Raw genomic sequence first — 55,680 nt, forward strand, 5'->3', positions numbered from 1 at the left:
ACATCAGGGCGGGCACGAGCGTCATGCGGATGAGGAACGCGTCGAACAGCACTCCGGCGCCCAGGGCGAAGCCGAAGACCTTGATGAACGGCAGCGGCTGGGCGATGAACGAGACGAACACGGCGATCATGATGATCGCGGCGGCGGTCACGACCCGGGCACCCAGGCCGAAACCCTGGATGACCGAATCCTCGACGGCGTTGTAGCGGCCCGTCTCGCCGGCGGCCACCGCCGTGTGCGAGTGCTTCGTCCACCGCTCCCGCATCCGCGACAGGATGAACACCTCGTAGTCCATCGCCAGCCCGAAGGTCACGCCGATGAGGAAGATCGGCATGAAGCTGATCAGCGGACCGGGCGAGTCGATGAGCCCCCACAGTCCCTCCTGCCAGAACAGGACGGTCACCCCGAAGGCGGCGCCGATGGACAGCAGGAATCCGGACGCCGCCACCAGCGGCACCAGCAACGACCGGAACACCATGAGCAGCAGGACCAGTGCCAGGCCGACGACGAGGGCGAGGTACACCGGCATCGCCCCCTCCAGCCGGTCGGTGACGTCCTGCTGGATCGGGGTGAACCCGGTGATTCCCATGTCCACCCCGATTTCGTTCTCGAGGGACTCCTGCTCGTGGCGCAGCTGCTGGATGAGCTGGACGGTCTGTTCGTCGATCGGGCCGGTGGTCGGGGTGATCGCGATCTGCGCGGTCTGCCCGTCCTGCGAGGCGCCGACGAGCTGGGCGCGCTGCACGCCGACGGTGTTGGCCAGCCGGTCCTTGACGGTGACGAACGCGGCCTGGGCCGGCGCCACCCCGCCGTCGGTCAGCGGCTTGAGGGAGGTCGCGGTGCCGTGGACGTGGTGGGCGTCGACGATGGCGAGGAAGGGGGCGTTGCGGCCCGGTCCGAAGCCCTCCTCGACGAGTTCGGCGGACTTGCGCTGGGTGGTCGATTCCGGCGAGGTCATGTCGGACGGCAGGGACAGCTGCAGGCGTGTGGCGGGCAGGGTGAGCAGGACGAGCACGGCGACGACGACGAGGACGAACAGGCCGGGGGCGCGGTGGATGAGCTGCACCCAGCGGGTGCCGAGCGTCGGGCGGTCGGGGTCGCGGTAGCGGCGGGTGCGGCGCAGCCGCCTCACCCGGAACCTGCCCGTGGCGGCCTCGACCTCCTCGGGGTCGTTGCCGTCGAGCACGGCACGGCCGGCCGCGGCGTCCTTCCGGAAGACCCGCGTGCCGCCGAGGCCGAGCAGGGCGGGCAGCAGGGTGAGGGCGACGAGGACGGCGATGAGGACGATGGCGGCGGCGGCCAGGCCCATGTAGGTGAGGAACTCGATGTTGGCCAGTGCCAGGCCGACGAGCGCGACGATGACGGTCACACCGGCGAAGACCACGGCGGAGCCGGCGGTGCCGACGGCGAGCCCGACGGCGTCCGGCCGGGATCTGCCGTGGCGGAGTTCGTCGCGGAACCGGCTCATGATGAACAGGGCGTAGTCGATGCCGACGGCCAGCCCGATCATGATGCCGAGGACCGGGGTGATGTTGTTGAGCGGGACGAAGGCGGTCGCCCCGGTGATGCCGAGGGCGCCGATGCCGATGCCGATGACGGCGGTGATCAGCGGCAGTCCGGCGGCGAGCAGGGAGCCGAAGGTGAAGGCGAGGACGATGAAGGCGACGACCACGCCGATGACCTCACTGATCGGCTCGATCTCGATGGGGTCGCCGAAGCCGGCGCCACCGGCCTCGGCCTGCAGTCCGGCGTCCCGCGAGGTCTGCAGCGCGTCGTTGACGGCGGCCTTGTCCGCGTCGGTGACGTCGGCGGGCAGGTCGACGTCGAAGGAGAAACTGGTGGTGCCGATCGTGCGGTCCGGGTTGACGAGGGCGACGTTGGCGGCGTCGGCCTGTGCCACGTCCTCGGGCATGCCCATCTGCGTCTCGGTGCCGACGAGCATGTCGGTCTGCGCGTGGTCGGCGGTGACCGGGTCGGCGAGATTCTGCCGGGCTTCGTCGGACAGGTCGGAGACGTTGTCGCGGATGCCCTGCAGGGCGCCGTCGACCGCGGCCGTCACGTCCGGGTCGTCGAGGGTCTTGCCCTCGGGGCCTTGAACACGAGGGTCACCCCGGCGTCCTCCATCGGGTTCTTCGTCCCGGGGAAGGCGTCCAGGAGCATCTCGGTGGCGTGCTGCGAGGGCACGCCGGAGATGGCGAAGAGGTCGTTGTACCCCTTCTGGATGGCCGTGGAGCCGACCCCCACCACCAGCAGGACGCCGACCCACACCGCCAGCACGAACTTGCGGTGCAGGTAGGACCAGCGGCCGAGATGGAAGAGGAAAGTCGCCATGGGCGACCATCCTAGGGGACGGACCTGAGGGGGCTCACACAACCACTCACAGACCGCTGTGCACGATGCGGCCGCCCGGCTGGCCGGTGTCACCGTCGGCCCCGTCCGCCCCGTCGGCCCCGTCGGCCCCGTCGGCAGGGAAGGCGTTGGCCAGCGCGGCGGCGAACAGGCGTCCGCGGGCGGCGTTGCCCTCGGCGTTGTAGTGGACGTCGTCGCCGTCGAGGAACCAGTCCATGTGCTCACTGACCTCGGAGGCCCAGTCCCACACGACGACATCCGGGTAGTCCTTCGTCGCCCGGGCGAGGACCTCGTTGAACTTCACCATGTTGGCGTTGTCCCAGTGGCCGGTGTCCAGCCGGGTCTTCGTGTTCGACCACATGACCCGCTGGCCCCTGAGCTGGTCGAGCATCATGCGGATGCGCTGTTCCTCGTCGTAGTTCGCCCCGGCGGAGATGTTGGCGGCGTCATTCACACCGGTCGCGATGACCCAGCAGGTGCCGTCGGGCTGGCCCTGGCCGAGCAGTTCGGCGACCGAGTCGACGGCCGAGGGGTAGTCCTCGAAGCCTTCGGTGGTGTTGCGGCCGCCGAAGACGCTGGTGACGACCTCGCCGGCGCCGTGCTCGAGGTACCGGTTCTCCCCGACGTCGGCGGGGTCCGGCAGCATGTCGGGGTTGAAGATGCCGAGCGAGGTCGAGTCACCGACGTGGATGACGCGGGTACAGGACATCAGTGCGGTCCCGTCCGCCGGGGTCACGGCCGGGTCGGCGACGGCCGGCCCGTTGTCCTCGAGCTCCATCCCCTGTCCGGCGGCGCCACCACCTTTTCCGGACGCCGTGGCGGTCGCGCCGTCCGGGTCGGCGAGCACGGCGGGGGCGCCGATGGCCAGGACGGCGGTCATGACCACGCCCGCCCCGGCACCGGCGTACCGGCGGAGCCGGCCCTGGGCGGCCACCGGCACGGCCCGGTCGTGCCGCCACTGTGCGAGCCAGTTCTTCACGGGGGCGACCACGCCGTGGCGGCGGATCGGGTCCTCGAAGAGGGTCCAGCTCAGGGCGGCGAGGATGACGGAGATGCCGACGGTGATCACGGCGGAGGCGATGAGGTGGTCGGTCAGCCAGCCGGCGGGGAGGAAGGCGATCACCGGCATGTGCCACAGGTAGATGCCGTAGGAGCGCTCCCCGAGCCAGCGCATCGGCAGGCACCCGAAGAGCCGGGACCACACGCCGTCGACGCGCAGCACGGCGAGGATGGCGCAGCCGGCGGCGACGGTCAGCAGGGCGATGCCGCCGTGGTAGAGGAACATCGAGTCCCGGTCGACGAGGATGACGAGGGCGAGGATCCCCGCGACGCCCACCAGGCCGAGGACCGCGGCGGCGGGACGGCTGACCTCGGTGGAGCGGCCGGCGGACCGGCGGGCGGAGAGCCACACCGCCAGGGCGGCGCCGAGCAGCAGTCCGCCGGCCCGGGTGTCCGTCCCCTCGTAGACGCGGGTCGTGTCGGACGCCGGGTCGGCCAGCACCCACATCAGGGCGAAGGACGCCGCGGCGAGGGCGACGGTGACCAGGGCGACGAGGCCCCGGCGGTTGCGCAGCAGGACCGTCAGGGCGAGCAGGACGAGCGGCCAGACGAGGTAGAACTGCTCCTCGACCGACAGGGACCACATGTGGTCGAGCGGGCCGGGGCCGGCGAAGTTGTCGAAGTAGGAGGCCTCGCTGACGATGGTGTGCCAGTTGTTGACGTAGAAGAACGTCGACAGTGCTTCCCCGACCCGGTCGGTGAAGGCACCGCGGTCGAGGGTGGTGGTGAGGATGAGGACGGCGATGACGGTGACGATCATGGCCGGGGCGAGTCGGCGGAACCGGCGCAGCCAGAAGGTCTTCAGGCCGAAGTTGCCGCGGCGGTCCCGGGACCGCATGAGGTTGGCGGTGATGAGGTAGCCGGAGAGGGTGAAGAACACCCCCACCCCCAGCAGTCCGCCGGGGACGCCGCCGACGTTCAGATGGTAGAGGATGACCACCGCCACGGCGAGGGTCCTGAGTCCGTCCAGTCCGGGGACGTACGTCGTCCCCTTGTCCACCGGTCTAGGCACGCTGCCCGACCTACCTTCCTTTGACAGGTATCATCACCAACTGAGTTATCCTAGCAATTCAGTCGGATTCAGCCCCAATGACGTGGGGAAGTTTCCCCGCCCCCTCCCAGACAATTCTTCGCCGTGCTGCCCTGTCCCGCCCGTCCCCGCCCCGTCCCCGCCGCCCCGGCAGACGGTGAACGGCGGATACTGCTCCCCCTGTCACCGTTTCCACCCGACACGCGGTGACAGCGGGTGCAGTATCTGCCGGGCCGTGGCGCGATGCCCCCAGTTGACCCGGCCGCGGCGTCCGGCCCGGCAGGCCACCTGTTCGGCCGGCAGGCCAAAACTACGCCGAAGACGGTGGTGAACGGCGTTTTAGCCTGCCACGCCGACGGTTGAGCTGCCACCGGTCGGCCGGTCATCGCGAGGAAGTCATGTTGACCCGAGTTGACCCGGATCGGGCAGTTCCGTCGGACCAGAAACGCAGAATCGGGTCAGGTCGGGACAACTCCGGCCGGGTCAACCTGTGACACGCCCGTACCTGTCCGGGACCCCGCTCCCCCGACCCGCACACGACGAGACCCCCGGTGCAGGGCACCGGGGGTCTGACGTTACTGGCGGTGGCGGAGGGATTTGAACCCCCGGTGGTTTTACCCACACTCGCTTTCGAGGCGAGTACCTTCGGCCGCTCGGACACGCCACCGCGGAAAAGGGTACAACACCCGACGGAGTGCGGCCAAACCGGCAGCAGTCACCGCAGCAGCCACAGTGGTAGTCACCGCTGCAGTGGCACAGCGCCGCAGCGGGTTGGGCTACTTGCCCTCGAGCTTGTCGAGGCCGGAACGCAGCGCGTCCTTGGCCTTGTCACCCTTGTCGCCTTTGGCAACCTTGTCGATGGCCTGGTCGGCGGCACCCTCGATCTTGTCGCGGTTGTCGCCCACGGCACCCTTCGCCTTGTCGGCGACGCCCTTCAGTGCGTCCTTGTCGAAACCTGCCATGGTGGCCTCCTGGAGAAATAGTGACGGAATATGACGGACGGTGACCGGTGAGGCCGGCCAGGTCCGTCAGGTCGGTAGGGTCCTTACGTCGCCCAACGGTAGAGGACGGGGCGCGGTCCCGCTACCGTTCCCCGTATGACGGGTCGGCCCGCCGACCACGGAAGAAGTCGCCCAGCAGCGCCGCACACTCCTGCGCCAGGACGCCCGACCGCACCTCACAGCCGTGCAGCGGCGACTCCCGGGGGACGTCGAACACCGACCCGCAGGCCCCGGTGCGCGGCTCCGGGGCACCGTAGACGATCCGGCCGATCCGCGCCCCGACCGCCGCACCCGCACACATGGCACAGGGTTCCAGGGTGACCACGAGGGTGCAGTCGCCGAGCCGCCAGGCGTCCCCGTGGCGTCCTGCCGCCGCGCGCAGCGCCAGCACCTCGGCATGGGCGGTGGGGTCCGCATCGGTCTCCCGCCGGTTCGTCGCGGTGGCGAGCTCGGGGTACCCCGCGGCCGCCGGACCGTAGACGACGGCACCGACCGGCACATCCGCCGCCGGGGTGTCGGCCGCGACCGCCAGCGCACGGCGCATCCAGGCCTCGTCGCGCAGGTCGGCGGCCGGGCGCGGCAGACCCGACCCGATGAGCCGGGGGTCCGCCACCGGGCTCACCCCCAGTCGCCGAGCAGCTCGTCGAACTCCTCGGCCAGTTCACTGTCGAAGCCGAGTTCCTCGGCGACGCGCAGCAGCTGTTCGGAGGCGTACATGTCGGGGTCGTCGAAGACGACGGCCAGCAGCTGGCTGCCCACCCCGATGTCCTCGAGCAGGTCGAAGTCGCCTTCGGGCCAGGGGGCGTCCGGGTCGTCGGCGCCGTCGACCTCCTCGTCGGTCGGTGGTTCCACCCCGAGGTCGTCGAGGACGTCCCGGGCGAAGAGCACCCCGTCGACCTCCGGGTCGTCGGGGTCCTCGGAGGCGACGGTGGCGTCCCCGATCAGCAGCCGGGCGCCGCCGGGCACGGGGCGGACGAGGGCGCCCCAGTCATCGTCGACGCACACCAGGCCCAGCAGGACGCCTTCGGCCCGCAGCCCCCGCAACTCCCGCAGCAGGGGTGCCAGTCCGGTGGGCGCGGTACGCTGCAGGACACGCAGTCGCCACGCCCCGTCGGCGAGTTCTGCCGCCAGAACAAAACCACTCATGGCCGCCAACGCTAGTCGGCCCCGGCCCCACGTGAAAGGTGAACACCGTGAATCCGCAGACCACCCCCGCCGCAACCCCCGTGACCCGACCGGGTCCGGTCTGCGTGCTCGGTCTCGGGCTCATCGGCGGCTGCCTGCTCCGCGACCTCGTCGCCGCCGGTGTCGAGGCCTTCGGCTGGAACCGCTCCACCCCCACGGTGGAGGCGGCGGCGGCCGACGGTTTCGACGTCTCCGCCGACCTCCCGGCCGTGCTCACCCGGGCGGCCCGGCAGGACGCCCTGGTCGTCCTCGGTGTCCCGTTCCCCGCGCTGCCGGCGATGCTCGATGCACTGGAGCGCTACGCCCCGCAGGTCGGCTTCACCGATGTGACCAGTGTGAAGGGTTCGGTGCTGACCCTGGTGACCGACCGCGGTATGGCGGACCGGTTCATCGGCGGCCACCCGATGGCCGGCACCGCGGACTCCGGGTGGGAGGCCACCGCCGAAGGCCTGTTCCGCGGCGCGGTGTGGGTGGTCACCACCGACAACGCCCCCGCCGCGGTCGAGTCCCCGCGGGACGCCGCCTGGCTGCGCAACTGGCGCCGGGTCGTGGAGACCGCGACCCTGGTCGGCGCCGCCCCCGTCCCGGCCCGCGCCCGCAAGCACGACAAGGCGGTGGCCCGCATCTCCCACCTGCCGCACGTCATGGCCGAGACGATGGCGATCACCGCCGACAACGGCGGCGCCCTGTCACTGTCGCTGGCGGCCTCCAGCTTCCGGGACGCCACCCGCGTCGCCGGCACCGAGCCGGACCTGGTGCGCGCGATGTGCGAGAACAACCGGGAGGCGCTGGTCACCGCCCTCGACGAGGCGCTGGCTCTCATGACCGGCGCGCGGGACGCCCTGGCCGCCGGCGGTGACCTCACCGACTTCACCGAGGCCGGCCATGATGCGCGGCTGCGGTTCGAGGCCCGCGCCGGCCGGGTGAAGGGCGGACCGACGACCCGGTCACTGATCCGGGTGCTCCCCGGCTCCGACGGGTGGCTGGACCAGCTGCACTACGCGGAGAGCATCGGCGCGCAGATCGGCGTCATCTGACGGCCGTCATCTGACCCGTCGTCACCGGGGCTGGCAGTGCGCGGCATCAGCGGTCCCCGCCGCGCCTGCCGGGTCTGCGGCGCCGGTGAGCACCGGTGCGATCCGCTGTGCGAGCTCGGCCATGGCGTCCCGCGCGGTCGCCTCGGAGCCGTCGGCGGTGGTGACGGCGGCAGCGAACGGGACGCGCGCGCCCTCGTCGCCGGCGAGCCCGAACTCACGCAGCAGGTAGGTCCCGTCCGCGTCGGCACCCCAGCCGCCCGTGAACAGTGCACCGGGAAGTTCGCCGGCGCCGTGGCGGTGGTCGTCGATGACCCGCCCCATCGCGTCGAGCACCGGTCCCGCACCGGTGAGGCACGCCAGCCGGTCGGCGAAGATGACCTGGTTGTCGAGAGTCCACCGGTCGTCGCCGAAGCCTCCGTGGTCCGACCGGCCCCGGTCGGCGACGGTCTTCGTCGGGTCACCGGCCTGGCGCAGGACAACGTCGACGTAGCGGGCCGCGTCCTCGTCGGTGTCCCCGAGGCTGTCCCGGAGGCGCAGCGCGGCATCGTTGTCGGAGGCGGAGACCGCCGCACCGACGTCGCCGGCGATGTCGGCTCCCCCACCGGTCTGCAGCGCCTTCTGCTCGGCGGCGACGGCGACCGGCACCGTCATGCTGGACCAGGCCGGGAGATCCTGGAGCTCACCGGCGTGGACCACCCCACCGGCCGCGCGCACACTGACGCCGACCTGCACGTCGTATTTCCCGGCGATGTCGGTCACCGCGGCGGTGAGGTCGGCCCGCACGGTGGCGGCGGCGGCCTCGTCGGTCGGCCGGGACTGTTCGGAGACCTCGTGTTCGAGCGCCTGCTGCTGCTCGCGTTCCTCCCGGGACAGCCCGGTGCCGTCGGAGCCGTCGGTGCCGCTGCCGTCACCACTGGTGACCGCGGAGACCACGACACCGACGCTGAGCAGGGCGAGAACCACGGCGACGGCGGCGGGGGCCGTCCCCGGCCGGGGGTCGGCCCCGGGGCGCGGCTCCGCCGGGGTCCGGTGCCGGGCGGTCTCGTTACGGTGCCTCACCTTTCGGGACCCTACACACCGGGAACGGTCAGCAGCTACCCGGTGCCACTCCGGTCACTCCGGCGAGACGGTCCGGCAGCTGACCGACGATCTCGTCGAGGACCCGCTGGCCGCCCTCGTAGCTGCCGTCCGGGGATGTCGCGGCGATGGACACCGGGACCTGCGTCCCGTCGCGTCCGGGGACGAGACCGAACTGGCGTACCTGGTAGGCGCCGGATTCGTCGGGACCCCAGCCGCCCTTGAACCGGGCCCCCGGGATGAGCCCGAGACCGTAGCCGCCACCGTTGCTGATCCGGCCCATCGCGTCGAGCACCGGTCCGGCCCCGGGCAGGCAGGACAGTTTCCCGGCGAAGGTCGCCTGGTCCGCGGTGGTCCACATCGTCTGGCCGAAGGCGCTGAAGCCCGGCCGCACGACCTGGTTCTGGACCGTCGTGGTGGCGTCCCCGCCCTCCCGGAGCACCGCCTGCACCGCCGCACCCGCGGCGGTCGGGTCACCGAGCGAGGCCCACAACTGCTCCGCCGCGGCATTGTCGGACTCGGTCAGCGCGGACTCGACCGTCGGTCCGGTCGCGGGATCATGGCGCAGCGCGGCGATCGCCAGCGGCACCTTGCTGGTCGACCACGCCGCCCGGGCGGACGCCGCCCCGGTCTCACCACCGGTCACGGGGCGGCCGCCGTCGAGCCACGCCACCGAGTAGGACGCCGCGATGTCCAGGCCGGCATCGCCCGGCGCGGCGGGTGACCGGTCGGAGCCGGGTGCCGGTGCGCCGGGGGTCGGCGACGGTGCACCGGCGGTGCCGGCTGTACCTGCACCGTCCTGTCCGGCCTGCACGGTGACGGTCTCCCGGTTCCCGGTGGCGTCCCCGATGACGCACCCGGACAGGGCCCCCACGGTGACGGTGGCCGCCAGGGCTGAGCAGGTGACTCTGCCGGTGACCGTCCCGGCGACGCTGCCGGACGACCTATGCGATGTAGACATTGGCACTGTTCCCGCCGGTGCAGTGGACGTAGCTGCCCTGGTCCCGGCAGTCCATCGTGTAGCTCTGGCCGTTCGTCGGGCTCGTGGCGCTCACGGTCCGGTCGACCCGCCGCGACGGGTCGGCGAGGTAGTCGTTGACGAAGGCGTCCCGGACGGCCACCCCGAACTCCTCTGAGGTGTAGGTCGTGCCGTTGGGCGGGGAGACCCAGACCGCGTTGAACTGGCCGGTCGGCTCGCCGTTGCGGGCGGCGGCGTTCGCCGGGACCGACCCGCCCGGCAGATTCGCCGTGGTCGGACGCGCCTGGCCCTGGGGCTGGTCACCGCCCTGACCGTTGCCCTGGTCACCGCCCTGACCGTTGCCCGGCGCGGGCTGGGCCGTGGACGCCCCGGAGCCGCCGGGCGCGTTGTCGTCATCGCTGCCGAAGAGGTTGTCCCACTGCCACACCAGGGCGAGGATCAGTGCGATGACGACGAGGACCGGGATGACGATCGCGAGGACCCTGCCGACGCCACCGGACTTCTGCGGTTGCTGCTGCGGCGGGTACGGGGCCTGGTAGCCCTGGTAGCCCTGGTAGTTCTGCTGGTACTGCGGCGGCTCCTGCTGCCCGTACCCGTCCGCCTGGTGCCGGTACTGCGGCGGCGTGGCCCACGGGTTCTGGGCCGGAGCCTGGCCGGCGTCCTGTGCCCCGCCCTGTGCCCCGCTCTGTGCAGGGGCGTCCGCCTGCCAGGGCGACGACGTCCCCGGCGCGGCGGGATCCTGTCCGGACCCGGCGTCCACCGGTGGGAACATCGTCGTCTCGTCGTTGCTGGGCGAACCCGGGTCAGGCTGTCCCCAGCCGCTGGTGTTGCCGCTCATTCCGTGTACTCCTCGACTGTCTCCTGGACCGGCCCGGCACCGACCCGGTACCCGCGGTGGCGGTGGTGCCGGACGGATCCGCGGTGCCGGTCGGTTCTCGTAGCCCACAGTGTAGAGCAGGGTATGGACAACCTGAGTAACTGTGGGCCCCGAGTGCGGCGTCCCGGCACGGCGGACCGGGGACAGGGCGTCCCCTCCACAGCAGCAGAAGTATTACCGGGTTCCACCGGTAGAACTTTTCGCGACCTGGGGTTTTCCGGATTTCCAGGTGCCGCAGGTGGTAACACTTTCCCCGGGCCGGGCACCGGGCCCCGGCAATGGTCCGGGTACCGCACACCGTCTCAGAACGACCAGGGGAAATGCTCCGCGACCGGCGCCCCCTCCCCCTGCCGCTGCGTATTGAGCCACAACGCCGCAGCCACACCCCGTGCGACCAGCCGGCATCCCGACCCGCCCATCCCCGCACCACAGGTGCCGGACGCCCGGTCGACCAACCGGTCATCCAGGTCACGGCGCAGCCCGGCCGGCACCGCGCGCCCGTCCCGGTCGATGACACGCAGCAGGTCATAGCCCAGATCGTGGGCACGGCAGGCGGGTGTGAACGATGTCGGCAACGCCACCGGCGAGGAGCAGGCCCCGTCCGGATTGACCAGGTACCCGTCCTCCACGACCGGCCGGTACCCCAGGTCGGCGACCAGAACGTCAGGCACCGTGACCTGCTCAGCCGTCGCACCGTCAGCCACCTGCCCGGCCACCTGCTCCGCCGCCGTCGCAGCCGCGGTTGCCGGAGTACCGGACGCCGCCCCCGGGGCATCGGACACAACCGACCCTGCGGCGACCGGCGCCGCCGACCCGGAGACCGCCAGCACCGCGGTGAGACCCACCCGGGCTGCAGCCAGCCGGGTCATCCGGGTCATCCTGCCCGGCTTGCCCGGCCTGCCCTGTCGTGTCGTCATGGTCCCGACCTTCCCGGCCGTCCGGTTCGTGGTTCGACTTCTCATGACCGGGGACGCTATGACCGCCGCCGTACCCGACGGATCCCCCGCGACAGTGAACCGGATCTCCCTCCCCAGGGGGATCCCACCACCCCGCCGGTCCTCTACCGTCGGTGGACATGCCCCGTCTGCCCCGTCTGCGCCGTCTGCCGAGCCCCGCCACCGTCCGCCGGCACCACCCGGGCCGCCGCGCCGCCGGCGCCCTCCGGCAGGTGCCGGTGGACGTCTGGCCCGTGGTCCTCGCCCTCATCCTCTACGCCGTCGCCTGGCCGGTCTTCCACCTCACCCACTCCGTGCATGCGGCGATCGTCCCGCTCCTCGCCGCCACCGGCACCTGGCCGGTCGGGGCGGTCCGCCGGTACCCGTTCCCCGCCTGGGTGACCGTCGCCGCCACCTGCCTGATCAGCGTGCCGTTCCACGACAACCCCGGCTACGCCCTCGGCTGGCCGGTCCCCCTCCACCTCGCCCTGGCCGTCACCCTCGCCGCCGTCGTCCTGCGCGGCACCGCCAGGCAGGTCGCCCTCGCCGTCGCCGGCACCGTCCTGCTCATGCTCGCCAACCCGTCGGAGGTCATCCTCGGCTGGATCGTCGGGGCGGGGGTGTGGTCCGCGTTCTTCCTGCTGCTGCGCTGGCTGCTGGCGTCCCGCCGTCAGGCACGGACCGAAGCGGGCCGGGCGACGGAGCAGTCGGCCCTGCGGGTGATGGCCGAGGAACGCAACGGGCTCGCCCGGGACCTCCATGACGTCGTCGCCCACGAGATGTCGATGATCGTCGTCCAGGCCCAGTCCGCCCCCTACCGGCTGACCGGGGTGACCCCCGCGGTCCACGCCGAGTTCGACTCCATCGCCGACACCGCCCGCGAGGCGCTCAACCAGGTCCGGGAACTGCTGGGGGTGCTGCGTACCGACGCGGAGCAGGGCACCACCACCCCGGTCGGCATCTCGCAGATCGAGCCGACACTCACCGCCGCCCGCCGCGCCGGGGTGGATGTCACCTGGACCGTCGACGGGGATCCCGGCACCGTCAGCCAGACCTCGGGGGTGGTTCTCCAGCGGGTCCTGCAGGAATGCCTGTCGAACGCCGGCCGGCACGCCCCCGGTGGCACGGTCGTCGTCGGGCTGGAGATCAGCCCGACGTGGGCGTCCCTGACCGTGGACAACGGCCCGGCCGCCCCCGGTGCGCTGGTCCCCCCGGAGCACAGCGGCGGGTCCGGTATCCCCGGGATGGCGGCCCGGGTGCAGGCGGTCGGCGGGACGTTCAGCGCCCTGCCCGCCGCGGACGGCGGCTTCAGTGTCGCCGCCGGCGTCCCGGTCCGTGCGAGCTGAGGGAACTGTGCGAACTGTACGGACTGCAGGAACTGACAGCCGGGTAGATTCAGTGGTCATGGAGCAGTCCGGGAACATCACCGCCGTCGTCGTCGACGACCAGGCCATGGTCCGGCAGGGGTTCGCCGCCCTGCTCGGCGCCCAACCGGACATCACCGTCGTCGCGGACGCCGCCGACGGCGCCGAGGCCGTCGACCGGGTCACCCGGCTGCACCCCGATGTCGTGTTCATGGACGTCCGGATGCCGGTGATGGACGGCCTGGAGGCCGCCCGCCGCATCCTCGCCGCCGGCCTCGACCCGGCACCCCGGATCATCATGCTCACCACCTTCGACCTCGACGACTATGTCTTCGAGGCACTGCGGCTCGGCTGCTCGGGATTCCTGCTCAAGGACGCCCCCGCCGACGAACTCGCCCGCGCCGCCCGCCTCGCGGTCTCCGGGGAGGCGCTGCTCGCCCCCACCGTCACCAAACGGCTCATCGCGGACGCCGTCGCCCGCCATCCCGGCCCCACCGCACGTCGCGCCGCCGGCTCACCGGCCTCCCGTCGGCTGGCGGAACTCACTCCCCGGGAGCGCGAGGTCCTGGAACAGATCGCCACCGGCCGGTCCAACCAGGAGATCGCGGAGACCCTGTTCATCTCGGAGGAGACGGTGAAGACCCACGTCCGCCGGGTCCTGCAGAAGCTGCAGCTGCGCGACCGCGTCCAGGCCGTCGTCTTCGCCTACGAGAACGGCGTGGTGTAACTCCCCGTACCTCACTCCACAGGATTCACTCTTCAGGGCTCACTCCTCAGGGTGACCCGGAGATCACCCGCCACGGGGATCCGCCCGGCACATCCCGCTCCATAGCGTGCGGAGCATGGCCACACCGACAGTCCCCGCCCCCACCTCCGGCCCCGCCACGCAGCAGCCGCCACGGCAGCCACGGCAGCCGGCTGTGCCCGGCCGAACGCCCGCCCGCACCCGCCGGCACCGCATGACCGCCCTGCTCCTCCTCGTCGTCACCCTCCTCGCCGGCGCCCCGCCCGGCACCGCCGGCCCGGCCGCAGCCGCCGTCTGGTGGGCCGTCGACTCGGGCCCCTTCGCCCGCTCGCCACGCGACATCCTCACCGAGACCTCCCCGGCCGGCGCCGTCCGCGTCTTCGGCGACCACGCCGGACAGGACGCCGCCACCGCCGCCCGCGACACCGTCGACGCCCTGGAACAGGCCGGCGGCCTCGACCGCCGGATCCTCAGCGTCGACCTGCCCACCGGCTCCGGCTGGGTGGACCCCGACGAGGTCACCGCCCTGGAACGGTGGGCCGGCGGGGACATCGCCTCGGTGTCCGTCCGGTACTCCGCCGCCCCCTCGGCCGCGGTCCTCCTGCTCCACCGGGATCTGGCGGTCGACTCGGCCCGGGCACTGCTCCACGAAGTGGTCGACCGGGTCGACCGGCGGGATCCGGCGCGGCGTCCGGCGATCGTCGTCCACGGCGAAAGCCTCGGCGCCCTCGTCGGCACCGAAGTGCTCACCGACCCGCGGCTGGACGCCGCCGTGGCGTCCCGGCTGTGGCAGGGCACCCCCGGCGGCGCGCACGCCCCGGCGCCCACCGGCCCCGGCGCCCGGTGCACCGTCACCGACCTCAACGACGACGACCCGGTCGGACAACTGTCGACCCGGCTGCTCGCCCACCCGGTGCAGGCCGCCACCGTCCTCGCCGACCTGCCCGGATCGGAGAACCGGCCGGCCGGCTCAGGCCACAGTTACCGTCCCGTGCTCCCGCCGGCCGGCTGTGTCCGGTGAGCCGGCGGCCGCGGCACGCAGCCCGTCGGTGACCCGCCGGGCCCACTGCCCCACCGCCGCGCGGGCCTGCGGGGTCGAGGGGTACCGGACCCGCAGCTGCAGACCGTCGTCGTCGACCACGAACCACGCCATCACCCCGTCGGTCATGATGCGGGCGGAGACATGCTGGGGACGCGCCGCCGCCGGGACCTGCACCGGCAGCCGCCGGTTGTCGAGCCAGGAGACGGCGAACATGCCCGGGGACTGCGGCATCCCGCCCCACGGCCGCAGGAGCGGCTCGAGCGGGTGGGAGCCCAGGGCGATCGCGTCCCCCACCGCTCCACTGCACACCACCGGATCGGTGGAGTCCGCCTCCAGCACCGCGTTGGTGATGAACCAGCCGACCGAGTCCGCCCACCGCCGCCGGTCACCGTCCGGCCCGCGCCGGGAGTGCACCGGGAACACCGCACGCAGTACCCCCGCCCCCATGTCCCGGTTGACCTGCACCATCACGCTCACCGCCATCGGCAGCAGCCGGACGCCGCTGTGCGCGGCCACCGCCTCGAGCCGGGCGACACCGGCGGGGTCCAGGACGTCGACGACCTCCACCACCTCGTCACGGGGGACCGAGACATCCCCGAGGTCCAGCGGGAACACCGGCATCCGGCCACCACCGGCCGCCATGATCTCCGCCCAGCGGTTGCGGACCTCGACGGGGGCCGGCGGCCGGACCTCCAGACCGCGGGTGTGCTCGGCGAAGGAGGGCACCGTCGCCCGCAGTCCGGGCGGGGTGCCGGCGACGGCCCGGACCGATGTTCCGTCGGATGCGCTGCCGGAGGCGCCGTCCTCACCGGCGCCGAGGAAGGCGAGCATGTCCCGCACCAGGACGAGCAGCGACCAGGCGTCGCCGTGGCAGTGGTCCAGGCCGATGACCGCGGTGCGGCGTCCGCCCCCGTGGTCGACGACGGCGAGCCGGTACGAGGGCAGCCCGAACGGCTCACAGACCTCGTCGAAGTAGTCGCGCAGCAGGGTCCGGGGGTCGGTCTCTGGGTCGGTCTCTGGGCCACCGAGGGGCCGCCACACGCCCCCGGTGACGACGATGTCGTGCGTCCGGATCAGCGGCAGCCCGGTGACCGGGTCCGGCCCGTCGTCACGCAGCACCGTGCGCAGCGTCCCGTGCCGGTCGATGACCCGCCGCCAGGCCTGGCCGACCCGCCCCAGTCCGACCGGTGGCAGCCGGAAAGCCACCGCCAGCCACGACCCCGGCCGGGTACCCGCGGCGGCGTGCCGGGACTGGTCGAAGGAGGCGACGTGGCCGTCAGGCAGGGCGTCGGGGGCGGGTGCGACCGTCGGCTCGAACACGGTCACCCGCCCTGCGGAAAGTTCCATACGGGCTACAGTTGTGAGTCTCATGTCCCTGGAAGATAGGGGCGCCGGATTTCCGGGGTATTTCTCCCCGGGAACAGGACGAGTCCGGAAAGGCAGCCATGAACGGGTCGCTCGACACACTGGCCTACGACACCTGGGGGCCGGCTGACGGCATCCCCACCATCCAGCTGCACGGTCTGACCTCCAGCCGCGCCCGCGATGTCGCCCTCGGACTCGACCTCACCGCCGGGCAGGAGGACCTGCATGTCCTGCGGTACGACGCCCCGGGGCACGGCCAGTCACCGGGACCCCGCATCCCCGCCGCCTACCGGTGGACCTCCCTGGCGAAGAACCTCGAGGAGATGACCGCCTATTTCGGCGGGGTGCCGGTGCACGCCGTCGGCCAGTCGATGGGTTCCGCGACGATCCTCACCTCCGCCGCCTCGGATCCGGCGGCCGCCGTATCGCGCTACGGGTCCTTCGTCCTGGCCCTGCCGCCGACCGCGTGGGAACTGCGCGGCGACCGGGCCGGCACCTACGAGAACTCCGCCCGGTTCGTCGAGGAGCACGGCAGGGCCGCCTTCGCCGAGACGACCCGCTACGAGCCGACTCCACCGGCGCGCCGCAACGACGTCCCCTTCACCTGGCCGGACGTCGCCGAGGACCTGCTCCCCACCGTCTTCCGCGGCGCGGCGGGCAATGACCTGCCGCCGCGCGAGAAGATCGCGGCGCTGGGCGACAAGCGGATCCCCACGCTGATTCTCAGCTGGTCCGGCGACCCCGCACATCCGGTGGCCGTAGCCGAGGAACTCCACCGGCTGCTGCCGAACTCGCAGCTGGTGACCGCGGACACGCCGGCGGACACCGCGACCTGGCCGGATCTCATCGGTTCATTCATCCGGACACAGTCCCGGTACTACCTCGGGCAGCACCGGCGGCGGTAACCCGGATGCGGGGCGCCGGGCGCGGGGCCGGCAGAAGGTGAACGGCAGATACTGCCCTCCCCGTCACCGTTTCCACCCCGTAGGCGGTGACAGCGGGTGCAGTATCTGCCGTATCTGCGAGCGCAGCGGTCCGGACACGGAAAAACCCGGTCCGCACCGTGGTGCGGACCGGGTCCCTGCTGTGCGCCCGGAGGGATTCGAACCCCCAACCTTCTGATCCGTAGTCAGATGCTCTATCCGTTGAGCTACGGGCGCAGCCGCTGCATCTCTGCAACGAGGACAAAGCGTACACGCGCCCCGGTACGCTGGCAAATGCGCAGGTCACACCAGCTTCGACAGGAAGCGCAGCGGCACCACCTTCAGCAGCCACGAGATCGGACGCCACGGCCACTCCGGCGCATAGGCCTTCCGCCGCCGCGCCTCGACAGCCGCCAGGATCGACCGCACCCCGCGCTGCGTGGACACCATGAACGGCGTGTTCTGCTCCACCTTCTCGTTCATCTCCGAGCGGATGTAGCCCGGCAGGATGACCGTCACATCGATCGGCGATCCGGCGGTGACCAGCTCGGACTGCAGCGCCTCCCCCAGGTTCGCCACGAACGCCTTCGTCGCCCCGTAGGTCGCCATGGACCGCCGGTTCCCGCGCAGTGCGGTCACCGAGGAGATCAGCACGAGGTGGCCGGCACCCCGGCCACCGTCGGCGGCGCGGAACAGCTCCATCGCCGCCTCCGCCTGGGCGAGGACGCCGAGGACGTTCGTCGTGGCGGTCCGCTGGTTCGCCGACGGCCGCCCCGACCCGACCGGACGCCCCTGCCCCAGGCCGGCATTGGCGACGACCCGGTCCAGACCACCGGCACCGGCGGCCCGGGCATCGGCGTCCGCGGTCCGGAAGACCTCCCGCACGGCGTCCGCGTCGGTGACGTCGAGGGCGTAGGTGCGCACCGTCACCGCGGGGTGCGCCGCCGTGATCTCGGCGGCGAGGGCGTCCAGCCGGTCGGTGCGGCGGGCGCAGAGTGCGAGGTGGTGACCGAGGGCGGCGGACTGGCGGGCGAGTTCGGCGCCGATGCCGGAACTCGCACCGGTGATGAGGACCGTGAAGGGCGCAGACGGGGACACTGCAGAGGAGGACGCGGAAGAGGGCATGGCCCTGAAGATAACAGGAAACCCCGCACCCTCGGGCCGGTTTCCACCGGTCCACGGTGCGGGGTTCTCCCAGAGAAAAGCGTGCGCCCGGAGGGATTCGAACCCCCAACCTTCTGATCCGTAGTCAGATGCTCTATCCGTTGAGCTACGGGCGCCCGCTGTTTCCAGCGACTCCAGTCTCCTGCGGCACACCACCAGACGGGAGTGTCACGCGATCCCGGGGTACACCACACACCCCTTGTAACGGGACCGCGCCCTGAATGCCCACCGACCTCACCACAAGGCGGGTGGACGGCTGACGACACAACCCTCACGAAAGCTGCAGGAACTGAAGTGGCGGAGACGAGAGGATTTGAACCTCCGGTCCTCTGTTAGGAAGACAACTCATTAGCAGTGAGTCCCATTCGGCCGCTCTGGCACGTCTCCACGCCGTCACTCGCGCAACGGCTCCTGACACACTACAACAGGCCCCGGCTGCGTCACAAAACACCGGGGAGCACTACTGTTGACCTCATGATCCGCCGCGCTCTCGAGTCCATTCCCACCTACGTCCCCGGGTCCGCCGGGGACGGTTCCCGCCCCACGCTCAAGCTCTCGAGCAACGAGAGTGTGCGCGGCCCGCTGCCCTCGGTCGCCGCCGCGGCAGCCCACGCCGTCGCCGCCGCGAACCGCTACCCGGACATGGCCGCGACCGGTGTGCGCACCGCTCTCGCACAGTGGCTCAGCGAAACGTCCTCACTCCCGCTCAGCGTCGGGAACATCGCCGTGGGTGCCGGGTCGTCGGCGCTGATCCAGCAGGCGATCCAGGCGACCTGTGATGACGGGGACGAGGTCATCTACGCGTGGCGCAGCTTCGAGGCCTACCCGATCCTCACCCGGGTCGCCGGCGCGACGCCGGTGGAGATCCCCCTCGACCGCAACTACCGGCACGATCTGCGCGCCATGGCCGCGGCGGTGACCGACCGCACCCGGCTCATCATCGTCTGCAACCCGAACAACCCGACGGGCACCACGGTCACCCGCACCGAGCTCGCCGACTTCCTCGACATGGTGCCCGACGATGTCCAGGTGCTCCTCGACGAGGCGTACTTCGAGTACGTCCGGAACTCCTCGAGCCCCGACGGCCTGTCGCTGCTGGCGATGCACCCGAACCTGGCGGTGGCCCGCACCTTCTCGAAGGCCTACGGGCTGGCCGGGGTCCGGCTGGGATACCTGGTGGGGCGTCCGGAGTTCATCGAGGCGGTCAACAAGGTGTGCATCCCGTTCAGTGTCAACGCCGTCGCGGAGGCCATGGGCGAGGCGTGCATCGCCGCCGGCGCGGAGCTGCGGGCCCGGACCGACGAGACGGTGGACCAGCGCGGTCGGCTGCTGGACGCCCTGCCCGAGGATCTGCAGGTCCCCTCGCAGGCCAATTTCGTGTGGCTGCCGCTCGGCGCACGCGCCAGTGAGTTCGCCGACCGGCTCGCGGAGGCGGGCGTGGTGACCAGGTGTTTCGCCGGCGACGGCGTCCGCATCACCGTCACGGACGCTGCAGAGACCGAGGCCCTGCTCACCGCCCTCGAGCGGGCCCGCGTCGCCGATTTCGCCCAGGTGTAACAGGCCCGAAACCTGCGGGACGGACCATGCGGGCATGAACACCACGGACACGACCTCATTCTCCCCGCTGTTCGCCACCCGTCCCGCCGCCACCCCGGCGGTCCACGACCTGGCGGACTTCAACTCCGCCCCGGCCGAGCAGCTGACGACACTGCTGACGTTCATGACCACCTGCCGGGAGCTCGCCCGGACCGTCATCGTCGGTCGGCCGTACCGGTCGGCCGCGGACGTGTACGCCGCCGCCTCGCGCGCCCTGCACACGCTGCCGACGCCACTGGTCACGGACATCGTCAACGTCCACCGGCCGATCGACCGGGTACCGCTGATCGAGGACGCCGCCCGCCGCGGGCTCCTCAGCGAGGACCGGCTCGCCGAGCTCCGGGAGGACGCCCTGGGTTACGCCGCCGTCCAGGGGCATCTCTTCATCGCCGATCCGGTGGTGTGGGGGTCGCCGCAGGCGGTGGCGATGATCCCGCTGCCCGACGGAGCGACCGTCCCGCCGGTCGACGACATCGTCACCGGGCTGCTCGCCGACCTCGACCGCCGGACGCTGCTGCCGCCGGCCGACGCGTGGCGGCTCACCGTCTCCCACCTGGAGGAATCCAACCGGCAGAAGCTCGTCACACTGCTGGAACCGACAGACTGACAGGTGCCGGGCCACCGGGGGGCCGCAAGTCAGCGGTATGCGTGGGCGAGACTGCCGGTGGTCGGCCCGGCCGGGTCGGTGACCACGCAGCTGACGGTGCGGTCCTTCGCCGCCCAGCTCTCCTTCGAGGGGACGTAGGTGACCACGTCGAGGGACGACCCCCCGAAGCCGGTGCCGACGAAGTCGGTGAATTCATCGCCGGTGCACCAGTCGGCGGCGCGGTCCTTCGTCTGGGACCGGCCGGGGAACAGCACGTCGTCGAGGGTCTGCTGTGCGTACACCTCGCCGACGTGCTGCCCGGCACAGTCGACGGTGCTGATCTCGCTCGCCTTCGTCGGCACGGTGGCCGACGTGGCTGTGCCGGACGCCGTGCCGGACGCCGAACCGGACGCTGAGTCGGTGGCGGACGGCTCCGCCGACGTGGAGGCCGCAGCCGATGCACTGGCCGACGCGCTGGCCGACGACGAGGCCGGGGCCGACGTCGAGGTCGCCCCGGAGGTCGCTGCCGTGCTCACGGTCCCCCGGTCGTCGGTCGGCTCTGCCGCACCGTGCGCACCGTGCGCCGCCCCGTCCTCCGACCCGAGGTCGGCCAGGCAGTCACCGACCGACAGGTCGAGACCGACCTGCTGCGTCCGGGCGGAGGTGGAACCGCCGGACGAGGAGGTGGCGTCCTGCGCCTCTCCGTCACCGGAACTGCACGCGGCGAGGGCGGGGACGAGCACCGCGGCGGCCACCGCCGCGGCCCACAACCGGTGTGTCACGGACGCCACCACTGCCGGGTGGGGACGTGGCCGTACCCCTCGTCGTCGAGCTTCACGGCGAGGACCTGGTGCAGCTGGATGATGTTGTGCTCGAAGCCCCACTCGGAGCCTGCCATGTAGAGGCCGAACAGCCGGGCGGTGCCCTCGTCGACGACGGTGAGCGCCTCGTCCCAGTTCGCGGCGAGCAGCTCGCACCAGTCGTGCAGGGTGCGCTGGTAGTGCGGCCGCAGGTTCTCCTCGTGGAGGACGTCGAAGCCGGTGTCCTGCATGATCTGGATGATCCGGCCGGAGCCGGTGAGCTCACCGTCGGGGAAGATGTAGCGGTCGATGAACTGGCCGGTCTTGGTCTTCCGGTTGTGGGGGCGGGTGATGCAGTGGTTGAGCATCCGGCCGCCCGGGCGCAGCTTGCCGTAGAGGAAGCTGAAGTAGTCCTCGTAGTTCGGCACACCGATGTGCTCGAGGATGCCGATGGCGCTCACCGCGTCGAAGTCACCCTCGGTGACGTCTCGGTAGTCCATGCAGCGGACCTCGGCGAGGTCCTGGAGTCCCTCTTCCTCGATCTTCGCCTTACCCCACTCGTACTGCTCGCGGGACAGGGTCACACCGAGCGCCTTCACACCGTGGCGGGCGGCCTCGCGGACCATGCCGCCCCAGCCGCAGCCGACGTCGAGCAGCCGGTCACCGGGGTTCAGGTGCAGCTTGTCGAAGACCAGCCGGTGCTTGTTGTCCTGGGCGGCGGTCAGCGGGCCGTTGGCCTCGAGCTGCTTCTCCCAGTGCGCCGGGGTCCAGTCGCCGTCGGGGCCGGTGACGTTGTCCAGTCCCTCGTCCTCGGGGTAGTAGGCGCAGGTGTAGGCCATCGAATCGCCGAGGAAGAGCTCGTAGAAGTCGTTGCCGACGTCGTAGTGGCGGCTGACGACCTCCTTGTCGCGCTCCTTGGAGTGCCTGGACAGGCCCTCGAGCATCGCGCGCTTCCAACCGGGCAGCGTCTCCTGCTGCGGGGCCGGCTGCAGGCGGAACGCGCCGAGTGCCTTCAGGGACCGCGCGATGGTCACCAGGTCGGACGCCGAGGGCTTGCGGAACTGCCCGTAGAGCTTCTGCAGGTGGTCGAAGACGTGGTACGGGTGGCCCGGGTTCTCCCCGGAGACAATGAGCTTGCCGGTGATGTAGGCGCGGGCCAGGCCGAGGTCGCCGGGGGCGGTGACGATGTAGGCGAGGGCGTCCGGGGAGGTGACCTCCAGGCGCAGGGGGGCGTCCTCGGGTCCGGCGGTCGACCCGTCGAAGGCGGCGACGTGGAACGGCATCGGGGGTGCGATGACCTTCTCGACGATCTGTCCCACGGTGAGGGGTTCGAAACCACGGGCACTGCTGCGGCTCATCTGATCTCCTTGCTGTTCATGCTGTCCGGTTCCCCGGGCGGTGATGATGTGTTGCTAGATGCTGGTGACGGTCTTCTCGTACAGGCCGGGGAAGCGGCCGTCCGGGTCGTACACGGCCTTCAGTTTCTCAGGCAGGTCGCCGCCGTACAGGGCGGCGAAATCCTCCCGGGTGTAGAAGGCCTCCGAGTACAGCGACTTGTGGCCGCCGAGGCCGGCGACGACGCGCTCGATCTCCCGGTTGAAGGCGCCGGGGGCGGCGTCCGGCCCCATGAGGTCGGCGGGGACCGAGGACCAGAAACCGACGTTGACCCACGTTTCACCGGGGGTGAGCGGGTACAGCGGCCAGGGGCTGGACGCCGCGACGTCGGTGTCGAGGACCTCGGTGCGGCCCGCCAGCTCCGCGGCGCCGTCGGCCAGCCGGATGGGGCACAGCCACACCGGCTCGATCTCGCAGTGGGTGAAGAACCAGGTCAGGTACTCCGGCAGGTTGGCCGGGGTGACCTCGATGTCCTGGACGACACGCTCGCGCGGCGGGCGTCCGTTGTGGGCCTCGATGCGGTCGGCGAGATCGTACTTCCGGTCCCAGCCGATGATCTTCCAGTAGAAACTGGAGCGCATGAGGTCGCGGGGCCACATGGTGCGGATCGTGGGGTTCTGGGCACCGAAGGCGCGGTTGCACCAGAACCAGTCGATGTCCCAACGCCAGATGTAGTCACGGACCGTGAGCCGGTCGTGGCTGATGCCCGACGGGTGCTGGAGGGAGCGGTAGTAGATCCGACCGTGGGTGTAGTCGCTGACGGGGCCGGGCTCGTCGGTCTGCCGACCGAGGGTGAGGTAGCCCTCGTCGAGGCTGAAGACCACGCCGTCGAGGTAGTCGACCTGTTCGCCGTCGTACTCCTTCGACTCGCTGATCTGCGCGAGGGCGTCCGTCAGCGACTGCACGTCATTGAAACGCACGTGCCGCAGCGCGACATAGGGCGGGACCTTCTCGCAGGTGATCTTCAGTCGGACGGTGTAACCCAGCGACCCGTAGGAGTTGGGGAAGCCGCGGAACAGGTCGGCGTTCTGCGTCGGCGAGCAGGTGAGGATCTCACCGGTGCCGGTGAGCACGTCCATCTCCAGGACGGCCTCGTGCGGCAGCCCGTTGCGGAAACTGGTGGATTCCACGCCCATGCCGGTGACGGCGCCGCCGAGGGTGATGGTCTTCAGCTGGGGGACGACGGTGGGGACCAGGCCGAAGGGCAGGAGCGTGTCCACGAGGTCCTCGTAGGTGCACATGCCCTGCACGTCGGCGGTCTGCTCGACCGGGTCGACCTCGATGACCCCGGCGAGGCCGGAGACGTCCAGGCCGACCATGTCGCCGGAGCGGCCGCGGAAGAGGTTGGAGGTCTTCTTCGCCAGCCGGACGCGCTGTCCGGCGGGGACCGCCGCGAAACTGTCGAGCAGCCGCTGGACCGCCTGACCGTGTTCGTACCAGCCGACCGGGGGAAGATCCCGCTGGTCCAGGCCGTTGCCGATGCGGATACGGTCAGTGATCGCGCCGATGACGCCGGCCGCCTTCTGTCCCAGACTCATGGAAGGCCAGTCTAATACCTGCGCACATGCAGTGTCGGCGACCGGGGCGGTGTTCCGGGCCGGGCCGGGATCTACCCTGGTGGCCATGGTTGACCTCCCTTTCGCCGCCGGTCGTGGCGACCTGCTGGCCGCGCTGCGTTCCCGGGGTGCGGCGGTGGTCCAGGCCCCGCCCGGCACCGGTAAGACCACCCTGGCCCCGCAGTACGTCCTGGAGTTCCTGCGGGACGCCGCCCCGGGTGCCGGTGCACCCGGCCGCGTCGTGGTGACGCAGCCCCGGCGGGTCGCGGCCCGCTCGGCCGCCGCCCGGATCGCCGACCTGCGGGGGACCCGGCTGGGTGACGAGGTCGGGTACACGGTCCGCGGCGACCGGAAGGCCGGCCCGGACACGGTGATCGAGATGGTGACCCCGGGTGTGCTGCTGCGTCGGCTGCTCGCCGACCCGGACCTGCCCGGCGTCGGCGCGGTGGTCATCGACGAGGTCCACGAACGCCACCTCGAGTCCGACCTGGTCTTCGGCATGCTCACCCAGCTCCGGGAGCTGCGCGACGACCTGGTGCTCGTCGCCATGTCCGCCACCCTGGACGCCGCCCGCTTCGCCGACCTGCTCGGCGGTGACGGTACCGGCGGCGGCGACCCGGTGCCGCTGGTGGACGTCCCCTCCCCCATCCACCCGCTCGACATCCGGTGGGCCACCGCCGCGGAATCCATGGTCAACCGGGACCGGCGCCACCGCAGCGCGGTCGAGGACCTGGTCACCGCCACGGTCCGCCGCGCGCTACGGGAGACGGCGTCCGGCGACATCCTCGCGTTCGTGCCCACCATCCGCGGCACCGAGACCGTCGCCGCCGCCCTCGGCCGCGACGGTGTGACGGCCCACGCCCTCCACGGCCGGCTCAGTCCTGCGGACCAGTCCCGCATCGTCGCCGGTCACGGTGAGGACAGCCCAGGTGCCCGGCGCGTCATCGTCGCCACCGACGTCGCCGAATCCTCCCTGACGGTGCCCGGGGTGCGGGTCGTCGTCGATTCCTGCCTGGCCCGCATCTCCCGGCGCGACACCTCCCGCGGCATGTCGGTGCTGGTCACCGAGACCGCGTCCCAGGCGTCCATGACCCAGCGGGCGGGGCGTGCGGGCCGCGAGGGGCCGGGCACCGTGTACCGCTGCCTCACCGCCGAGCAGTACGCCAAGGCCCCGGCAGCCGCCCCGCCGGCGGTGCTGACCAGCGATCTCACCGGCGCCATGCTGGACGCCGCCTGCTGGGGCTCGCCCCGGGCGGCCGACCTGCCGTTGCCCGACCCGTTCCCCGTCGCCGCCGCCGACGACGCGGAGGCCACCCTGCGGGCCCTCGGGGCGGTGGACGCCGACGGTCACGCCACCGACCACGGCCGGCGGCTCGCCCGCATCCCCGCCGATCCGCGGCTCGCCCACGGCGGGCTCGTCGCCTCACAGCGGGTGGACGCCACCACCGTCGCCGCGGTCCTGGCGGTCCTCGACGGCGGGGTGGGCCGCGCGGAGGACCTGCCCCGCAATCTGCCCTCGGCGAAGGATCCGGTGGTGCGGCGGTTCCGCCGGCTGCTCGACGGCACCCGGCGGCCCGACCTCACCGGTGCGGACGCGGTGGCCTACACCGTGGCCTGTTCCTTCCCCGGCCTCGTCGCCCACCGGGTCGGGTCCGGCGACCGCTGGCTCACGGCGTCCGGTACCGGGGCGGTGTGGCGCGGTGGCGCCGGCAGTACCGACTGGATCGCCGTCGCGGACATCGCGGGGGCGGGCACCCGCTCGACCGACGGCACCGGGGCGGTCATCCGCGCGGCGGTGCCGGTTCCGGAGGATCTCGCGTTCGAGGCGGCGTCCGGACTGCGGCGCGACGGGGTGACCTGCACCTGGACCCCCGGTGGACCGGTCGGGAAGCTCCGGGCCCGGCACATCCGCGGGCTCGGCGCGATTGAGCTGTCAACCACCCCGGTCGCGGTGAAGGACCTGCCGGCCGCGGCCCGGGAACAGGCGGTGCGGACCGGGCTGGCGGAGCACGGGCTGGGCGCCCTGGACTGGTCGAGGAACGCCACCGACCTGCGGCGGCGGATCCAGTACCTGCATGACCAGGGGGTGTCGGGCTACCCCGATGTCGCGGACGCCTCCCACGCCGGCCGACTGCTGGAGTTCGTGGTGCCTGAGCTGGCCGCGGGGCGGCGTCCCGATCTGGCGGGACTGCTGCGCGGCCTCATCCCGTGGGACCGGCACCTGGATGCGGACGCTCCGACGTCGCTGGATCTGCCGGCCGGCCGCACGGTGCGGCTGCGGTATCCGGAGGTGGACACCCACGGTCCGGTGGTCGTGGCGACGAAGCTGCAGGACTGTTTCGGGCTGGCGGCCTCCCCGGAGGTCGCGGGGCGGCGGATCCAGTTCCAGCTGCTCTCCCCGGCGCAGCGTCCGCTGGCGGTCACCGACGACCTGGCGAGTTTCTGGGCCGGGCCGTACCGGCAGGTGCGTTCGGAGATGCGGGGGCGGTACCCGAAGCACCCGTGGCCGGAGAATCCGTAGGCTGCCCCTCTCCGTCCACAGCCCCCGGGTTGTCCACAGGCTCCTGCGCTTTCGCAGAGACACCGACGAAAACTCTGCACAGGACCGGCTACGATCGTGGCCACTCCACCGCGCCCGGCGGAGATGATGACGGGGGAAGCCATGTTCTCGGAATACGCCTTTACCTGCCCTTTGAAACAAGGTAGCTTGTGATGCTGTGGGAACACATCAGAATTGCAGATCCCGCACACCGGCATGGAATCCGCGACGAAGACATCCTGCACGCTGTACGGAATGCCTGGTCGTACACCATCGGAACACACGACATGCGAATCGCCGTCGGCCCCGGAGCAGACGGAACGCCTCTCGAAATAGGTTTCGTACGGGCCGAGGGCGAATCGGTTATCCTGCACGCGATGCAGGCACGGAAAAAGTTCCTGTGAAGGAAGGCACACTCATGCCACGCACCATCGGCGAAATCCTCGCCCATGCCGAAGCGCTCGCGGACCGGTTCGAGTCCGGTGACACCGGAGGCCCCCGCCTGTCCCCTGCCGAGTACGCCCTGTACGAAGCTGCCCGGGACCGCGCCGAGGCAGAGTCCCGCCTCGCAGAGGCTGTCGCATCAGCCCGGGATCAGGGACTGTCCTGGGAAAAGGTCGGCGCACTCGTCGGAACCAGTGGCGAAGCCGCCCGCCAGCGGTACAGTGCCTGACCGGTTCCCCGGAAGGCGAGCCGCCGGTCAGCGTTTCGGCGTGACGACCCGGACGATCCCCAGCAGGATGATCGCGCCCAGCAGGCAGGTGAGGAAGCTGAACCACCAGCCGTGGCCGACCGTGTCCACCCCGAACAGGGCGAGAATCCACCCGCCGATCAGCCCGCCGATCACGCCGACCACGACGTTGAGCACGATCCCCGTCCGGTCATTCGTCTTCATGATGACCGAGGCGAGCCAGCCGGCGAGTCCGCCGAAGATGATCCAGCCGAGGAAGCTGAGCGGCGGGGCGGAGCCGAGGGCCATGAGTGTTGTGTCCATGAACCATTCATATCCCAAACCGGGCCGGTCGCGGGCGAACTCCGGTCAGAGCGCGGCAGCGGATCAGGAGCGGATCAGAGGTCGAGCTGCTCTGTCAGCCACCCCTGCAGCACTTTCGCGTGCGTGTGGTCGGTGTCCTTGCCCGCGAACAGGAGCACGGCGTCCCGGTCGGCGAGGGTGCTGCGCAATGTCGCGAGGATCCCGTCGAGTTCCCCGGCGGTGTGCCGCTCGTCGAGTTCGGCCCGGTAGGCGTCCCCGAACTGCTCCCAGTTCAGCGCGCCGGAGTGGAACTCCTTGCGCAGGTCGGCCGAGGGGGTGAGTTCCTTCGGCCAGCCGGTGAGCGGCAGGCTCTCCTTCTTCACCCCGCGCGGCCACAGTCGGTCGACGAGGAAGGTTGCGGCGCCGTCGGGGACGCCCGTGGCGTCCTCCCCCTTGCGCGCGTCGTAGGCACGGTCGATGAGAAGCTGTCCCATGCCACGAGGCTACGCCGGGCGCGCCGACGGCAACAGGACGCCGCTCAGTAGCCGTCGGTGACGGCCAGGCCGTGCAGTTCGGCGGAGACCTGTTCCGCCAGTACGCGGTCGTCCCACAGTGCCCGTACCACCGCCTCGGCGTTCCCGGCGGGCAGCGACGGTACGTCGAAGAAGGACCGCAGGTGGGTGAGGACGGCCCGCTGGTTGCGGGCGAACGGCAGTTCCGGGATGAGTCCCCAGGCACTGCGGTAGATGTCGTACCCCTCGAGGACCTCACCGGTGGACAGGGTGACCGGGTCGGCGACATGTTCCCGGACGTAGTTCGGTTCCTCGGTGTCGTCGACGACGGCGAGCTGGTCGGCGTCGAGGAAGCTGACCCACATCGAGTTCTCCTCGCCGACCCGGCGGACCGGGGCGGCGGCGATGTAGCCGCGCGGGCTGATGTGGGCGGTGAAGGCGGTGGCGGTGTCCGGGACCGAGGCCCGGAGGAACGGCACCGTCTGGGAGACCCCGTGGTCGCGCAGCTTGACCTGCATCACCCCCGGGGAGGCGTTGGATCCGACGGCGACGACGGGAACCCGGTCACCGTCCAGCCCGACCTGGGCGAGTCCCACGTCGCCGGGGAACCACCCCTCGGCGGTGAGGGTCCCCGGCCGGGCGGGCCAGCGTCCCGGGTAGAGCCACGGGGTGACCGTGAGGTCGACCCCCATGCACCGGGGTTGGGGAGGGTCAGCGGGATCCGCGCCCGCTGTCTTCTCTGTCTGCTCTGTCTTCTCTGTGGTCCATGTAGTCACAGGCATGATGTCCCCGACCGTACCCCGGATGCCGCGGACAGTGCAGAAACTGCCGCAACCGCAGATACCGCCGGAACGGTCAGGCGCCCCCGTACCGGGAGAGCAGCCGCGTGGCGTCCGCGGCCATCCGCTGCACCGTCTCCGCCGCCGGTTCGCGGCGCAGCACCATGCCCACCGCCTGCCCGGCGTGGAGTTTCAGGTCATCGGCGTAGGGGCCGCCGGGTGCCCGGGCCGCGACCAGTTCCCCGTCGGTGACGTCCCGGTCACCGGCGTAGCGGTCGACGAAACCGTTGCGGACCGTGCGGGTCGGCCAGGTGCCGGTGTCCCACGCCACCTGTTCCGCCCGGTCGTAGATCCCGGTGAGGGCGGTGTCCCGGCCGCGGGCCGCCACCGCGGCGTCCTTGAGCTCCCCGGAACCGAGGGACTCGGAGGAGGCCAGCAGGGCGGTGCCGATCCAGGCGGCGTCCGCACCGGCGGCGAGGACGGCGGCGAGCCCCCGCCCCGTCGCGATCCCGCCGGCGACGGCGACCGGCACCCCGGGCGCCTGGACCGCCACATAGTCGAGGACCTGCTGCATCAACGGCATCGTCCCGACCCGGCCGGTGTGCCCCCCGGCGTCCGTGCCCTGGACGCAGAGCACGTCGACGTCCGCGGCCAGCGCCTCCCGGACCTGCGGCATGGTGTTCACCGGCGCGACCACGCTGATGCCCGCCCGGTGCGCCTCCGGCACCCACGGGGCCGGATCACCGAAAGCCAGTGACAGCACCGTCGGATCCGCCGCGACCGCCGCCTCGAACTGTTCCGGGTGCTCCGCCAGATTCCAGACCATCAGGCCGATCCCGAAGTTCCCGCCGGCCCCCGCGGCCCCCGCGGTCCCGGCGGTTTCCGCGTTCTCCCGGATCCATTCCGGTGAGGTCGCCGCCCCCACCCCGATCATCCCGAGCCCGCCCGCGGCACTGACGGCGGCGGCCAGCTCCCCACCGGCACGTCCCGCCATGGGGGCGCCGATGACCGGCAGATCACATCCCCACATCCGGGTCAGTCGCGTGCTGAGTACCGACATGGACGATCATCTCCTTTCCCGTCCGGCAGCGAGTCTACCGGTGTGCACGCGGGTAGTCTGGCAACCATGGACATGACCCTGAAGAACGCCAATGACGTCGATACCGCCGCCCTCTCCGCCCTCGGACTGGTCGGCGGTTGGCTGACCGCCCGGGAGACCGGCATCCGCCCGCTCGGTACCGTCCCGATGGTCGCCGCCCTGGGCTGGGCGAACCGCTCCTGGGTGGCCAAGGGGGGCGCACCGCTGGCCGTCGGTCTGACCGCGGGCTTCCTCGGCGCGTTCGGCCTCTCCCACCCGCTGGCGAAGAAGATCGGCGCCTGGCCGTCGGTCATCACCGTCACGACCGGCATGGCCGCCGCCGCGCACTTCCTCTCCGACGTGAAGAAGCCGAAGAAGTAGCGGCTGCTCCGGTGACGCCGGCTGCGCCGCCTACTCCGTCACCGTCGCGAACCAGGCACCCACGACATTCTCGGCCATCGCCCGCAGCTCGTCGTGGTGCGGCTCCACCTCTCCGGTGAACACCACCGGTTCGGCGGCGAGCGTCCAGCCGTAGCCGCCGGTGATGGCGGTCATGGCCTTCACGGCCCCGGTCGTGTCGTACCCGCCGCGGATCCAGTAGCTGAACAGTTTCGCCGCGCCGAGCACGCCGTCGTACCCCGTCGGCGTCCCCGACCCGCCGTCAGCGGGCACCGTCCCCTCCGCCGGAGGCTGGAGCTGCATGAACGTCGAATCGAAGTAGTGCTTGAGGGCACCGGAGATATATCCGAAGTTCGCGGTGGTCCCGAGAATCACCGCGGCGGCGTCCCGTAGTTCGGCGACGTCGGGTTCCAGCGCGTTGCGTTCCCGGACCTCGAGGCGCAGCGCCTCGGGCAGTTCCGTGTTCACCTCCTCGGCGGCGTCCCGGGCGGCGGCGAGGACCTGTGCCGCGATCCCCCGGAGTTTGTCGGTCGGACTGTGGTGGACGATGAGCAGGTAGGACATGCCCCCATCCTTGCGCGGAATCGCGTGCCGCGCACCCGTCCGCACGGTAGCTGCACGGTAGCTGCACCCGGGCAGCGTCCGGACTGCGCCGTCCCGCCGATCCACGTACCGTGAACACATGAGCGCTTTCACCACCGTGGCACTGCGCCACGTCGCCTTCGAGGACGCCGGCCTCTGGGACGATGTCCTCCACCCCACCTACGTCGACGTCGGCGCGGGATTCCCGCCCGCCGGACCCGAACTCCTCGACGCCGATCTCCTGCTCGTCCTCGGCGGGCCGGTCAACGCCACCGACCCACGCTTCCCCTGCCTCGCCGACGAGGTCGACCTGATCCGGTCCCGGCTGGCCACCGGACGCCCCGTGCTGGGCGTGTGCCTCGGCGCCCAGCTGCTGGCCCTCGCCCTCGACGGCGAGGTACTGCCCGGCACCGGTCCGATGCAGGTCGGCTGGTCGCCGGTGGAGCTGACCCCGGCGGGGGCGGAGAGTCCGCTGCGGTCACTGGCGGGTCACCCCGTGCTGCACTGGCACGGGGACTCGATCTCCCTGCCGGTCGGTGAGAAGGCCGCCGCCGACGGGGTGGAACGGCTGGCCTCCGACGACTACTCCACCGTCCAGGCCTTCCGCAGCCGGTACGCCCTCGGACTGCAGTTCCACGCGGAGGTCGACCCCGCCCGGATCGAACAGTGGTTCCTCGGCCATGTCGGCGAACTGGACGCCCTGGGATACGGCCCGGAGGACCTGGACCGGTTCCGCGAGGAGACCGTGCGCTACGGGTCAGAGCTGTCCGGCCTGTCGCAGGACCTCGTGCTCGACTGGCTGCGGGAGCTCGGCGAGATTGGTTAACGTGGGGAACATGACCGCTTTCCAGCTGCCCCGCACCACCGGCCCGCTCATCCTCCCCTTCAACGGGAAGGTGCCGCGGGTCCACGAATCGGCCTACGTCGCCCCCAACGCCGTGCTCATCGGTGACGTCGAGATCGGACCGGACTCCTCCGTCTTCTACGGGGTGGTGGTCCGCGCCGATGTCGGGAAGATCCGTATCGGGGCACGCACCAACATCCAGGACAATTCGGTGGTCCACACCGAGTCGGACAGCCCCGCCATCCTCGGCGACGATGTCACCGTCGGTCACCAGGCACTGGTCCACGCCTGCACCGTCGGTGACGGGACACTCATCGGGATGCAGTCCGCCCTGCTCAGCCGGTCGGTCATCGGTGCGGGCAGCATCGTCGGCGGTGGGGCGGTCGTCCTGGAGGGCCAGGAGATCCCGGCCGGGGTGCTGGCCGCCGGACTGCCGGCGAAGGTCCGGCGGGAACTGTCCGAGGAGGAGCAGGCCGGGCTGATCACCCACGCCGCCGGCTACGTCGACCTGGCGACTCAGCAGGTCGCCGCGGCGGACGCCCTCTCGCTCGACGAGGTGCGGTTCAACTGACCGTGGCGGCCACCAGCGCCGGCAGTCCCACCGCGGCGGTGGTCCGCAGTGACCAGGTGGTCAGCGGGGTGAGATCGGTCGCCGCGGGACTGATCTCCACGACCGGGACACCGCGCCGCGCGGCCAGCACCGGAAGCCCTGCCGCCGGGTAGACCACCCCGCTGGTGCCGACGATGACGACCAGGTCGCAGCCGAGCATCGAGGCCTCCGCCTCGCTGAAGTCCTTCTCCGGCAGAGCCTCCCCGAACCACACCACGCCGGGACGCACCGGGCCACCGCACCACGCGCACGCCGGCGGGGTCAGCCGTTCGACCGGCTCCGTCGGCAGCTCCGGCTCCGGGGCGGGGCGGTCGCACACCGAGCAGCGGAACGCCAGCAGACTGCCGTGCAGGTGGGAGACGTCCGTGGAGCCGGCGCGTTCATGCAGGTCGTCGATGTTCTGGGTGGTGACGTGGAGGTGGCCGTCCAGGGCGCGCTGCCAGCGGGCCACGGCGAGATGACCCGCGTTGGGGGCGGCGGACCGGGCCTTGTGCGCCCGCCACAGGTACCAGGCCCACATCGGGTCGGGGTCGCGGCGCCAGGAGTCGAGGGACGCCATCGCCTGCGCGTCGACGTGGGTCCAGAGACCGGTCGTGGCGTCCCGGAACGTGTCGAGGCCCGAGTCGGCGCTCATGCCGGCGCCGGTGAACACTTCGACGCGGGACGCCGCGGATAGGGCGTCCTGCAGGTCATCGGGGATGTGGGGAGACACGACCCCGAGCCTAACTACTTCGGCGGGTCGGCGGGCAGGACGTGCTCGCCCGAGGCGTCCAGCGTGAGGGCGAGGGAAGAGACGTACCGGGTCTCCCCGTCGGGGCCGGGCACCGCGGAGGCGACCATGTCCGGGCGCTCGCAAGACTCGCCGGTGATCGCGCAGGTCAGACGGTCATCGACCGGGTTGCCGTCCGCGTCGAACATCGGCATCCCGATACCGTCACTGCTGCGGCGCAGGTACCAGCGGCCCTTCGTCACCAGCGCGGCCAGCGGGGTGACGACCACGGCGATGACCGCGGCGAACAGCGGGGAGAATGCGGCGATGCCGTCGCCGAAGGCTCCGAAGAACATCGCCACCGAGATGCCGCCGGACAGCACCACCGAGGAGATACCGACCGGGTTCCAGTCGTAGAGCATGCCGCGGCGGAACTCCGGCACCTTCGGCGACAGGCCCAGCAGGTACTTGTTGATGACGATGTCGGCGGCGACGGTGAAGATCCAGGCGATCGCGAGGTTCGAGTAGAAGCTCAGCACGAAGCTCAGGACGCTGAACATGTTGAACTCCATCAGCGCCAGGGAGATGCCGACGTTGAAGAGCACGAACCAGACCCGGCCCGGGTACTTCTTGAACGAGCGGGAGTAGATGTTCGTCCAGGCCAGTGAGCCGCAGTAGGCGTTGGTGGTGTTGATCTTGATCTGGGAGATGACCACCAGGACCACCGCCAGGGTGGTGGCGAGCCAGCCGGGCATCATCTGCCGGTACTCGGACATGAACTGGTTCACCGGCTCGACGGCGATGTCGGTGCCCTGGCCGAGCACGGAGATCATGTAGACGGCCAGGAAGATGCCGATGATCTGCTTCGTCGCACCGAGCACGACCCAGCCCGGACCACCGCAGATGACCGCGGCCCACCAGCTCCGTCGGTTCGCCGCGGTCTTCGGGGGCATGAAGCGCAGGTAGTCGATGTTCTCGGCGATCTGGGCGGTGAGCGACAGGCACACTCCGGCGGCGAGCATCATCGCGGCGAAGGAGACGGACTTGTCGTCCTCACCGGTGTAGTCGAGGAACGTACCGACCGAGGACGGCTCCTGGATGATGAGCACGATCAGGGGCACGAACATCATCACCAGCCACAGCGGGTTGGTCCAGGAGTGCAGTTTCGACAGGAGCTTCATGCCGTAGATGACCAGCGGGATGATCATCAGGGAGCTGATCGCGTAGCCGGCCCACAACGGCACGTTCAGACCCACCTTCAGGCCCTGGGCCATGATCGCCCCCTCGGTGGCGAAGAGGATGAAGGTGAAGGACACGAAGATGAGGTTGGTGATGATCGAGCCCTTGTACCCGAAGCCGGAGCCGCGGGTGATGAGGTCGAGGTCGACGTTGTAGCGGGCGGCATAGTAGGCCAGCGGGAAGCTGGAGACGAAGATCAGCACCGCGGCGATGAGGACGCCGCCGATGGCGTTGACGGTGCCGTGCTCGACACCGATGGTCGCGCCGATGGAGAAGTCGGCGAGGTAGGCGATACCGCCGAGGGCGCTGGCCGCGACGGCGGCGGGGCCCCACTTGCGGTAGTGCCGTGGGGCGAAACGCAGCGAGAAATCCTCGGTGCCGACGGGTGCGGCACCGTCGACGGCCGAGGCGGGCGGGGTGCCGGGTCCGGTGCCGGACGCCGTGCCGGCCGGTGCGGTCTGCTGGAGCGTGTCCACTGGAGGTGTCATGTCCGGCAACGCTATGGAGGCCGTGTTTCCTGCGGTTGACCGCGGATGTTTCGCTTCTGTGAGTTAGTGCTGTTCACCCGGCGTCCCAGGTTACGGGCGTGTGAGTTGGCGTGGGACTGTGCAGGTCGGCGGCAGCTCGTCGGCGACGGACCACGCCTGACCGGACGATGCCGACTCCGCTGATCCGGAAAGTCGATCATGAATCCGGGCGAACCGAGGTTCAGTGCGATTCCTGCTCGACTTCACGGACAGCTCCGCGAGACCCGTCGGGCAACCCGGGCGGCGTCCTGCAGGTCGGCGTCCGGCCGCTGTGCATCGAGGAGCCGGCGTCGGCGCTCCCCTCGTGACCGCCTGCCCTTGTCGGCACCCCCGACCGATCGATCGGCAGTTTCCAGGGGTAATATTCACAACGCTTTACATAATGTTCTAATACTCTTTGTCGTATCCCGAAAGGTCGCTCATGCGCTTCTCCCGTAAAACCATCACTGTCCTCGCAGTCCCCGTGTGCGCCCTTGCCCTCAGCCTCACCGGCTGTTCGTCTGATGACGGCGACAGCTCCACAGACACCACCGCACAGTCGACAACCAGCCGGGCACCCTCGTCCGATAGCGCCGGGGCCGGCACCTCGGCATCCGCCGCCCCCACCGGAACTTCTACCGGAGCTTCCGCCGGAGCAACAGACGACGCCACCGACGAGGCCGGATCCGCCGGCAGTCAGACCTTCGAGAAGTCGAAGCTCGAGGACTTCCTCTCCAACGATGTCCAGCAGAAGTCCGGCGTCCAACCTGACCAGCTCGCCTGCAAGGGTGACCTCGCCGTCGAGGAGAACGCCACCCAGGAGTGCGCGGTCAAGACCGAGGCGGGCTGGCAGAAGCTGAACGTCACTCTGATCGAGACCGACACCGACGATCCGAAGATCAGCTGGCAGACCGAGGCGGACATCATCCCCGAACCCGACTGGGTGGGCGACGTCGCCTGATCAGGGACGGCCGGTGCCACGGCAGGCAGCGGATGGCTGCAGCCTGCCACATCCGACTGCGGCTGACTGCAGCAGGCTGCGGTGCGACTCCCGGCTGCACGTGGTGTGGGCATGGCTGTGCGCCGCGGATCACGTATCCCCCCTCAAAGGGGACACCGCGACCGCGGTAACACACCGCACCCACCGGACCACCAACCCCGGACCGCCCGCCCGGGGCTCTCACCCGGGGTTCTCACCCGGTCAACCGCGGCGGCCGGTCCCCCACCGGCGGTGAATCCCCGCCGACCAACCCCACCAACATCCGCGACCCACGCCGCAGCATCTGCCCCGGCACCGTCCAACTGTCCGGATGCACCGTGATCACCGGCACCCGCGCCGGATCCACCCCCTCCGGAGGAATCCACAGCACCCGCTCCGGCGACCCCACCGGCGGCGGCACCGTCTGCCACCGCGCCGGATCCGACCGCGAATCATCAACCCCGGCATGCGCCACCGGACCCACCAACGTCAGATTCGGCAGATCCGTGCCACCACCGGCCAACCACGACGTGATGTGGTGGATCTGACAGAACGCCGGCGGCACCGCCGCACCCGGGGCCAACCCCATCCCCTCCTCACCCACCAGAGCCAGATACTGGTCCACCGACCCCACCCGACGCGACCGGCCCAGATACAACGACCGACCGTGGAAATCCATGACCTGCAGGAAAAAATCCCGCGCATCACAGGTCTCCACCAGATTCTCCACCGTCATCCGCACCCCCGCATCGGTGACCACCGACCCCGACCGTGCCGCCAACTGCTCCAACGTCACCGCCGCGACAATCGTCGTCGTCCCCCGCCCCGGCACCAGCTCACAGCCCCGCCCGTAGCCGGCGGTCACCGCAGCCAACAGTGCATCATGCCGCCGCTGCCCCGGCGACCGCGTATCACCGACAGACTCATCAGAGTCATCAGAGTCGTCAGTGCCGGTGGTGCCGGTGAGGCTGCCCGGGGTCGCATGGTCGGCCATCAGCCGCTGCAGCACCGCCGCCAGCTCCGGGGTCAACGCCCCACGGATCGGCGTCATCCCATCCTCGCCCTGCCGGCCCAGGGTCACCTGACGCAACCGCGCCCGGTCGTCGTCGGTGTAGGGTTCGTCGACTCCGGCGATGCCCAGCAGGAACGGGCGCAGTCCCGCCACCGCATCCGGGCCGGCGGTGCGCACCAGTTCCACGACCGGTGCGTCGGCGGCCACCGCGACCCGGTCCTGCACCGCCGACGGCAGGGCACTGATCTGCCGGTCGAGCCGGGCGACCGGTTCGGCGTCCAGGACCCCGGCGTGTACCGCGGCGGTCAACGCCGGCAGGTGCGCGTCACACACCAGTGCAGGATTGGTCGTGTCCGTGGTACTCAGCCGGGCGGCGGCACCGACCCGGGTCCTGGCCTCCCGGTGGGTCAGTCCGAACCGGTCGACGAGCCAGCGGGGTGCCCGCGGCCCGCACGGCATGACCAGGTCGGCCTGGAATCCGGTGACCACCGCCGCGTCGACCGCGGAGAGTTTCCGCCGGGCCTGCTCGATCCGGCGGTAGAGCTGTTCCCGCTCATCTGTACCAATACGCTGCCAGGTGTGCTCGCCCTGGGCAAGGATCGTGTCGACCGCGGCGCCGAGGGCGTCAACCGCGGCGGTCAGGTCGGCGACACTTCCCACCTGCAGTCCGGTGACACCTGTCGTGCCTGTGGTGCCGGTATCGGTTGTGGTGGTCACGGTGTCCTCCCCTGTGTGCCCTGCCCCTGACGGTTTTTCATGTCTGTGTTCGATGGTACGTGCGTTCGATTGCGAATGCAAGGCTTTTTCCGACTTTATTTTTGCCGGTAATACCTCACGCCCCCTGCACCCCCACAGTCACATCCGCCGCAGGTCCACCGCCGGCCGCCCCAGCACCGCCTCCCGCGCGTGACCGTGCACCGCATCGACGACCGACCGCACCGCCACCGGATCCTCCCCCGCCACCCGGACGGTGATCCCGGCGTCCCCGACCATCGTGGAGGCCGCGGCGGTCAGCTCCGTCGGCTCCACCCCGGCGCACAGCCCCACCAGCAGTCCCCTCACAGACTCCAGCAGCTCACGCACCCTCGCCCCAGCCCATTCCGCCGGCGGAACAATGAGCACCGTGCCCCACACCGGCCACCGGGACAGCAGCATCTCCGAACGCCCCTGCCCCGCTCCGACCACGCACAGCGTGTCCGACAGCAGCGGACGCCCCGCCCGCTCCACCCGGACACACTGACCGAACGCGTCGTAGCGGTCCCGCTCCCCGCGCGCCAGCCGGCCGGTCAGCACGACCTCCGCCGCCAGCAGCGTCGCCGAGTCCGCCAGCGAAACATCCGTGACCTGCAGCAGTCGCGATCCGGCGAACAGGATCGACTGCCCGGGCAGGTACTCGCACACCGCCTTCTCCCCCACCCCGATGCTGACCCACTGCGTGGCCAGCCCCGCGTTCATCCGGTGCACCGGCGTCGCCGCCTGCGTCGTCAGCGTCGCCCGCGCCCCCGCACCCAGCCGCACGTTCTGCCGCACCCGGTCGTTCTGTGCCAGACCGCCCCCGGTTGTCCGCACATAGACGAACGCCTCACCGGGGTCTCCGGGGTCGATGTAGAGCGGCCTGGTGAGCTGCACCGGCGCCTTGACGAACCGGCCGGTCACCCCGGTCGTCCCGTCAGCGTCCACGCCCAGGGACAGATCCAGGACGCCGACCTTGCCGGGGCGTCCGACCGGAAGCACCCCGTCGCCGGACGCCGTGACCTCGTCGCACAGTCCACGCATCTCCCACGGCACCGGTGGGGTGCAGGCGTCGACATCGGTGCGCCGGTCAGTGCACCGGTCAGTGCGCCGGTCAGCGCTCCGGTCGGTGCGCGGCTCCGGGATCACGCGCGGAAGCCCTCCAGCTGCTCCTGCAGTTCCGCCACACCGTCACCGGTCAGGCAGTCGGTGAGGACGACCGGTCGACCGGAGCGCACCGCGACGGCGTCCTCATGCATGATGCCGAGGTCACAGCGCACGTACTGCGCGATGTCGGTCTTGTTGATCACCAGGATGTCGGACTCGGTGATGCCCGGGCCGCGCTTCTTCGGCATCTTCTGTCCCTCGGCCGTGTCCAGCACGAAGACGAAGACGTCGACCAGCGCCGGGGAGAAGGTGAGGGTGAGGTTGTCGCCGCCGGACTCGAAGAACAGCGTGTCGATCTCCGGGTGCTCGTCGAGGAGATCCGCGGCGGTCATGAGGTTCATCGTCGGATCGTCGCGCACCGCGGTGTGCGGGCAGGAGCCGGTCTCCACGCCGATGACGACGTCGGGGCTGATCACGCCGTCGAGTTCGCGGCGGACATGGTGGGCGTCCTCCTGGGTGTAGATGTCGTTGGTGATCACGCCGACGTGGCGTCCGGCACCGACGAACAACGGGACGAGCGCCTCGATGAGGGCGGTCTTGCCGGACCCGACGGGGCCGCCGATGCCGATGCGCAGCGGGGATCCGGTGCCGGTCACGGGATCGGGGGCGGCGGGAGTCGTGGAGGTCATGGTGGTCCTTTCTAACTCATGAACAGGCGGGCGGGGGCCGTCTCGTGGGCGGCGGAGGCGAGGTCGGAGCCGGGGCTGGCGCGGCCGAGCAGGCGCCACTCGCCGGACGCCCTCAGGTCCCGGGCGACACCCGCACACTCGTCGGCGAGCTCGGCGATGACCGGGTGCGCGGCGGTGATCATCACCTGTGCGTCGATGTGGTCGCACCGACGGAGCCGCAGCGCCGCCCCCGCCCAGCCGGCCGCCAGCCCGGTGAGTTCGGTGGCCACAGCCCCGGCGGGCGTCAGATTGTGGGAGGAATGGATCAGCCCGGCGACGACCGCCTGGTTGCCGGGCGTCTCCTTCGCCGCGACCGCCGCCTCATACGAGAGCAGCGGCTCGGGCTGCACTGTCCCCAGCCGGGTCTCGACCTCGGTCGTGACCTGCAGCATCTGGCGTCCGACGCGGGTGGAGGCCCGGCGCAGTTCATGGGTCACCTTCGTCGCCGAGAGCTCGTGGTCGAGGGTGACGAGCATGTCCCGGTCGTCGTACCCCGCGCCGGCGGCCGCCGCGGTCGCCACGCCGTCCCCCGGCGCGGCAGTGTAGCGCAGGTGGTCCAGCAGCAGGGTGGTGACATCGTCGGCGCGTCCGGCCTGCACCAGGCCTTCGAGACCGTGGGACAGGGTGTAGCGCCCGGACGGGTACGCGGAATCCGCGTAGGTCATGGCCTGCAGGAACGGGAGTATCGGGGGCAGTGGAGACATCAGGTCACTCAGAACAGGAAGAAGGTCTGCGCCAGGGGCAGGCGTTCCGCCGGGTCGATGGTCGCGATCTCGCCGTCGACCCGCACCTCGTAGGTGTCCGGGTCAACGGTGATGTCGGCGGTGCGGTCGTTGCGGACCATGTCCTTCTTGCCGATGCCGCGCGTGTTCCGCACCGGCAGGACCGTGGACGCCAGCCCCAGCTGTTCCGGGACGCCCGCGTCGATCCCGGCCTGGCTCATGAACGTCACCCGCGTACCGGTCAGGGCCGTGCCGTAGTTGGCGAACTGGTCGCGGTACAGCACCGGCTGCGGGGTGGCCAGGGAGGCGTTCGGATCACCCATCTGCGCGTAGGCGATGCGTCCCTGCCGCAGCACCAGCCGGGGCTTGGCGGCGAACGTCTCCACCGGCCACAGCACCAGGTCGGCCAGCTTGCCCGGCTCGACGGTGCCGACGTGGTCGGCGATGCCCTGGGCGATGGCCGGGTTCACGGTCATCTTCGCCACGTACCGCAGGACGCGCTCGTTGTCGTCGCCGTGGCCGGCGTCCTCCGCCAGCTCGCCGAGCTCGGCCCGGCAGTGGTGCGCGGTCTGGAACGCGCGCTGCCAGGATTCACCCACCCGGCCCATCGCCTGCGAATCGGAGCTGAAGATGCTGATCAGGCCCAGATCGTGCAGTACGGTCTCCGCCGCGATGGTCTCGGCGCGGACCCGCGAGTCGGCGAAGGCGACGTCCTCGGGGATGTCGTGGGACAGGTGGTGGCAGACCATCACCATGTCCAGCAGTTCCTCCACCGAGTTCACCGTGTACGGCAGCGTCGGGTTCGTGGAGGCCGGCAGTACGTTCGGCATACCCGCCACGCGCAGAATGTCGGGGGCGTGGCCGCCGCCGGCGCCCTCGGAGTGGAAGGTGTGGACGGTCCGGCCGCCGAAGGCGCGGGCGGTGGACTCGAAGAACCCGCCCTCGTTCAGGGTGTCGGTGTGGATCGCCAGCTGCACGTCGAATTCGTCGCAGACGTCCATCGCGGTGCGGATGTTCGCCGGGGTGGCGCCCCAGTCCTCGTGGATCTTCAGGCCCGCCGCCCCGGCGACGATCTGCTCGGCCAACGCCGCCGGCAGGGCGCCGGAGCCCTTGCCCAGGAAGCCGGTGTTCACCGGCATGCCTTCGGCGGCGCGCAGCATGAACTGCACCCCGTCCGGCCCCGGGGTGCAGGTCGTGCCCAGGGTGCCCTCGGCCGTGCCCGTACCGCCGCCGAAGAAGGTGGTGATGCCGCCGGCGAGACCGTGTTCGGCCTGCTGCGGGGAGATGTAGTGGATGTGGGAGTCCACCCCGCCGGCGGTGAGGATGCGGTGTTCCCCGGCGATGACCTCGGTGCCGGGGCCGATGACCAGCTCCGGGTCCACCCCGTCCTGGGTGTTCGGGTTGCCGGCCTTGCCGATCTTCACGATCCGGCCGCCGCGGATGCCCACGTCGCCCTTCACCACCCCGGCCACGGCGTCCAGCACGATCACACCGGTGATCACCGTGTCCAGGGCGCGCGCACCGGGGCCGGACGCCGTCGCGGCCGGGTCCTGGGCCATGCCGTCGCGCACGGCTTTGCCGCCGCCGTAGACGGACTCGTCGCCGTAGGCGGTCGCAAGGAAGTCCGTGGTGATCCGGACGGTCAGGTCCGTGTCCGCCAGGCGGAGGGTGTCCCCGGTGGTCGGACCGTAGATCTCCTGGTACCGGGACCGGTCGATCGTGCTCATCGGTTCTGCTCCTCACCGGTCGAGGTCGTGAACGGGTCATTGCTGTGCAGGAACCCGGGAAGCGCCGCGAAGGCGGCGTCCCGCACGGCCGGGTCGTCGAGGGCGCCCTCGGTGAGTCCGGCGAAACCGTGGAGGACGCGGCGCCCGCCGAAGTCCACCAGGTCGATCTCGCGGGTGTCACCGGGTTCGAACCGCACCGCCAGGCCGGAGGGGATGTCCAGGTGCATTCCCCAGGACGCCGCCCGGTCGAAGGAGAGGGCCGGGTTGACCTCGAAGAAGTGGTAGTGTGACCCGACCTGGACCGCGCGGTCCCCGGTGTTCGACACCCGCAACGTCGCGGTGCGGCGGCCGGGGTTGAGTTCGATGACGTCCATCGCGTTCCTCCTGGTGGTCAGTGGTGAGTGGTCAGTGGTGGGTATGGGTGTGACTGTGGCCGTGGGAATGACTGTGGCTGTGCGTGTGGGTGTGGCCGTCCCCGTCGCCGTGGGAATGGGCGAACCCGGTCCCGTGGTCGGCGAGCAGCCCCGCGGCGATGCCGTCGTCATGGTGGTCCCCGGCGAGATGGACCGCGGTGTGCACGGCCCGCTGTACCGCCGTCGCCAGGGCAGCATCCCGGAACAGCGGCTCCGCCGTCCCGGCGTCCTCCCCGAGCGCCAGGTCCGCACGGATCCCGGCGACCTGCCGGGCACCGAGCCGGTGCAGTCGGTCGCGGGCCACGTCCGGCTCCGGCCACGACCCCTCGAACGCCACCTCGACCTCGAGATCCTCGGAGAACTGGCGGGCCAGACGCACCCGGCGCACCAGCTCGGCGTCCGCGAACGGGTCGACGGTCCGGGCGAGGAACAGCACCCCGTCATGGTCCGGCACCACGGCGCGCAGATGCCGTCGCAACTCGGCGATCGCCCGGGTCGCGTCGATGAGCGACGGACCGAGCACCACCCGGACCCCCGACCGCTGCGCCCACTGCAGCGCCTGCGCCGCCTGGGTGACCGACGTCAGGTCGCGGCCGGTCCCGGCGGGGACGAGCACCAGGGTGGCGTCCTGCGAACGGGCCTGTTCCAGGTACGGGGCGAGATCCCGGGGACCGGTGACCACCGGCACCCCGGTCGCCGCAGCCAGTGCCACCGGGCCGGGGACCTCCGCCCCCGCGTAGAGGACGGCGATCGTCGCGCCGCTCATGCCTGGCCGATCGGGTCATGCACGCTGACCAGCTTGGTGCCGTCCGGGAACGTGGCCTCCACCTGGATCAGGCTGAGCATCCCGCGCACCCCGTCGAGCACCTCGTCGGGCCCGAGGACCTGCGTCCCGGTCTCCATCGCCTCGGCCACGGTCCGGCCGTCGCGCGCCGCCTCGATCACGGCATCACAGATCAGCGCCGTGGCCTCCGGGACATTGAGCTTCAGCCCACGGTCCCGCCGACGACGGGCGACCTGCGCCGCCGTGAAGATGAGGAGCTTCTCCTGCTCCCTGGGGGTCAGTTCCACGATGTGCGTCCTTCCCGCGTTGTGGCCCCCACGGTAACCGCACGCGGCGCCGCAGACGCGCACCCCCGCCCGTGTTTAACAGACCTGAAACACCTGCGGGGGTGGTGATACACCGGGATAGACTGTCCGTCATGACGAGCGCCCGACACAGATTCTCCGTGACAGCGGCACTTGACCGGTTCTTCTTCGTCTTCGCCGCCGTCGCCGCGGTGTGGTTCGCCTGGATCCTGCTCACCCAGACCTTCGACATCAGCTGGGCGGGGTTCATCTACCTCGCACTGTTCTGGGTGATGATCGCCTACCTCGCCCTCCCCCGGCTGCACCGCATCCTCACCACCCTCTACGTGCCCGACTACTTCATCGGCCGGACCCGGACCAGCGACGGACTGCTCGGTGACCCGGTCAACCTCGCCCTGCTCGGGACACGGGACCAGGTCGTGCAGGCCATGAATGACGCGGGGTGGACTGCGGCGGACCCGGTCGATCTGCGGTCGTCGTTGCGGATCATCACCTCGACGGTCACCCGCCGCAGCTACAACACCGCCCCCGTCAGCCCCCTGTTCCTCTTCGGCCGTCAGCAGGATCTCGCCTTCCAGCAGGAGGTCGCCGGGAACCCCGCCAAACGCCACCACGTGCGGTTCTGGCGGACCCCGGACGGCTGGCTGCTGCCCGGCGGAGTCCGCGTCGACTGGCTCGGTGCCGCGACCTTCGACCGGGCGGTCGGCTTCTCGCTGTTCACCCTCCAGGTCACCCACAAGATCGACGCCGACATCGACGTGGAGCGCGATTTCGTCGTCACCTCCGTCATGGCGTCCCACGACGGGGCGCAACTGGACGTCCTGAAGGACTTCACCACCGGCTACCACTCCAGAAACGGTGGTGGCGACACGATCCGCACCGACGGCAGTCTGCCCGTCCTCGACCTCGCGGAGGTGCGTCCCCGTGTCCACTGATGCACCGGACCAGCCCGCCAACAAACCCGGCAAGCGCCCCGCCGGCGAGTTCCTCTCCGCCTTCGAGGAACCGGTCGAGGTCCCCGTCGAGGCCGGTCCCCGCCCCCACGCCATCTACCTGGGCATGGCGTTCCTCGTGCTGCGCATCCTCGGCACCGTGCTGTGGTCGGTGGAGACGGTGATCCGGTGGGACGACGTCACCGACGTGGACGCCGACGGCGAACCCGACGGTGTGTGGGTCGCCGCCGTGGTCGTCTGCCTGTACGTGCTGTGGGCGGTGATCCTCGCGTTCATCGCCCGGCTGCTGTGGCGGGGCTGGAACGGTGTCCGCATCTTCATCCTGTGCTGGACCACCGTGAACATCCTCGTCTTCGCGGTGGGTTACTTCGCCCGCGGGGAACACATCACCCTGCACACCTCGCTGCTCACCCTGTCGCTCGACATTCTCGTCCTGCTCGCGCTCAGCGGGCCCGAGACCCGGACGTGGACGCGGTCCCGTTCGACGGCGATGCTCCGGGCCCGCCGGGAACGCCGGGCCCAGCGGACATACCGGGCCCAGCGGTCACAGCAGCACCACGGGCACGCCTGACCAGGTCGTACCCGGCACTGACCACGAGGAACACCGCGCAGGTGATCCCGAACAGCGGAGCGATGACGCTGTACCCCACCAGCACCGCGGCGAGCAGCAGCGTCCCCCGGGTCGGACGCCCCCACCCGGCGCGCGGCGGGGCACCCGCCACCACTGCACCACCGGTCCGGGGACGCCGCTTCCACCACATCGCGTAACCGAAGCCGACCATGGCGATGATCGCCGCGGCGAGCAGCCCGAGGACCAGCTGGTTCACCCAGCCGAACAGCAGTCCCATGTGCAGGTTGATCAGCCACTCGGAGACCTTCGCGAAGAACGGCCAGGAGGAGAAGTCGACCCGGTCGGTGACCTTGCCTGTCGCCCAGTCCACCGCGACGGCGTCCAGGGTGAAGCGGAACGCGGCGCGGTCCTCCGCGGCGCTCCACGCCGCCCCCTCCGCGGTCGGCGGGGTGATCGTCAACGGGGCGGAGAATTCAGCACGGGCGGTCGCCGCGACGCGGTCGACCGCTCCCGCGTTCAGTCCGCTGACCGTCGACGCACCGGCGGCCATCTGGTGGCCCTCGTGCCCCGCATGCGGCCCCGCCCCGGCAGCCCCGGCAGCCCCGGCATCAGGGGTGGGGTCCGGCATACCGGCGAGTTCCGTGGTGACCGTCGGTTTCACCCAGTCCAGCTGCGAACGCCACTCGCCGATGTTCGTGCCCGCCACCGACGACCAGGTCAGCCCGGTGACGGTGAGGAAGACCATGCCCACGGCGACGACCGTGCCGGTCGCCCCGTGGCGCCGCATCGTGCGGGTGCGGCCCTTTCCGCCGGTGCGCAGCATGGCCTTCACACTGCGGTTCCTGGTCCACCACATCGCCACGCCGCCGACGGCGAGCACACCGAGCCAGCTCGCCGCGGTCTCCGAGTACAGCCGACCGTTCTCCCCCAGCCACAGCTTCCGGTGCCCGTCGGACAACCACTGGCGGAACGGCAGGGAGGCGGAACTGCCGTACTGGGTGGTGTCGCCCTTCACCTCCCCGGTGTACGGGTCGAGGAACACCGCCCGCAGCGTGGATTCCGGCAGGTCCGGGTCACTGAACAGGACGCGGGTGGTCTCGTCGGGTTTGCCGAGGCGCACCCCCGCCAACGGCAGGTCCGGGTGCTCGGCCCGGGCGGTGCGGACCAGGTCGCTGACCGGTTCAGCATCCGCCGGGTTTTCCGGGGCGGACACCGTGAGCATGTCGTGGTACACGACCTTCTCGATGGTCGGGGCGAAGGCGTAGAGCAGGCCGGTGACCGAGGCGACCAGGATCAGCGGGGCGCAGATGATCCCGGCGAAGAAGTGGAGTCGCTTCAGCAGCCGGTTGCTCTGCCGGTCCGGACGCCGCCGCGCGGTCCCGCGTCGGGCCCGGCCAACTGTCGGCGCCGGAGCGGGGTCAGGTTGTGAGGGGGATGTCGTTGAAATCGTCACGGTGAATATGTCGGGGCGCGGCGGTCGTCGGTTCCCGCACCCGCCCCACACCGGCGGCGTCCCGTACCCCTGTTCCACCCCTCCGGAAAGTTCCCGGTGATCTGGCGTCAGTGCGCGTGCGTGCCGCCGAGGTGGTGCAGCAGCCGGTGGACCCGCTCATCGGTCAGCGCGTAGCGCATCATCCGCCCGTCCCGGGTCGCGGTGATGACGCCCGCCGTGGTCAGCAGCCGCAGTGCCGCGGACGCCGTCGCGGGCTTCACCCCGGCCCGCTCCGCCAGCTCAGACATGCTCAACGCCCCCGGCCCCTCGTAGTGCAGCAGGGTGAGCAGCCGCAGCCGCGTGGGGTCCCCGAGCAGCCGGAAGGTCTCGGACCAGTCGTCGGACAGGGCGCACAGGTCAGCCACGGTGTGCGGCCCGTCGCCGGTGCCGTGGGTGTGCGCATCACTGCCGGTCATGGGTCCGTACTCTAGCGCGGGGGCCGGCCCTCCGCGCACAGTCCCGCCAGCGCCTCGGCGACCAGCGCCCGCGACCGGCTGCGCAGGTCGGGGTCCACGAGCGTGTCCTGCACCATGATCTCGGTGATGCCGCAGTGTTCCACCACCGGCGCGAGCTGACGCCGCAGCGAGTCCGGCGTCCCCGCGATCACCGGTGGGAGGGTCAGACCGTTGACGTGGGCCGGAGCGTCCCGCTCCCCGTCGGTCAGCGCCGCGGCGGCGTCCGCGACGGTGGGGATCTGGCCGTGGAACGTCCTGCTCCGCATCACCCGGTGCGGCCACGTGAGCTCCAGGGCCTCCGCCTCCGTCGGCGCGGCCACCATGTTCACCGACAGCATGACCTGCGGTGTCCCGGCACCGAACCGGGTCGGTGTGAAACTCTCCCGGTAGTGGCGCAGTCCGACCTTCACCTTGTTCGGGTTGATGAAGCCGGCGAAGGCGTAGCCGATGCCGAGCTGCCCGGCGAGTGCCGCACTGTTCCCCGACGAGCCGAGGACCCAGGCCTGCGGGGCCGAGCCGATGCCGCGGGTCGGGTCGAGGGCGGCGAAATCGTGCCCCGCCGGCAGCGCGTGGTGCAGGTAGCCGATGATCTCGGTGACCTGGGAGGCGTAGTCGTCACGCAGCGGGGCGTCCCGGGTGCGGGCCAGGGCGAGATCGACCGGCGGGCCGGAGTTCGCCCGCCCCATCCCCAGGTCGATGCGTCCCGGGGTCAGCGCCTCGAGCTGGAGGAACCGTTCGGCGGTGGCGTACGGGCTGTAGTGGTTGAGCAGCACCGCGCCGGAGCCGATGCGGATGTTCCCCGTACGGGACGCCGCCAGCGCGATCAGCTGTTCCGGGGCCTGCGACGCGAAGGCGGTGGTGTTGTGGTGTTCGGTGTACCAGATGCGGTGGTAGCCGAGCTGTTCTGCTTCGGTGGCGGCGTCCAGCGCGCGGTGCAGGGCGTCGGTTTTTGTCCCGCCCGGGGTGACCGGGGCGAGTTCGACGAGGGAGTACTTCACGGGTTCCAGTGTGCCCCGGTCGGCTGATCGCCGGTGCGCCGCTACCCGAAGGTCAGGATGCATCCTCTGGGGGATACACAGGAGCACGGTGACAGATGGCCTCAAATTCATCACGGGAGACATCTCCGGGGGCATAAAGCCCTCCGCACAACCCTTCCGCACGAATTGATCTCTGGGCTTCAGGGGTGTTCGCACATTCCTCCGCATAGGCCATGGTTCCGTCTGACCACCGTGCAGGACCGGGGACCCCCTGAAGACACTCCACGACATACGGCTCGCCCTCGTCTACCTCCGACGCTGTGCTTTCGCCCCGGACATCGGCCGATGCTGCAGCGGAATCTGCAGTCGGGTCCGCGACCGAGGACTGGCGGTACTCGGTGACGTCGTAGACCACGTCGCCGAGATTGCTGATGCCCGTCGAGCTGTTGAACGCGAACTGCGGAGTGTCACAGTTCGTGGTGAGGATCCAGCCGTCCGACATGGTCTCACTGGCGTCGATGTTGTTCGCCGCATTGAGCAGCTGGGTGCCCAGCAGGACGTCCTCGTTAACCGAGCGGAACGTCACGAGGTACATCGCAACGCCGCAGTGGTTCATCGTCGCGGGGAACCGGGAGTGGTCGTCATCGGTGACCGGTGTCGCGTCCTGGCCCTCGAAGACGCGCAGCATCCCGCTCCACGACCGGTTCTTCACGTAGTCACCCCAGGCATCGACCGCCGCCGGCACCGGTGCCGGGTTCACGCTCTGCACCCCGGCGTTCTCCAGCAGGGCAACCGAGTCGATCTCCGGTTGCTCTTCCTTCCCCGTCGCCTGATCCTCAGACGGCACCGCGGACGCCACACCGGTCGACGCTCCCCGGTCAGATCTGTCCGACCCGCCGCGTCCCCATATCAGCCAGGCCCCGATCGCCACGACCACCAGGATGAGCACGATGAGCAGCGCGATAATTGTCCGGGCCTGACCGGATGTCGCCCGTCGGGGCGCATCCTCTCCGCCTGACGGTTCACCCGGACGGTTATTCGTATTCTGAAACGTCACGACGTGACTATAGTTTCGGGGCCCGCGTTTATTACACCGCACCGCATGTCCGCACCTCGACGCCCCAGGTCGGTCTGACCCCGGTCCCACCATCCTGGGGTGTCGAACCGCGGCCGGGTCGTGTTTCGCGCAGGTAAAACCTTCATTCAAACGGTCGATTGAACGTGCGACCGATGGTGGGCGGCCAGTACCGTCAGTGCGGTGACCACCCTCGCCGAGCTCCGACACCGCAGGCGGTCGGACGCCGGCCGGCGCAGCGGCGCCCGCACCACCGACAGCGCCGACCCGCTCGGTCACCGGGCGACCACCCGGCGCACCGTCGTCTGGGTGACCCTCCTGACCGTCGTCCTGCTGGCGACCGTCGTGGTGAGCGTCGGATTCGGGGCGGTGCACGTCTCCCCCACCGACTCACTACGCATCCTCAGCCACCACCTGGTTGGCACTGACCAGAGCACCGGCACCGACACCACCACCGACCTCGCCCGGCACGACGCGGTCATCTGGACGATCCGCGCCCCACGCACCGTCCTCGGCGTCCTCGTCGGCGCCGGTCTCGCCGTCGCCGGGGTGATCCTGCAGGCGGTGGTGCGCAACGTGCTCGCCGACCCGTACGTCCTCGGCGTCTCCTCCGGCGCCTCGGTCGGGGCCGCCGCGGCCATCACCCTGGGGGTCGGTACCGGCGCGACCGCCGCACTCGGCGACTATGCGTTGCAGACCAGCGCATTCCTCGGCGCACTGGTGGCGTCCGGCCTCGTCGTCGGCGTCGCGCGCGCCGCCGGACGGTTCACCGCCACCCGACTGCTCATGGCGGGCGTCGCCGTCGGTTACGCGCTGTCCGCGCTGACCAGTTTCCTCGTCTTCGCCTCGGATTCCGCCGAATCGAGCCGCTCGGTGATGTTCTGGCTGCTGGGCTCCCTCGGCCTCGCGTCCTGGTCCGGACCACTCGTCGCCGTGGCGGTGGTGGTCGTGCTCGGCACCGGCATCCTCATGCTCCTCGGCCCGCGGCTCGACGCACTGCAGTTCGGCGACGACACCGCCCTGACCCTCGGCATCAGCCCCGACCGGCTCCGGCTGGGACTGCTGGTCCTGTCCTGCCTGCTCGTCGGAGCGGTCGTCGCGATGGCCGGGGCGATCGGTTTCATCGGGCTGGTCGTCCCGCACCTCGCCCGACGGCTCGTCGGCGGACGCCACCGTGCGCTCACCCCGGTCGCCGCCCTGCTGGGGGCGGTCCTGCTGTGCTGGGCGGACATCGGCGCCCGCACCCTGCTCGCCCCGCAGGAGATCCCGGTCGGCATCATCACCGCCCTGGTCGGGGCACCGTTCCTGCTCCTGCTCGTCCACCGCATGCACCGGGAGGCATCATGAGGAAGACCTTCACCGTCACCGTGGTGGCGGCGTCCTGCCTGGGGCTGGCGTCCTGCGGCAGCGACGGGGACGCCGCGACCGAGGTCCGCAACTGCGGTTCGACGGTCTCCTTCGACCACACGCCGGACAATGTCACACTGCTGAAGTCCGCCGCGGTGCCGACACTGCAGCACCTCGGTGTGCTCGACCGGGTGCACACGAAGGCCGGGGTGTTCCCCACCACCTACTACGATGACGCGACCAACAGCGCGCTCGCGGCGGTCCCCTCGCTCACCGACAAACTCAACCCGGAGGGACACGTCCAGGTCAGCCGGGAGGAGGTCGTCGCCACCGGTGCCGACCTCGTGCTCGGCGCGACGGACACCGTCAACGCGCAGACGCTGGCCAGCTCACACATCCCGTTGATCGAGGAACCCGCCTTCTGCGGTTCCCTGGAAGGCCCCGCGACCTGGGACGACGCCTGGGACCAGATCCGGCTCTACGGCACCGTCTTCGACCGCCCGCAGCAGGCCGACGACTACATCACCGAGCTGCGGGACCGGCTGGCGACGCTGCACAGGGCACCCGGCTCGCCACGCGTCGCGGTCCTCTACCCCACCCCCGGCGGCGGCACGACCTACGCCTACGGGGCCGGGTCGATGGCCACCCCCGTCGTCGAGGCCGCCGGCGGACAGAACATCTACGCCGACCAGTCCGACCGCATCTTCGAGGTCACCGCGGAGGACCTCGTCGACCGGAACCCGGACGTCATCATCGCGCTGCACTCCACGGACTCCGGCCCGGACGGCCCCGACGCGGTCACCGCCGCCGTCCGGGACCTGCCCGGCATCGACCGGACCGCCGCCGGACGCGACGGGCGGGTGCTGCCGCTCATGCTGAACTACGCGGAGCCGCCGACACCGCTGGCCGTCGACGGGGTGGAGAAGGTCGCCGACTACCTGGGGCGGCACCCGTGATCGAGGCACAGGAGGTGACGGTCCGGTTCGGGGCGACGACCGCGGTGGCGGACGTGTCGGTGACCGTGCCCGACGAGGGCGTCCTCGGACTCGTCGGCCCCAACGGCTCCGGCAAGACCACGCTGCTGCGCACCCTCCACGGTGCGCTCACCCCAACCTCCGGCACCGTGCTCATCGACGGCCATCCACTCCGTGACCTGCGGCGACGCGACATCGCCCGGCGCATCGCGGTCGTCGCCCAGCAGCCGGACGCCACCGCGCCGGTGAGCGTCGCCGATCTCGTCACCCTCGGCCGACTGCCCCACCAGGGATTCACGGCACGCACCGGGGCCACCGACCGGCGCATCGTGTCGGACGCCCTGGCCGCGGTCGGGTTGGAGGAACTCGCCACCCGCGATGTCGCTGTCCTGTCCGGCGGGGAACGGCAGCGCGCACTGATCGCCCGCGCCCTGGCGCAGCAGACCGGCCACGTCCTGCTCGACGAACCGACCAACCACCTGGACATCCGCTTCCAGCATGAGGTGCTCCGCCTGGTCCGGGAGCTGCCGGGGGCGGCGGTGGTGCTGCACGACCTGAATCTCGCGGCCCGCTACTGCGACCGGATCATGGTGCTGGACCACGGTCGGACCGTGGCTTCAGGAACGCCGTCCGAGGTGCTCACCCCGCAGATCCTGGAACCGGTGTACGGCGTCCGGGTGAAGCGGGTGGAGATCGACGGGGAGCTGCACCTGCTGCTGTGACGGCACCACCCCCGGTGCCGCGCCGCGGCTACATCCAGAGGAAGGTGCAGAGCACCAGCCCGATGATCATCACCGCGGACAGGATGAGGGTGATGACCTCCTGGCGCGAGCCGCCGGGGATCTCCTGCCGGGCCTGCTGGGCCTGCTCCTCTTCGGCCTGCTGCGCCTCGTCGATGCGCTGCTGCTCGACCGCCGCGCGGTACTCGTCGCGGGCACTGTCGTCCCGGGTGCTTCCACTGTTCATCAGGCCACCAGCTTCACGATCTCGTGGATGATGGTCCAGATGCTGATCGCGTAGATCAGCGCCATGAACCACGTGTACCCCCACTTGCCGCGGTGGTCCGTCCTCCAGAACCGGCGGACGCCCAACCAGCCGTTCCCCATGGCGACCAGGCACAGGCCGATGTTGATCGGCGCGGCCATGGACCCGAGCACGCTGAGCATCGGGATGAGGACCGGGATGATCACGTACATGATCGTGCAGCGCACCGCGGAGACCACGACGGCCCACCGGAACGCCCGGTGCGCCTTCCGGACATCCTCGGTGTCGATCTTGTCGACGGTGGCCGGGTCGATCCGCAGCATCCGCAGCATGAACCGGTCCGCGCGGGACCGGGGAGCGGGTGCCGCGGCGACCGCAGGAGCCGCAGAAGGCGCAGCCGGCGTCACCGCCGCGGCGTGGCCGTCGGCGCGCGCTGCCGGAGCGACCTGACTGGTTGTGGACATGGCATCCACGGTAGCACCGGCGGCGGCCGGTGTCCTAACGATGTGACCTGTGGGAACAGGGTCGCCGAGGGCGTCCTGTCAGCAGGGGGAGCTGTACGACGTGTCGTCGTTGAGCAGTCGGGCGTTGCCGCCCCCTGCCGCGGCGGCGGCGCAGAGTCCGGGAAGGTCGTCAGCGTAGTCCACGACGACGGCATAGACATCCGCACCGTCGGCGTGGGCGCGCAGCGAGGGACAGGTCCCCGGACCGAGCGCCTTCGACCCCGGATGTTCGGCGAGGGCGGTGTCGATCTCCTGCTGGAAGCTGGGACTGTTGCTCATGACGGAGTTGACGATGAGGACGCCGCGACCGTCACACGTGCTCCCGACCGACCGGCCGGAGGCAGTGCCCTCGCGCCGCGGTGCCGGATCTGCGGCGGGGGTCGCCGGGGTCTCCGGTTGCGCCGGGACGGTCACGGTCGTGACGGTGTTCTCCGCCGCCGTCGGGGACCCGGTCGACGTCGCGGGGACCTGCTCGGTGAACACCGGTTCCGCCACAGCATTCCCGCCGTCATCCCCGTCGTCACGGAGGTAGAACCAGCCGCCCACAGCAGCCGCGGCAATGACGACCACGGCCGTTCCGGCGACCAGCGCGCGGCGTCCGGTACCGGTGCGGCGGGCCTCGGGTTCCTCCGGGGGTCGTCCCCAGTCGTTCGTCATACGGGCGTCCTCTCCTGGTCAGGTCCTGCCGGTGTGCCGGACTGTACCGCACCCGGACCCGGCACTGCGGGCATACTGCACCCCTACACTTGCCGCATGCCCACCACCGCGGAGATCCTCCACTTCGACGACCCCTCCCCCGACGATCCCGACCCGTGGGTCGTGAGGCCGGAACCGGAACGTGTCGAACTGGCCGACCACGATCCGGCCTGGGCGACGCAGGCGGCGGAGCTCAGCGCCCGGATCGCGGACGCCCTGGGCATGCGGGCGCTGCGGATCGAGCATGTGGGGTCGACCTCGGTGCCCGGCCTGCCGGCGAAACCCGTCATCGACCTGGACGTCACCGTCGCGGATCCGGACGACGAGGCGCGCTGGCTGCCCGCGCTCGAGAGCGCCGGCCTGATCCTCGCCGTCCGCGAACCGTGGTGGCACGGGCACCGCTGCCTGCGCGGCACCGCGCCCCGGGCGAACGTCCACGTCTTCGGCCCGGACAGCCCGGAACTGGTGAAGCACATCGTCTTCCGCAACTGGCTGAGGCAGGACGCCGCCGACCGCGGGCGGTACGCGGACGCCAAGCGTGCGGCGGCCGGAGCCGGTGACCGGGACGGGATGATGCTGATGGAGCACTACAACGCCCGGAAGCAGGCCGTGATCCTTGAGATCCACGACCGGGCGTTCCGGGCCGCCGGCTTCCTCGACGGAGCCGACCACTGAGCTGTGGCGGCACCACCGTCACCCCAGCTCCAGCCGTGACCACTGACACAGGTCCCGCAGCATCTGCCGGTCGTGGGTCACCACGATGACACCGGCCGCCGTGTCCTTCACCGCGGCAGTCACCGCGTCCACCAGGACCGCCGAGAGATGGTTCGTCGGTTCATCGAGGATCAGCAGATCAGGGCATTCGGCCAGCACCATCGCAAGGTGGAGTCGCCGCTGCTGCCCCTGGGAGAGGCGTCCTACCGGAGTTGACCGCGCCGCACGGTCCAGCAGCCCGAGCGACGCCAGTCCCGGTGCATCATCGAACCGCTCCGCATGCCGGGCGTAGACCTCCGCAGCCGCCAGTTCCGGGTGCTGCCAGACCGGCTCATGCTGGGTGAGGACGCCGAGGCGAACGTCGTCGTGGACCCGCACCGACCCGCCGGTGGGGTCCACAGTGCCCTCGATGACGTCCACCAACGTCGATTTACCCGCGCCGTTCAGCCCGGTGAGCAGCACATGCTCCCCACCGGACAGGTCGAGTGTCACCGGTTCCAGCCGTCCGGCGACAGTCACACCGGTACAGGTCAGCAACGTCTTCCCGGACGCCACCGATGCTGCCGGCCAGCGCAGCTCCAGCGGGGGCTCGGGGATCTCCACGGCGTGGGACGCCAGCTCCTTCTCCCGCCGGTGCAGTGTCTGCACCACACCGTCGGCACGCGTGGCGCGCTTGTGCTTGAAGTGGCCTTTCGGCGGACGCCAGTTGTCGGTGAGCCGGGACCGGGCGTCCGCGACCGCCGACTCGAGCCGCTGATGCTCGGCGACCTGTGCGGCGTACTCCTGCTCCCACCGCTCCCGGTCCGCCCGCCGGCGTTCCATCCACGCGTCGTAGGTGCCGGTGACCAGCAGCGGCGTGCCGTCCGCGGTCGGATCGAGGTCGAGGAAGGTCGCCCGGCCGTCGGCCGAGAGGTCACGCAGCAGTGCCCGGTCGTGGGTGACCACACCCAGCCCGCCGCACCAGGAGGTCAACTGGTCCGTGAGGAAGCCCAGCGCGGTGGCGTCCAGGTGGTTGGTCGGTTCGTCGAGCAGCAGGGTGTCCGCCCGCGACGCCAGCGCGCAGGCCAGGCGCACCCGGTAGCGCTGCCCGTAGGAGAGGCTCAGCAGGCGCCGGGACCGGTCGGTGCAGGCGCTGAGCCCTGCCAGGGCGATGTCGACGCGACGATGGGCGTCCCAGGCATCGAGCGTGGTGGCCCGGTCCAGGGCGTCCGCGTAGGCGTCGCCGAGATCACCACTGGTCAAGGCATGGTCGAGGTCCGCCAGGGCGGCGTCGGAGGCAGCAGTGGCGTCCGCGACGAGATCGCCGACGGTGCCGGTGGCGTCCATCCCCTGACGGACCAGGGTGAGGCTGCCGCTGCACCGCACCTCACCGGCGTCCGGAGCGCGGACGCCGGCGAGGGTGTGCAGCAGGGTGGTCTTGCCGGTGCCGTTCTCACCGACGATGAGCAGGCGGTCACCTGCAGAGATCGTGGCGGTGAGGCCGGTGAACAGCGTCCGGTCGGCGACGGTGACACCGAGACAGGAAGCGGACAGATGAGGGGTACGGGACATGGTGGTCTCCAGAAGTCTTCCGGAGCCGGGCTGTTTCAGGCAGC

General features: G+C 70.9%; 54 protein-coding genes, 4 tRNA genes and 1 pseudogene (1 of these 59 running past the window's edge). 18 read left to right on the plus strand and 41 right to left on the minus strand.

Features of this window, described 5'->3' with window-relative positions:
• The 6 genes and pseudogenes from FSW06_RS08010 to FSW06_RS08035 form a co-directional block, all read right to left on the minus strand.
• Positions 1 to 2,331: pseudogene (locus FSW06_RS08010) on the minus strand (MMPL family transporter); it reaches 149 nt to the left of the window's first position.
• A gap of 46 nt (positions 2,332 to 2,377) precedes the next feature.
• Positions 2,378 to 4,420 (minus strand): acyltransferase family protein, encoded by a 2,043-nt coding sequence (locus FSW06_RS08015; protein WP_083827068.1) that lies wholly within the window; start codon positions 4,418 to 4,420, stop codon positions 2,378 to 2,380.
• A 597-nt stretch (positions 4,421 to 5,017) separates the two neighbouring features.
• A tRNA-Ser gene (locus FSW06_RS08020) sits at positions 5,018 to 5,105 on the minus strand.
• A gap of 109 nt (positions 5,106 to 5,214) precedes the next feature.
• Positions 5,215 to 5,400 (minus strand): hypothetical protein, encoded by a 186-nt coding sequence (locus FSW06_RS08025; RefSeq protein WP_010121159.1) that lies wholly within the window; start codon positions 5,398 to 5,400, stop codon positions 5,215 to 5,217.
• 121 nt (positions 5,401 to 5,521) lie between these two features.
• Entirely contained in the window at positions 5,522 to 5,983 is a 462-nt protein-coding gene (locus tag FSW06_RS08030; RefSeq protein ID WP_050801993.1) for a nucleoside deaminase, read from the minus strand.
• 74 nt (positions 5,984 to 6,057) lie between these two features.
• Positions 6,058 to 6,585: a tRNA adenosine deaminase-associated protein gene (locus tag FSW06_RS08035; RefSeq protein WP_010121163.1), complete on the minus strand. Its 528-nt coding sequence runs from the start codon at positions 6,583 to 6,585 to the stop codon at positions 6,058 to 6,060.
• 47 nt (positions 6,586 to 6,632) lie between these two features.
• Between FSW06_RS08035 and FSW06_RS08040 the strand changes: the two genes are divergently transcribed.
• A complete protein-coding gene (locus tag FSW06_RS08040) occupies positions 6,633 to 7,661 on the plus strand; it encodes a prephenate dehydrogenase (protein WP_010121165.1) in 1,029 nt (342 codons plus the stop codon).
• Between the two features lie 21 nt (positions 7,662 to 7,682).
• Here FSW06_RS08040 and FSW06_RS08045 read toward each other — a convergent pair whose 3' ends face one another.
• The 4 genes from FSW06_RS08045 to FSW06_RS08060 all read right to left on the minus strand — a co-directional run bounded on the left by FSW06_RS08045 (position 7,683) and on the right by FSW06_RS08060 (position 11,511).
• A complete protein-coding gene (locus tag FSW06_RS08045; RefSeq protein ID WP_010121168.1) occupies positions 7,683 to 8,720 on the minus strand; it encodes a hypothetical protein in 1,038 nt (345 codons plus the stop codon).
• Positions 8,721 to 8,748: 28 nt separating this feature from the next.
• Complete coding sequence (locus FSW06_RS08050) at positions 8,749 to 9,699, minus strand: serine hydrolase (protein ID WP_238525977.1); 951 nt, start codon at positions 9,697 to 9,699, stop codon at positions 8,749 to 8,751.
• Positions 9,683 to 10,555, minus strand: a complete 873-nt coding sequence (locus FSW06_RS08055; protein ID WP_010121170.1) for a hypothetical protein — start codon at positions 10,553 to 10,555, stop codon at positions 9,683 to 9,685. The genes FSW06_RS08050 and FSW06_RS08055 overlap by 17 nt, the downstream gene beginning before the upstream one ends.
• A 341-nt stretch (positions 10,556 to 10,896) precedes the next feature.
• Positions 10,897 to 11,511 (minus strand): hypothetical protein, encoded by a 615-nt coding sequence (locus tag FSW06_RS08060; protein ID WP_139024507.1) that lies wholly within the window; start codon positions 11,509 to 11,511, stop codon positions 10,897 to 10,899.
• Positions 11,512 to 11,669: 158 nt separating this feature from the next.
• Here FSW06_RS08060 and FSW06_RS08065 point away from each other — a divergent pair, with 158 nt between their 5' ends.
• The 3 genes from FSW06_RS08065 to FSW06_RS08075 all read left to right on the plus strand — a co-directional run bounded on the left by FSW06_RS08065 (position 11,670) and on the right by FSW06_RS08075 (position 14,659).
• Positions 11,670 to 12,875: a sensor histidine kinase gene (locus FSW06_RS08065; RefSeq protein WP_010121172.1), complete on the plus strand. Its 1,206-nt coding sequence runs from the start codon at positions 11,670 to 11,672 to the stop codon at positions 12,873 to 12,875.
• A gap of 58 nt (positions 12,876 to 12,933) precedes the next feature.
• A complete protein-coding gene (locus FSW06_RS08070) occupies positions 12,934 to 13,620 on the plus strand; it encodes a response regulator (RefSeq protein WP_040430381.1) in 687 nt (228 codons plus the stop codon).
• Between the two features lie 115 nt (positions 13,621 to 13,735).
• Positions 13,736 to 14,659 carry an alpha/beta-hydrolase family protein gene (locus FSW06_RS08075; protein ID WP_139024508.1) on the plus strand — a complete coding sequence of 308 codons (924 nt, stop codon included), beginning with the start codon at positions 13,736 to 13,738 and terminating at the stop codon, positions 14,657 to 14,659.
• Here the strand turns inward: FSW06_RS08075 and FSW06_RS08080 are convergent.
• Positions 14,609 to 16,027, minus strand: coding sequence for a condensation domain-containing protein (locus tag FSW06_RS08080; RefSeq protein WP_010121177.1), 1,419 nt, complete (start codon positions 16,025 to 16,027; stop codon positions 14,609 to 14,611). The genes FSW06_RS08075 and FSW06_RS08080 overlap by 51 nt on opposite strands.
• 98 nt (positions 16,028 to 16,125) lie before the next feature.
• Here FSW06_RS08080 and FSW06_RS08085 point away from each other — a divergent pair, with 98 nt between their 5' ends.
• Positions 16,126 to 16,950, plus strand: a complete 825-nt coding sequence (locus FSW06_RS08085) for an alpha/beta fold hydrolase (RefSeq protein WP_010121179.1) — start codon at positions 16,126 to 16,128, stop codon at positions 16,948 to 16,950.
• 182 nt (positions 16,951 to 17,132) lie between these two features.
• Here FSW06_RS08085 and FSW06_RS08090 read toward each other — a convergent pair.
• From FSW06_RS08090 to FSW06_RS08105, 4 genes are all read right to left on the minus strand, one after another.
• Positions 17,133 to 17,205 (minus strand) — tRNA-Arg (locus tag FSW06_RS08090).
• Between the two features lie 66 nt (positions 17,206 to 17,271).
• Positions 17,272 to 18,093: an SDR family oxidoreductase gene (locus tag FSW06_RS08095; protein ID WP_050801985.1), complete on the minus strand. Its 822-nt coding sequence runs from the start codon at positions 18,091 to 18,093 to the stop codon at positions 17,272 to 17,274.
• An 82-nt stretch (positions 18,094 to 18,175) separates the two neighbouring features.
• Positions 18,176 to 18,248: transfer RNA gene (locus FSW06_RS08100), tRNA-Arg, on the minus strand.
• Positions 18,249 to 18,427: 179 nt separating this feature from the next.
• Positions 18,428 to 18,519: transfer RNA gene (locus tag FSW06_RS08105), tRNA-Ser, on the minus strand.
• A gap of 87 nt (positions 18,520 to 18,606) precedes the next feature.
• Between FSW06_RS08105 and FSW06_RS08110 the strand changes: the two genes are divergently transcribed.
• Together FSW06_RS08110 and FSW06_RS08115 are read left to right on the plus strand one after the other, a co-directional pair.
• Positions 18,607 to 19,689, plus strand: coding sequence for a histidinol-phosphate transaminase (locus tag FSW06_RS08110; RefSeq protein WP_010121181.1), 1,083 nt, complete (start codon positions 18,607 to 18,609; stop codon positions 19,687 to 19,689).
• Between the two features lie 34 nt (positions 19,690 to 19,723).
• Positions 19,724 to 20,335 carry a hypothetical protein gene (locus tag FSW06_RS08115; RefSeq protein WP_010121182.1) on the plus strand — a complete coding sequence of 204 codons (612 nt, stop codon included), beginning with the start codon at positions 19,724 to 19,726 and terminating at the stop codon, positions 20,333 to 20,335.
• A 29-nt stretch (positions 20,336 to 20,364) separates the two neighbouring features.
• On the opposite strand, the gene FSW06_RS14515 is transcribed toward FSW06_RS08115, so the two are convergent.
• The 3 genes from FSW06_RS14515 to FSW06_RS08130 are packed head-to-tail and all read right to left on the minus strand — an operon-like array spanning position 20,365 to position 24,047.
• Entirely contained in the window at positions 20,365 to 21,096 is a 732-nt protein-coding gene (locus tag FSW06_RS14515) for a septum formation family protein (RefSeq protein WP_238525978.1), read from the minus strand.
• The gene (locus FSW06_RS08125; RefSeq protein WP_010121184.1) at positions 21,093 to 22,472 is read right to left on the minus strand and encodes an SAM-dependent methyltransferase; all 1,380 of its coding nucleotides are present in this window, start codon (positions 22,470 to 22,472) and stop codon (positions 21,093 to 21,095) included. Before FSW06_RS08125 ends, FSW06_RS14515 begins: the two co-directional genes overlap by 4 nt.
• 54 nt (positions 22,473 to 22,526) lie before the next feature.
• Positions 22,527 to 24,047 carry an FAD-binding oxidoreductase gene (locus FSW06_RS08130; protein WP_010121185.1) on the minus strand — a complete coding sequence of 507 codons (1,521 nt, stop codon included), beginning with the start codon at positions 24,045 to 24,047 and terminating at the stop codon, positions 22,527 to 22,529.
• A gap of 85 nt (positions 24,048 to 24,132) precedes the next feature.
• Between FSW06_RS08130 and FSW06_RS08135 the strand changes: the two genes are divergently transcribed.
• Both FSW06_RS08135 and FSW06_RS08140 read left to right on the plus strand, forming a co-directional pair.
• On the plus strand, positions 24,133 to 26,586 hold the full coding sequence (locus FSW06_RS08135) for an ATP-dependent RNA helicase (protein ID WP_040430386.1): 2,454 nt from the start codon (positions 24,133 to 24,135) through the stop codon (positions 26,584 to 26,586).
• Between the two features lie 436 nt (positions 26,587 to 27,022).
• Positions 27,023 to 27,277 carry a hypothetical protein gene (locus FSW06_RS08140; RefSeq protein WP_029449734.1) on the plus strand — a complete coding sequence of 85 codons (255 nt, stop codon included), beginning with the start codon at positions 27,023 to 27,025 and terminating at the stop codon, positions 27,275 to 27,277.
• Between the two features lie 27 nt (positions 27,278 to 27,304).
• Here FSW06_RS08140 and FSW06_RS08145 read toward each other — a convergent pair whose 3' ends face one another.
• The 4 genes from FSW06_RS08145 to FSW06_RS08160 form a co-directional block, all read right to left on the minus strand.
• Complete coding sequence (locus FSW06_RS08145) at positions 27,305 to 27,598, minus strand: GlsB/YeaQ/YmgE family stress response membrane protein (RefSeq protein WP_010121190.1); 294 nt, start codon at positions 27,596 to 27,598, stop codon at positions 27,305 to 27,307.
• A gap of 74 nt (positions 27,599 to 27,672) precedes the next feature.
• Entirely contained in the window at positions 27,673 to 28,071 is a 399-nt protein-coding gene (locus FSW06_RS08150) for a DUF488 domain-containing protein (RefSeq protein ID WP_010121191.1), read from the minus strand.
• 44 nt (positions 28,072 to 28,115) lie between these two features.
• Positions 28,116 to 28,781: a hypothetical protein gene (locus FSW06_RS08155; protein ID WP_010121192.1), complete on the minus strand. Its 666-nt coding sequence runs from the start codon at positions 28,779 to 28,781 to the stop codon at positions 28,116 to 28,118.
• Between the two features lie 163 nt (positions 28,782 to 28,944).
• Complete coding sequence (locus FSW06_RS08160) at positions 28,945 to 29,928, minus strand: NAD(P)H-dependent flavin oxidoreductase (RefSeq protein ID WP_010121194.1); 984 nt, start codon at positions 29,926 to 29,928, stop codon at positions 28,945 to 28,947.
• A 66-nt stretch (positions 29,929 to 29,994) separates the two neighbouring features.
• Between FSW06_RS08160 and FSW06_RS08165 the strand changes: the two genes are divergently transcribed.
• Positions 29,995 to 30,327, plus strand: a complete 333-nt coding sequence (locus tag FSW06_RS08165) for a hypothetical protein (protein ID WP_010121195.1) — start codon at positions 29,995 to 29,997, stop codon at positions 30,325 to 30,327.
• 30 nt (positions 30,328 to 30,357) lie between these two features.
• Here FSW06_RS08165 and FSW06_RS08170 read toward each other — a convergent pair whose 3' ends face one another.
• Positions 30,358 to 30,909 (minus strand): flavodoxin family protein, encoded by a 552-nt coding sequence (locus tag FSW06_RS08170; RefSeq protein ID WP_010121196.1) that lies wholly within the window; start codon positions 30,907 to 30,909, stop codon positions 30,358 to 30,360.
• Positions 30,910 to 31,027: 118 nt separating this feature from the next.
• Between FSW06_RS08170 and FSW06_RS08175 the strand changes: the two genes are divergently transcribed.
• Together FSW06_RS08175 and FSW06_RS08180 are read left to right on the plus strand one after the other, a co-directional pair.
• Entirely contained in the window at positions 31,028 to 31,753 is a 726-nt protein-coding gene (locus FSW06_RS08175) for a glutamine amidotransferase-related protein (RefSeq protein WP_010121197.1), read from the plus strand.
• 10 nt (positions 31,754 to 31,763) lie between these two features.
• Entirely contained in the window at positions 31,764 to 32,342 is a 579-nt protein-coding gene (locus FSW06_RS08180) for a gamma carbonic anhydrase family protein (RefSeq protein WP_010121198.1), read from the plus strand.
• Here the strand turns inward: FSW06_RS08180 and FSW06_RS08185 are convergent.
• Together FSW06_RS08185 and FSW06_RS08190 are read right to left on the minus strand one after the other, a co-directional pair.
• Complete coding sequence (locus tag FSW06_RS08185) at positions 32,335 to 33,093, minus strand: NAD-dependent deacylase (RefSeq protein ID WP_010121199.1); 759 nt, start codon at positions 33,091 to 33,093, stop codon at positions 32,335 to 32,337. The two genes, FSW06_RS08180 and FSW06_RS08185, sit on opposite strands and share 8 nt — an antisense overlap.
• A gap of 14 nt (positions 33,094 to 33,107) precedes the next feature.
• Entirely contained in the window at positions 33,108 to 34,817 is a 1,710-nt protein-coding gene (locus FSW06_RS08190) for a purine-cytosine permease family protein (protein WP_040430389.1), read from the minus strand.
• A gap of 460 nt (positions 34,818 to 35,277) precedes the next feature.
• Here FSW06_RS08190 and FSW06_RS08195 point away from each other — a divergent pair, with 460 nt between their 5' ends.
• Positions 35,278 to 35,796 (plus strand): DUF4333 domain-containing protein, encoded by a 519-nt coding sequence (locus FSW06_RS08195; protein WP_010121204.1) that lies wholly within the window; start codon positions 35,278 to 35,280, stop codon positions 35,794 to 35,796.
• Positions 35,797 to 36,028: 232 nt separating this feature from the next.
• On the opposite strand, the gene FSW06_RS08200 is transcribed toward FSW06_RS08195, so the two are convergent.
• The 8 genes from FSW06_RS08200 to FSW06_RS08235 all read right to left on the minus strand — a co-directional run bounded on the left by FSW06_RS08200 (position 36,029) and on the right by FSW06_RS08235 (position 43,326).
• Positions 36,029 to 37,543, minus strand: a complete 1,515-nt coding sequence (locus tag FSW06_RS08200) for an HNH endonuclease signature motif containing protein (protein WP_010121205.1) — start codon at positions 37,541 to 37,543, stop codon at positions 36,029 to 36,031.
• Positions 37,544 to 37,681: 138 nt separating this feature from the next.
• Entirely contained in the window at positions 37,682 to 38,707 is a 1,026-nt protein-coding gene (locus FSW06_RS08205; protein ID WP_010121206.1) for an urease accessory protein UreD, read from the minus strand.
• Positions 38,704 to 39,354: an urease accessory protein UreG gene (gene ureG, locus FSW06_RS08210; protein WP_010121207.1), complete on the minus strand. Its 651-nt coding sequence runs from the start codon at positions 39,352 to 39,354 to the stop codon at positions 38,704 to 38,706. Before ureG ends, FSW06_RS08205 begins: the two co-directional genes overlap by 4 nt.
• 11 nt (positions 39,355 to 39,365) lie before the next feature.
• A complete protein-coding gene (locus FSW06_RS08215; RefSeq protein ID WP_010121208.1) occupies positions 39,366 to 40,058 on the minus strand; it encodes an urease accessory protein UreF in 693 nt (230 codons plus the stop codon).
• 47 nt (positions 40,059 to 40,105) lie between these two features.
• On the minus strand, positions 40,106 to 41,842 hold the full coding sequence (gene ureC, locus FSW06_RS08220; RefSeq protein WP_010121210.1) for an urease subunit alpha: 1,737 nt from the start codon (positions 41,840 to 41,842) through the stop codon (positions 40,106 to 40,108).
• Positions 41,839 to 42,216 (minus strand): urease subunit beta, encoded by a 378-nt coding sequence (locus FSW06_RS08225; protein WP_010121211.1) that lies wholly within the window; start codon positions 42,214 to 42,216, stop codon positions 41,839 to 41,841. Before FSW06_RS08225 ends, ureC begins: the two co-directional genes overlap by 4 nt.
• Positions 42,217 to 42,247: 31 nt before the next feature.
• On the minus strand, positions 42,248 to 43,021 hold the full coding sequence (locus FSW06_RS08230) for a hypothetical protein (protein WP_010121213.1): 774 nt from the start codon (positions 43,019 to 43,021) through the stop codon (positions 42,248 to 42,250).
• On the minus strand, positions 43,018 to 43,326 hold the full coding sequence (locus tag FSW06_RS08235; RefSeq protein WP_010121215.1) for an urease subunit gamma: 309 nt from the start codon (positions 43,324 to 43,326) through the stop codon (positions 43,018 to 43,020). The genes FSW06_RS08230 and FSW06_RS08235 overlap by 4 nt, the downstream gene beginning before the upstream one ends.
• A gap of 131 nt (positions 43,327 to 43,457) precedes the next feature.
• Between FSW06_RS08235 and FSW06_RS08240 the strand changes: the two genes are divergently transcribed.
• The gene (locus FSW06_RS08240) at positions 43,458 to 44,279 is read left to right on the plus strand and encodes an LssY C-terminal domain-containing protein (RefSeq protein WP_010121217.1); all 822 of its coding nucleotides are present in this window, start codon (positions 43,458 to 43,460) and stop codon (positions 44,277 to 44,279) included.
• A 461-nt stretch (positions 44,280 to 44,740) separates the two neighbouring features.
• Here the strand turns inward: FSW06_RS08240 and FSW06_RS08245 are convergent, their stop codons facing one another.
• The 4 genes from FSW06_RS08245 to FSW06_RS08260 all read right to left on the minus strand — a co-directional run bounded on the left by FSW06_RS08245 (position 44,741) and on the right by FSW06_RS08260 (position 48,723).
• Positions 44,741 to 46,321: a PepSY-associated TM helix domain-containing protein gene (locus FSW06_RS08245; protein ID WP_010121219.1), complete on the minus strand. Its 1,581-nt coding sequence runs from the start codon at positions 46,319 to 46,321 to the stop codon at positions 44,741 to 44,743.
• A 107-nt stretch (positions 46,322 to 46,428) separates the two neighbouring features.
• Positions 46,429 to 46,776, minus strand: a complete 348-nt coding sequence (locus FSW06_RS08250; RefSeq protein ID WP_010121220.1) for an ArsR/SmtB family transcription factor — start codon at positions 46,774 to 46,776, stop codon at positions 46,429 to 46,431.
• An 11-nt stretch (positions 46,777 to 46,787) separates the two neighbouring features.
• Entirely contained in the window at positions 46,788 to 47,813 is a 1,026-nt protein-coding gene (locus FSW06_RS08255) for an MsnO8 family LLM class oxidoreductase (protein WP_010121222.1), read from the minus strand.
• 52 nt (positions 47,814 to 47,865) lie between these two features.
• Positions 47,866 to 48,723, minus strand: a complete 858-nt coding sequence (locus tag FSW06_RS08260) for a hypothetical protein (protein ID WP_139024511.1) — start codon at positions 48,721 to 48,723, stop codon at positions 47,866 to 47,868.
• Positions 48,724 to 49,050: 327 nt separating this feature from the next.
• Between FSW06_RS08260 and FSW06_RS08265 the strand changes: the two genes are divergently transcribed.
• The 3 genes from FSW06_RS08265 to FSW06_RS08275 are packed head-to-tail and all read left to right on the plus strand — an operon-like array spanning position 49,051 to position 51,910.
• Entirely contained in the window at positions 49,051 to 50,214 is a 1,164-nt protein-coding gene (locus tag FSW06_RS08265) for a FecCD family ABC transporter permease (protein WP_010121225.1), read from the plus strand.
• A complete protein-coding gene (locus FSW06_RS08270; protein WP_010121226.1) occupies positions 50,211 to 51,170 on the plus strand; it encodes an ABC transporter substrate-binding protein in 960 nt (319 codons plus the stop codon). The genes FSW06_RS08265 and FSW06_RS08270 overlap by 4 nt, the downstream gene beginning before the upstream one ends.
• A complete protein-coding gene (locus FSW06_RS08275) occupies positions 51,167 to 51,910 on the plus strand; it encodes an ABC transporter ATP-binding protein (RefSeq protein WP_010121227.1) in 744 nt (247 codons plus the stop codon). The genes FSW06_RS08270 and FSW06_RS08275 overlap by 4 nt, the downstream gene beginning before the upstream one ends.
• 28 nt (positions 51,911 to 51,938) lie before the next feature.
• Here the strand turns inward: FSW06_RS08275 and FSW06_RS08280 are convergent, their stop codons facing one another.
• The 3 genes from FSW06_RS08280 to FSW06_RS08290 form a co-directional block, all read right to left on the minus strand.
• A complete protein-coding gene (locus FSW06_RS08280; RefSeq protein WP_010121228.1) occupies positions 51,939 to 52,154 on the minus strand; it encodes a hypothetical protein in 216 nt (71 codons plus the stop codon).
• A complete protein-coding gene (locus FSW06_RS08285; protein ID WP_162829273.1) occupies positions 52,154 to 52,636 on the minus strand; it encodes a hypothetical protein in 483 nt (160 codons plus the stop codon). The genes FSW06_RS08280 and FSW06_RS08285 overlap by 1 nt, the downstream gene beginning before the upstream one ends.
• 78 nt (positions 52,637 to 52,714) lie before the next feature.
• The gene (locus FSW06_RS08290) at positions 52,715 to 53,332 is read right to left on the minus strand and encodes a hypothetical protein (RefSeq protein WP_010121230.1); all 618 of its coding nucleotides are present in this window, start codon (positions 53,330 to 53,332) and stop codon (positions 52,715 to 52,717) included.
• A 96-nt stretch (positions 53,333 to 53,428) separates the two neighbouring features.
• On the opposite strand from FSW06_RS08290, the gene FSW06_RS08295 reads away from it, so the two are divergent.
• Positions 53,429 to 54,046: a GrpB family protein gene (locus FSW06_RS08295; protein WP_010121232.1), complete on the plus strand. Its 618-nt coding sequence runs from the start codon at positions 53,429 to 53,431 to the stop codon at positions 54,044 to 54,046.
• A gap of 18 nt (positions 54,047 to 54,064) precedes the next feature.
• Here the strand turns inward: FSW06_RS08295 and FSW06_RS08300 are convergent, their stop codons facing one another.
• Entirely contained in the window at positions 54,065 to 55,636 is a 1,572-nt protein-coding gene (locus tag FSW06_RS08300) for an ATP-binding cassette domain-containing protein (protein WP_010121233.1), read from the minus strand.
• Positions 55,637 to 55,680: the final 44 nt, after the last annotated feature.

This window comes from Corynebacterium nuruki S6-4 (assembly GCF_007970465.1).
GTDB classification, from domain to species: domain Bacteria; phylum Actinomycetota; class Actinomycetes; order Mycobacteriales; family Mycobacteriaceae; genus Corynebacterium; species Corynebacterium nuruki.

Coding starts and splice junctions, on each gene's coding strand:
- FSW06_RS08025 (WP_010121159.1), bottom strand. CDS start 5,400: ATGGCAGGTTTCGACAAGGACGCACTGAAGGGCGTCGCCGACAAGGCG.
- FSW06_RS08030 (WP_050801993.1), bottom strand. CDS start 5,983: ATGCGCCGTGCGCTGGCGGTCGCGGCCGACACCCCGGCGGCGGATGTG.
- FSW06_RS08035 (WP_010121163.1), bottom strand. CDS start 6,585: ATGAGTGGTTTTGTTCTGGCGGCAGAACTCGCCGACGGGGCGTGGCGA.
- FSW06_RS08050 (WP_238525977.1), bottom strand. CDS start 9,699: ATGTCTACATCGCATAGGTCGTCCGGCAGCGTCGCCGGGACGGTCACC.
- FSW06_RS08055 (WP_010121170.1), bottom strand. CDS start 10,555: ATGAGCGGCAACACCAGCGGCTGGGGACAGCCTGACCCGGGTTCGCCC.
- FSW06_RS08060 (WP_139024507.1), bottom strand. CDS start 11,511: ATGACGACACGACAGGGCAGGCCGGGCAAGCCGGGCAGGATGACCCGG.
- FSW06_RS08065 (WP_010121172.1), top strand. CDS start 11,670: ATGCCCCGTCTGCCCCGTCTGCGCCGTCTGCCGAGCCCCGCCACCGTC.
- FSW06_RS08070 (WP_040430381.1), top strand. CDS start 12,934: ATGGAGCAGTCCGGGAACATCACCGCCGTCGTCGTCGACGACCAGGCC.
- FSW06_RS08075 (WP_139024508.1), top strand. CDS start 13,736: ATGGCCACACCGACAGTCCCCGCCCCCACCTCCGGCCCCGCCACGCAG.
- FSW06_RS08080 (WP_010121177.1), bottom strand. CDS start 16,027: ATGGAACTTTCCGCAGGGCGGGTGACCGTGTTCGAGCCGACGGTCGCA.
- FSW06_RS08085 (WP_010121179.1), top strand. CDS start 16,126: ATGAACGGGTCGCTCGACACACTGGCCTACGACACCTGGGGGCCGGCT.
- FSW06_RS08095 (WP_050801985.1), bottom strand. CDS start 18,093: ATGCCCTCTTCCGCGTCCTCCTCTGCAGTGTCCCCGTCTGCGCCCTTC.
- FSW06_RS08110 (WP_010121181.1), top strand. CDS start 18,607: ATGATCCGCCGCGCTCTCGAGTCCATTCCCACCTACGTCCCCGGGTCC.
- FSW06_RS08115 (WP_010121182.1), top strand. CDS start 19,724: ATGAACACCACGGACACGACCTCATTCTCCCCGCTGTTCGCCACCCGT.
- FSW06_RS08125 (WP_010121184.1), bottom strand. CDS start 22,472: ATGAGCCGCAGCAGTGCCCGTGGTTTCGAACCCCTCACCGTGGGACAG.
- FSW06_RS08130 (WP_010121185.1), bottom strand. CDS start 24,047: ATGAGTCTGGGACAGAAGGCGGCCGGCGTCATCGGCGCGATCACTGAC.
- FSW06_RS08135 (WP_040430386.1), top strand. CDS start 24,133: ATGGTTGACCTCCCTTTCGCCGCCGGTCGTGGCGACCTGCTGGCCGCG.
- FSW06_RS08140 (WP_029449734.1), top strand. CDS start 27,023: ATGCCACGCACCATCGGCGAAATCCTCGCCCATGCCGAAGCGCTCGCG.
- FSW06_RS08145 (WP_010121190.1), bottom strand. CDS start 27,598: ATGGACACAACACTCATGGCCCTCGGCTCCGCCCCGCCGCTCAGCTTC.
- FSW06_RS08150 (WP_010121191.1), bottom strand. CDS start 28,071: ATGGGACAGCTTCTCATCGACCGTGCCTACGACGCGCGCAAGGGGGAG.
- FSW06_RS08155 (WP_010121192.1), bottom strand. CDS start 28,781: ATGGGGGTCGACCTCACGGTCACCCCGTGGCTCTACCCGGGACGCTGG.
- FSW06_RS08160 (WP_010121194.1), bottom strand. CDS start 29,928: ATGTCGGTACTCAGCACGCGACTGACCCGGATGTGGGGATGTGATCTG.
- FSW06_RS08165 (WP_010121195.1), top strand. CDS start 29,995: ATGGACATGACCCTGAAGAACGCCAATGACGTCGATACCGCCGCCCTC.
- FSW06_RS08170 (WP_010121196.1), bottom strand. CDS start 30,909: ATGTCCTACCTGCTCATCGTCCACCACAGTCCGACCGACAAACTCCGG.
- FSW06_RS08175 (WP_010121197.1), top strand. CDS start 31,028: ATGAGCGCTTTCACCACCGTGGCACTGCGCCACGTCGCCTTCGAGGAC.
- FSW06_RS08180 (WP_010121198.1), top strand. CDS start 31,764: ATGACCGCTTTCCAGCTGCCCCGCACCACCGGCCCGCTCATCCTCCCC.
- FSW06_RS08190 (WP_040430389.1), bottom strand. CDS start 34,817: ATGACACCTCCAGTGGACACGCTCCAGCAGACCGCACCGGCCGGCACG.
- FSW06_RS08195 (WP_010121204.1), top strand. CDS start 35,278: ATGCGCTTCTCCCGTAAAACCATCACTGTCCTCGCAGTCCCCGTGTGC.
- ureG (WP_010121207.1), bottom strand. CDS start 39,354: ATGACCTCCACGACTCCCGCCGCCCCCGATCCCGTGACCGGCACCGGA.
- FSW06_RS08215 (WP_010121208.1), bottom strand. CDS start 40,058: ATGACCTACGCGGATTCCGCGTACCCGTCCGGGCGCTACACCCTGTCC.
- ureC (WP_010121210.1), bottom strand. CDS start 41,842: ATGAGCACGATCGACCGGTCCCGGTACCAGGAGATCTACGGTCCGACC.
- FSW06_RS08225 (WP_010121211.1), bottom strand. CDS start 42,216: ATGGACGTCATCGAACTCAACCCCGGCCGCCGCACCGCGACGTTGCGG.
- FSW06_RS08230 (WP_010121213.1), bottom strand. CDS start 43,021: ATGAGCGGCGCGACGATCGCCGTCCTCTACGCGGGGGCGGAGGTCCCC.
- FSW06_RS08240 (WP_010121217.1), top strand. CDS start 43,458: ATGACGAGCGCCCGACACAGATTCTCCGTGACAGCGGCACTTGACCGG.
- FSW06_RS08250 (WP_010121220.1), bottom strand. CDS start 46,776: ATGACCGGCAGTGATGCGCACACCCACGGCACCGGCGACGGGCCGCAC.
- FSW06_RS08270 (WP_010121226.1), top strand. CDS start 50,211: ATGAGGAAGACCTTCACCGTCACCGTGGTGGCGGCGTCCTGCCTGGGG.
- FSW06_RS08280 (WP_010121228.1), bottom strand. CDS start 52,154: ATGAACAGTGGAAGCACCCGGGACGACAGTGCCCGCGACGAGTACCGC.
- FSW06_RS08285 (WP_162829273.1), bottom strand. CDS start 52,636: ATGTCCACAACCAGTCAGGTCGCTCCGGCAGCGCGCGCCGACGGCCAC.
- FSW06_RS08290 (WP_010121230.1), bottom strand. CDS start 53,332: ATGACGAACGACTGGGGACGACCCCCGGAGGAACCCGAGGCCCGCCGC.
- FSW06_RS08295 (WP_010121232.1), top strand. CDS start 53,429: ATGCCCACCACCGCGGAGATCCTCCACTTCGACGACCCCTCCCCCGAC.
- FSW06_RS08300 (WP_010121233.1), bottom strand. CDS start 55,636: ATGTCCCGTACCCCTCATCTGTCCGCTTCCTGTCTCGGTGTCACCGTC.